The organism is Roseateles albus (assembly GCF_028595345.1).
In the GTDB taxonomy this organism is placed as follows: Bacteria; Pseudomonadota; Gammaproteobacteria; order Burkholderiales; family Burkholderiaceae_C; genus Paucibacter_A; species Paucibacter_A albus.
Genome location: NZ_JAQQXT010000016.1, coordinates 55,670 through 113,340 on the forward strand (window position 1 = coordinate 55,670; position 57,671 = coordinate 113,340).

General features: G+C 60.6%; 48 protein-coding genes and 6 tRNA genes (1 of these 54 cut by a window edge). 39 read left to right on the plus strand and 15 right to left on the minus strand.

The genetic code is table 11. The features are described 5' to 3' along the window. Positions 1-43: 43 nt before the first annotated feature. Entirely contained in the window at positions 44-1,192 is a 1,149-nt protein-coding gene (locus tag PRZ03_RS20670; protein ID WP_273602058.1) for a branched-chain amino acid ABC transporter substrate-binding protein, read from the plus strand. A gap of 236 nt (positions 1,193-1,428) precedes the next feature. Here PRZ03_RS20670 and PRZ03_RS20675 read toward each other — a convergent pair whose 3' ends face one another. Beyond that, positions 1,429-1,680, minus strand: a complete 252-nt coding sequence (locus PRZ03_RS20675; RefSeq protein WP_263535388.1) for an acyl carrier protein — start codon at positions 1,678-1,680, stop codon at positions 1,429-1,431. Positions 1,681-1,939: 259 nt separating this feature from the next. Between PRZ03_RS20675 and PRZ03_RS20680 the strand changes: the two genes are divergently transcribed. From PRZ03_RS20680 to PRZ03_RS20805, 26 genes are all read left to right on the plus strand, one after another. Continuing rightward, positions 1,940-3,541, plus strand: a complete 1,602-nt coding sequence (locus PRZ03_RS20680; RefSeq protein WP_273602059.1) for an acyl-CoA ligase (AMP-forming), exosortase A system-associated — start codon at positions 1,940-1,942, stop codon at positions 3,539-3,541. 23 nt (positions 3,542-3,564) lie between these two features. Continuing rightward, complete coding sequence (locus PRZ03_RS20685) at positions 3,565-4,818, plus strand: pyridoxal-dependent decarboxylase, exosortase A system-associated (protein ID WP_273602060.1); 1,254 nt, start codon at positions 3,565-3,567, stop codon at positions 4,816-4,818. Positions 4,819-4,926: 108 nt separating this feature from the next. Further along, the gene (locus PRZ03_RS20690) at positions 4,927-5,823 is read left to right on the plus strand and encodes a LysR family transcriptional regulator (RefSeq protein WP_273602061.1); all 897 of its coding nucleotides are present in this window, start codon (positions 4,927-4,929) and stop codon (positions 5,821-5,823) included. 22 nt (positions 5,824-5,845) lie between these two features. Further along, positions 5,846-7,261, plus strand: coding sequence for a 3-isopropylmalate dehydratase large subunit (leuC, locus tag PRZ03_RS20695; protein ID WP_273602062.1), 1,416 nt, complete (start codon positions 5,846-5,848; stop codon positions 7,259-7,261). 14 nt (positions 7,262-7,275) lie between these two features. Further along, entirely contained in the window at positions 7,276-7,401 is a 126-nt protein-coding gene (locus tag PRZ03_RS20700; protein ID WP_263535393.1) for an entericidin A/B family lipoprotein, read from the plus strand. A 28-nt stretch (positions 7,402-7,429) separates the two neighbouring features. After that, positions 7,430-8,080 (plus strand): 3-isopropylmalate dehydratase small subunit, encoded by a 651-nt coding sequence (gene leuD / locus PRZ03_RS20705; RefSeq protein WP_273602063.1) that lies wholly within the window; start codon positions 7,430-7,432, stop codon positions 8,078-8,080. A 13-nt stretch (positions 8,081-8,093) separates the two neighbouring features. After that, the gene (leuB, locus tag PRZ03_RS20710; RefSeq protein ID WP_273602064.1) at positions 8,094-9,185 is read left to right on the plus strand and encodes a 3-isopropylmalate dehydrogenase; all 1,092 of its coding nucleotides are present in this window, start codon (positions 8,094-8,096) and stop codon (positions 9,183-9,185) included. A gap of 95 nt (positions 9,186-9,280) precedes the next feature. Next, entirely contained in the window at positions 9,281-10,411 is a 1,131-nt protein-coding gene (gene asd, locus PRZ03_RS20715) for an aspartate-semialdehyde dehydrogenase (protein ID WP_273602065.1), read from the plus strand. Between the two features lie 259 nt (positions 10,412-10,670). Then, positions 10,671-13,529, plus strand: a complete 2,859-nt coding sequence (locus PRZ03_RS20720) for a FimV/HubP family polar landmark protein (protein ID WP_273602066.1) — start codon at positions 10,671-10,673, stop codon at positions 13,527-13,529. Positions 13,530-13,623: 94 nt separating this feature from the next. After that, positions 13,624-14,424, plus strand: a complete 801-nt coding sequence (gene truA / locus PRZ03_RS20725; protein WP_273602067.1) for a tRNA pseudouridine(38-40) synthase TruA — start codon at positions 13,624-13,626, stop codon at positions 14,422-14,424. Next, positions 14,421-15,086 carry a phosphoribosylanthranilate isomerase gene (locus PRZ03_RS20730; protein WP_273602068.1) on the plus strand — a complete coding sequence of 222 codons (666 nt, stop codon included), beginning with the start codon at positions 14,421-14,423 and terminating at the stop codon, positions 15,084-15,086. Before truA ends, PRZ03_RS20730 begins: the two co-directional genes overlap by 4 nt. A 9-nt stretch (positions 15,087-15,095) precedes the next feature. Then, positions 15,096-16,391, plus strand: a complete 1,296-nt coding sequence (gene trpB / locus PRZ03_RS20735; RefSeq protein ID WP_273602069.1) for a tryptophan synthase subunit beta — start codon at positions 15,096-15,098, stop codon at positions 16,389-16,391. Next, positions 16,388-17,185 (plus strand): tryptophan synthase subunit alpha, encoded by a 798-nt coding sequence (gene trpA, locus PRZ03_RS20740; protein WP_273602070.1) that lies wholly within the window; start codon positions 16,388-16,390, stop codon positions 17,183-17,185. Before trpB ends, trpA begins: the two co-directional genes overlap by 4 nt. Before the next feature lie 45 nt (positions 17,186-17,230). Beyond that, positions 17,231-18,103: an acetyl-CoA carboxylase, carboxyltransferase subunit beta gene (gene accD, locus PRZ03_RS20745; RefSeq protein ID WP_263535402.1), complete on the plus strand. Its 873-nt coding sequence runs from the start codon at positions 17,231-17,233 to the stop codon at positions 18,101-18,103. Between the two features lie 79 nt (positions 18,104-18,182). Continuing rightward, entirely contained in the window at positions 18,183-19,514 is a 1,332-nt protein-coding gene (gene folC / locus PRZ03_RS20750) for a bifunctional tetrahydrofolate synthase/dihydrofolate synthase (protein ID WP_273602071.1), read from the plus strand. A gap of 83 nt (positions 19,515-19,597) precedes the next feature. After that, positions 19,598-20,530, plus strand: coding sequence for an SPOR domain-containing protein (locus tag PRZ03_RS20755; protein WP_273602072.1), 933 nt, complete (start codon positions 19,598-19,600; stop codon positions 20,528-20,530). Between the two features lie 39 nt (positions 20,531-20,569). Beyond that, positions 20,570-21,061: a CvpA family protein gene (locus tag PRZ03_RS20760; protein ID WP_273602073.1), complete on the plus strand. Its 492-nt coding sequence runs from the start codon at positions 20,570-20,572 to the stop codon at positions 21,059-21,061. A gap of 53 nt (positions 21,062-21,114) precedes the next feature. Further along, on the plus strand, positions 21,115-22,629 hold the full coding sequence (purF, locus tag PRZ03_RS20765) for an amidophosphoribosyltransferase (RefSeq protein WP_273602074.1): 1,515 nt from the start codon (positions 21,115-21,117) through the stop codon (positions 22,627-22,629). Next, on the plus strand, positions 22,626-23,879 hold the full coding sequence (locus PRZ03_RS20770) for an O-succinylhomoserine sulfhydrylase (RefSeq protein ID WP_273602075.1): 1,254 nt from the start codon (positions 22,626-22,628) through the stop codon (positions 23,877-23,879). Before purF ends, PRZ03_RS20770 begins: the two co-directional genes overlap by 4 nt. After that, entirely contained in the window at positions 23,876-25,279 is a 1,404-nt protein-coding gene (gene gltX, locus PRZ03_RS20775; protein WP_273602076.1) for a glutamate--tRNA ligase, read from the plus strand. The genes PRZ03_RS20770 and gltX overlap by 4 nt, the downstream gene beginning before the upstream one ends. A 79-nt stretch (positions 25,280-25,358) precedes the next feature. Continuing rightward, positions 25,359-25,434: transfer RNA gene (locus PRZ03_RS20780), tRNA-Ala, on the plus strand. A 64-nt stretch (positions 25,435-25,498) separates the two neighbouring features. Beyond that, positions 25,499-25,574, plus strand: a tRNA-Glu gene (locus PRZ03_RS20785). A gap of 84 nt (positions 25,575-25,658) precedes the next feature. After that, positions 25,659-25,735 (plus strand) — tRNA-Asp (locus PRZ03_RS20790). A gap of 152 nt (positions 25,736-25,887) precedes the next feature. Then, a tRNA-Ala gene (locus PRZ03_RS20795) sits at positions 25,888-25,963 on the plus strand. Between the two features lie 57 nt (positions 25,964-26,020). Next, positions 26,021-26,096 (plus strand) — tRNA-Glu (locus PRZ03_RS20800). A gap of 77 nt (positions 26,097-26,173) precedes the next feature. Then, a tRNA-Asp gene (locus tag PRZ03_RS20805) sits at positions 26,174-26,250 on the plus strand. Positions 26,251-26,445: 195 nt separating this feature from the next. Here PRZ03_RS20805 and lexA read toward each other — a convergent pair. Continuing rightward, on the minus strand, positions 26,446-27,177 hold the full coding sequence (gene lexA / locus PRZ03_RS20810) for a transcriptional repressor LexA (protein ID WP_273602077.1): 732 nt from the start codon (positions 27,175-27,177) through the stop codon (positions 26,446-26,448). A gap of 99 nt (positions 27,178-27,276) precedes the next feature. Here lexA and PRZ03_RS20815 point away from each other — a divergent pair, with 99 nt between their 5' ends. Continuing rightward, entirely contained in the window at positions 27,277-28,224 is a 948-nt protein-coding gene (locus PRZ03_RS20815; protein WP_273602078.1) for an asparaginase, read from the plus strand. Positions 28,225-28,241: 17 nt separating this feature from the next. Here the strand turns inward: PRZ03_RS20815 and PRZ03_RS20820 are convergent, their stop codons facing one another. Continuing rightward, a complete protein-coding gene (locus tag PRZ03_RS20820; protein ID WP_263535411.1) occupies positions 28,242-28,667 on the minus strand; it encodes an organic hydroperoxide resistance protein in 426 nt (141 codons plus the stop codon). 17 nt (positions 28,668-28,684) lie between these two features. Further along, complete coding sequence (locus PRZ03_RS20825; protein ID WP_273602079.1) at positions 28,685-29,179, minus strand: MarR family winged helix-turn-helix transcriptional regulator; 495 nt, start codon at positions 29,177-29,179, stop codon at positions 28,685-28,687. Between the two features lie 73 nt (positions 29,180-29,252). Here PRZ03_RS20825 and PRZ03_RS20830 point away from each other — a divergent pair, with 73 nt between their 5' ends. Further along, on the plus strand, positions 29,253-29,612 hold the full coding sequence (locus tag PRZ03_RS20830; RefSeq protein WP_273602107.1) for a DUF1304 domain-containing protein: 360 nt from the start codon (positions 29,253-29,255) through the stop codon (positions 29,610-29,612). 1 nt (position 29,613) lies between these two features. Here PRZ03_RS20830 and PRZ03_RS20835 read toward each other — a convergent pair whose 3' ends face one another. Genes PRZ03_RS20835 through queF form a run of 8 tightly spaced genes read right to left on the minus strand, consistent with a single transcriptional unit; the run spans position 29,614 to position 37,889 of the window. Beyond that, positions 29,614-31,608, minus strand: coding sequence for an ABC-F family ATP-binding cassette domain-containing protein (locus tag PRZ03_RS20835; RefSeq protein ID WP_273602080.1), 1,995 nt, complete (start codon positions 31,606-31,608; stop codon positions 29,614-29,616). Further along, the gene (gene prmB / locus PRZ03_RS20840; RefSeq protein WP_273602081.1) at positions 31,605-32,498 is read right to left on the minus strand and encodes a 50S ribosomal protein L3 N(5)-glutamine methyltransferase; all 894 of its coding nucleotides are present in this window, start codon (positions 32,496-32,498) and stop codon (positions 31,605-31,607) included. The genes PRZ03_RS20835 and prmB overlap by 4 nt, the downstream gene beginning before the upstream one ends. After that, on the minus strand, positions 32,495-33,640 hold the full coding sequence (dapE, locus tag PRZ03_RS20845) for a succinyl-diaminopimelate desuccinylase (RefSeq protein ID WP_273602082.1): 1,146 nt from the start codon (positions 33,638-33,640) through the stop codon (positions 32,495-32,497). The genes prmB and dapE overlap by 4 nt, the downstream gene beginning before the upstream one ends. A gap of 26 nt (positions 33,641-33,666) precedes the next feature. Continuing rightward, positions 33,667-34,824, minus strand: coding sequence for a PilT/PilU family type 4a pilus ATPase (locus PRZ03_RS20850; RefSeq protein WP_263535416.1), 1,158 nt, complete (start codon positions 34,822-34,824; stop codon positions 33,667-33,669). A 36-nt stretch (positions 34,825-34,860) separates the two neighbouring features. Further along, positions 34,861-35,682, minus strand: coding sequence for a 2,3,4,5-tetrahydropyridine-2,6-dicarboxylate N-succinyltransferase (gene dapD / locus PRZ03_RS20855; protein WP_263535417.1), 822 nt, complete (start codon positions 35,680-35,682; stop codon positions 34,861-34,863). A 46-nt stretch (positions 35,683-35,728) separates the two neighbouring features. Further along, the gene (dapC, locus tag PRZ03_RS20860; RefSeq protein ID WP_273602083.1) at positions 35,729-36,970 is read right to left on the minus strand and encodes a succinyldiaminopimelate transaminase; all 1,242 of its coding nucleotides are present in this window, start codon (positions 36,968-36,970) and stop codon (positions 35,729-35,731) included. A gap of 49 nt (positions 36,971-37,019) precedes the next feature. Beyond that, positions 37,020-37,445, minus strand: a complete 426-nt coding sequence (locus PRZ03_RS20865) for an SET domain-containing protein (RefSeq protein ID WP_263535419.1) — start codon at positions 37,443-37,445, stop codon at positions 37,020-37,022. A gap of 12 nt (positions 37,446-37,457) precedes the next feature. After that, positions 37,458-37,889, minus strand: a complete 432-nt coding sequence (queF, locus tag PRZ03_RS20870; protein ID WP_273602108.1) for a preQ(1) synthase — start codon at positions 37,887-37,889, stop codon at positions 37,458-37,460. 477 nt (positions 37,890-38,366) lie between these two features. Here queF and smc point away from each other — a divergent pair, with 477 nt between their 5' ends. Genes smc through ligA form a run of 4 tightly spaced genes read left to right on the plus strand, consistent with a single transcriptional unit; the run spans position 38,367 to position 46,370 of the window. Then, entirely contained in the window at positions 38,367-41,882 is a 3,516-nt protein-coding gene (gene smc, locus PRZ03_RS20875; RefSeq protein WP_273602084.1) for a chromosome segregation protein SMC, read from the plus strand. After that, positions 41,879-42,940, plus strand: coding sequence for a cell division protein FtsZ (locus PRZ03_RS20880; protein ID WP_273602085.1), 1,062 nt, complete (start codon positions 41,879-41,881; stop codon positions 42,938-42,940). Before smc ends, PRZ03_RS20880 begins: the two co-directional genes overlap by 4 nt. Positions 42,941-42,966: 26 nt before the next feature. Continuing rightward, positions 42,967-44,286, plus strand: coding sequence for a polyamine export protein PaeA (locus PRZ03_RS20885; protein ID WP_273602086.1), 1,320 nt, complete (start codon positions 42,967-42,969; stop codon positions 44,284-44,286). A gap of 8 nt (positions 44,287-44,294) precedes the next feature. Continuing rightward, the gene (ligA, locus tag PRZ03_RS20890) at positions 44,295-46,370 is read left to right on the plus strand and encodes an NAD-dependent DNA ligase LigA (RefSeq protein WP_273602087.1); all 2,076 of its coding nucleotides are present in this window, start codon (positions 44,295-44,297) and stop codon (positions 46,368-46,370) included. Between the two features lie 11 nt (positions 46,371-46,381). Here ligA and PRZ03_RS20895 read toward each other — a convergent pair whose 3' ends face one another. After that, positions 46,382-47,620 (minus strand): 3-deoxy-D-manno-octulosonic acid transferase, encoded by a 1,239-nt coding sequence (locus tag PRZ03_RS20895; RefSeq protein ID WP_273602088.1) that lies wholly within the window; start codon positions 47,618-47,620, stop codon positions 46,382-46,384. A 57-nt stretch (positions 47,621-47,677) separates the two neighbouring features. Next, on the minus strand, positions 47,678-49,066 hold the full coding sequence (locus PRZ03_RS20900; protein ID WP_273602089.1) for a phosphomannomutase/phosphoglucomutase: 1,389 nt from the start codon (positions 49,064-49,066) through the stop codon (positions 47,678-47,680). Between the two features lie 141 nt (positions 49,067-49,207). On the opposite strand from PRZ03_RS20900, the gene PRZ03_RS20905 reads away from it, so the two are divergent. From PRZ03_RS20905 to PRZ03_RS20925, 5 genes are all read left to right on the plus strand, one after another. Continuing rightward, positions 49,208-50,350 carry a sensor histidine kinase gene (locus tag PRZ03_RS20905; RefSeq protein ID WP_273602090.1) on the plus strand — a complete coding sequence of 381 codons (1,143 nt, stop codon included), beginning with the start codon at positions 49,208-49,210 and terminating at the stop codon, positions 50,348-50,350. A 17-nt stretch (positions 50,351-50,367) separates the two neighbouring features. Further along, positions 50,368-51,126, plus strand: coding sequence for a LytR/AlgR family response regulator transcription factor (locus PRZ03_RS20910; RefSeq protein ID WP_273602091.1), 759 nt, complete (start codon positions 50,368-50,370; stop codon positions 51,124-51,126). Positions 51,127-51,174: 48 nt separating this feature from the next. Then, entirely contained in the window at positions 51,175-51,942 is a 768-nt protein-coding gene (locus PRZ03_RS20915) for a substrate-binding periplasmic protein (protein WP_273602092.1), read from the plus strand. A 108-nt stretch (positions 51,943-52,050) separates the two neighbouring features. After that, the gene (locus tag PRZ03_RS20920) at positions 52,051-52,926 is read left to right on the plus strand and encodes a DMT family transporter (protein ID WP_273602093.1); all 876 of its coding nucleotides are present in this window, start codon (positions 52,051-52,053) and stop codon (positions 52,924-52,926) included. A 388-nt stretch (positions 52,927-53,314) separates the two neighbouring features. Then, positions 53,315-54,604 (plus strand): GNAT family N-acetyltransferase, encoded by a 1,290-nt coding sequence (locus PRZ03_RS20925; protein WP_273602094.1) that lies wholly within the window; start codon positions 53,315-53,317, stop codon positions 54,602-54,604. Between the two features lie 159 nt (positions 54,605-54,763). Here PRZ03_RS20925 and PRZ03_RS20930 read toward each other — a convergent pair whose 3' ends face one another. Then, on the minus strand, positions 54,764-57,346 hold the full coding sequence (locus PRZ03_RS20930; protein WP_409993980.1) for a GspE/PulE family protein: 2,583 nt from the start codon (positions 57,344-57,346) through the stop codon (positions 54,764-54,766). Positions 57,347-57,554: 208 nt separating this feature from the next. Here PRZ03_RS20930 and pcp point away from each other — a divergent pair, with 208 nt between their 5' ends. Further along, a protein-coding gene (gene pcp / locus PRZ03_RS20935; protein ID WP_273602095.1) for a pyroglutamyl-peptidase I crosses the window boundary here: on the plus strand, positions 57,555-57,671 show its 5' portion. 525 nt of this gene lie beyond the right edge of the window; the window shows 117 of its 642 coding nt (coding positions 1-117); the start codon lies at positions 57,555-57,557; the stop codon falls past the right edge of the window.

Genomic DNA, 57,671 nt, shown 5'->3' on the forward strand with positions numbered 1-57,671 from the left:
TCAACGGCAAAAAGCTCTTCTTCTTCCTATCCGGAGGTAATTCATGCAAGTTAAGTTGAACGTTGTTGTGGGCGCCGTGGCGCTGCTGCTGAGTGGCGCTGCCATGTCCCAAGAGGTGCTGGTCGTCAAGATCGGCCACGTTGGTCCAACCAGCGGCGCTATCGCGCATCTGGGCAAGGACAATGAGTTGGGCGCCCGTATGGCGATTGCTGAACTGAACGCCAAGGGCGTGATGATTGGCGGTAAGAAGGCCAAGTTTGAACTGCTGGCAGAAGACGACGCTGGTGATCCAAAGCAAGGCACTGCAGCCGCCCAAAAGCTGGTCGACTCCAAGGTTCAGGGCGTCATCGGTCACCTGAACTCGGGTACATCGATTCCTGCTTCCAAGGTCTACAGCGATGCAGGCATTCCGCAGATCTCTCCATCGGCTACTAACCCCAAGTTCACTCGCAACGGCTACAAGACCACCTTCCGTGTGGTGGCTGACGATGTGCACCTGGGCGGCACTTTGGGCAAATATGCAGTGAAAGAGCTGAAAGGCCAGTCGATCGCAGTGATCGATGACCGTACGGCTTACGGCCAAGGCGTGGCCGACGAGTTCGAAAAGGGCGTGAAGGCCGCTGGCGGCAAGATCGCTGGACGCGAATTTACCAACGACAAGGCAACGGATTTCACCGCCATCCTGACCTCGCTGAAGGCTAAAAAGCCTGACGTGATTTTCTTCGGCGGCATGGACGCCGTGGCCGGCCCGATGTTGCGTCAAATGAAGCAGTTGGGCATTGATGCCAAGTTCGTTGGCGGTGATGGCATTTGCTCGGGCGAGTTGCCAAAGCTGTCTGCTGGCACGATGGCTGACAGCCAGGTCTACTGCGCTGAAGCCGGTGGTGTCGAGGCCGGCGAAGGTCAGAAGATCGCCGAAGCCTTCAAGGCGAAGTTCAAGGAACAGTACAAGGTTGACGTGCAGATCTACGCACCTTATGTCTATGACGCCGTCAATGTGATGGCAGCTGCCATGGTCAAGGCTGGTTCTTCCGACCCAGCCAAGTATCTGCCTGTGTTGGCCAAGACCGACGGTTACAAGGGCGTGACGGGTACGATTTCCTTTGACCCCAAGGGCGACATCAAGAATGGCGCTTTGACCATGTACACCTACAAGGGTGGTGCTAAGTCGCAAATCGCCGTCGTGCGTTAATCAGCCGGCAAATATTTCCGTTGATTCGAGTTTCCTGCGGGCTGCAAAGCTCGCAGGTCTTAAAAGCCCGCAGCCTCGCAACTGCGGGCTTTTTCCTTTTCTCCACAAGCTCAGCTGAGGTCTGCGAAAGCGAGGGCGTCTGACAGTCCTGAAGCCATGCGCCTGCGCGCTGAGCCACCAGGTCCGATGGGCAGAGTTGTTGATAAAAGGAAAATCTTTGGTGCTAGGATTTGAGGTCAAGCCGCGAGCTTGGCGTCAATAAAGTCCGTCAGTGAACCCACGGTGGCAAAGGTCGAGCCATCGATTTCGCCGTCGTCGACGGTGATGCCGAGCTTTTCTTCCAGGCTGATGAGCAAACTGACCACGGCCATTGAGTCGAGCTCAGGGATGGCGCCAAGCAAGTGAGTGTCGCGGTCAAAACCGGCGCTACGGCCGGCCAAGCTCAGGACTTCGTCCAAAATCCTCAATACTTGCTGCTGCGTATCCATAGTGTTCGAAATCCAGATAACCGGGGCCCGCCCGCCCAAAGGGTATGCAGGCGAAACAAGGGGCAATGGGGCAGGTTGGGCCTTAAGCCGGTCCTGGCCTGTTGAAAGGTTGCGCATCTTAGCCGCTGCGCTAGCGCCCGGACTTCCATGACAGTCTTGATCATCTGCAAGGGCCTCACCTGCCTTCTCACTTGTCCGGCGACTTGTCACTGCAAATCGGTGTGCGATACTTTTTTGGCGCCCCACCATATTTCACAACTTGACTGAATCGAACTGCCTGAACGAGCTTTTGTCCTGCGCTGCGGAGCGGTTTGCTGATGCGTCGGCGCTGGTTTATGGGCAAAAGCATCAAACATATGCGGAACTCGCTATGGAGGCCGCTGCATTTGCCGCAGGCTTGATGGCTTTGGGTGTGCAGCGCGGGGAGCGAGTCGCCATCTACCTGGAAAAGCGCTTCGAGACGGTGATCGCCAGTTTTGGCGCACCGGCTGCAGGCGCGGTGTTTGTGCCGCTGAACCCCTTGCTGAAGGCCGAGCAGGTGAGCTTCATCCTGCAGGACTGCGCAGTGCGTGTGCTGCTGACCTCGCCTGAGCGCTATGCCTTGTTGGGCGAGGCTTTGAAAACCTGCCCGGCCTTGCGCCATGTGGTCTTGACCGATAGTGCACAACAGCCCCAAGCAGGGCCGGGCCATAGCCAGCATGTCTGGCCCGACATGCTGGCGGCGCCTGCGCGAGCCGGCCACCGTGTCATCGACACCGATATGGCCGCCATTCTTTACACCTCGGGCTCTACGGGACGACCTAAGGGCGTGGTATTGTCACATCGCAATATGGTGGCCGGCGCAAAGAGTGTTGCTTCCTATCTGGACAACAGGCCCTCAGACACCTTGCTGGCCGCCTTGCCCTTGTCCTTTGACGCCGGCTTCAGCCAATTGACCACTGCCTTTCACAGTGGCGCGCGGGTTGTACTGCTGAACTATCTGATGCCGCGTGATGTGTTGAAGGCGATGGAGCGCGAAAAGGTCACCGGTCTGACCGCCGTGCCGCCGCTTTATATCCAGCTGGCGCAATTGGAGTGGCCCGCCGCCATCAATGAAAACCTGCGCTACTTTGCCAATACCGGCGGGCGTATGCCGCGAGAAACGCTGGATCAGCTGCGCGCTCGTGTGCCGGCGGCTAAGCCCTTTCTGATGTACGGGCTGACCGAGGCCTTTCGCTCGACCTATTTGCCGCCCGAGGAAGTCGATCGCCGGCCCGATTCAATCGGCAAGGCTGTCCCCAATGCCGAGATCCTGGTGCTGCGCGAAGACGGCAGTCTCTGTGACGCCGAAGAGCCGGGCGAACTGGTCCATAGGGGCGCCTTGGTCGCCATGGGCTACTGGAACGATGCTGAAAAGACGGCCGAGCGCTACAAGCTGCTACCGGCCGGTGCTCCGGGTCGGCAGGCCGGGTTGCCATTGCCAGAGTACGCGGTGTTCTCCGGCGATACGGTGCGACGGGACGCCGAAGGTTATCTGTACTTCATTGGTCGGCGCGACGAGATGATGAAGACCTCAGGCTACCGCGTTAGCCCAACGGAAGTGGAAGAGGTTCTTTATGCCAGCAAGCTGGTCGGTGAATGCGTCGCCTTTGGCGTTGATCACCCGACCTTGGGCCAAGTGATTCAGGTGATCGTCACACCACCCAGTGGTGTAGCCGAGCTGGACCTGGCGGCCCTTCAAGCGGCATGCCGCCAGCATATGCCGGCCTATATGGTGCCGGCCGGCATTGAGGTGCAGGCCGGACCATTGCCGCGCAACCCTAATGGCAAGATCGATCGCAAGCTGCTGTCTGCCGATTGGGTAGAGCGCCACCTCGCCTGAGTACTTGAGAGATACCCGAAGCCATGTCTGATGCAGTTGCAGTGAAGCGCGCTCCGATCCACGCGCCGATGTCGCAGTTTCAAGTTGAAGCAAGCGGCGAACTATTGGTGGGCGGCCAGAAGTTGTCCGTGCTGGCCGAGCGGGTCGGCCAAACGCCGTTCTTCGCCTATGACCGCGAGCTATTGCGGGCCCGTGTGGCGCAGTTGCGCAAGGCATTGCCGGCGCAGGTGAAGCTGCATTTTGCGATGAAGGCCAACCCGATGCCGGCGGTGGTCGGTTTGATGGCGGGCTTGCTCGACGGTATCGATGTGGCCTCGGCCGGTGAGCTGAAGGTGGCCTTGGACGCCGGCGCCGACCCGGCCGAGATCAGTTTTGCCGGCCCCGGAAAGCGGGATGTCGAGTTGCGCCAGTCGGTCGCAGCGGGCGTTCTGATCAATGTGGAATCAAGCCGTGAGTTGCCGGTCTTGGCCGAGGCTTCGGCGCGCTTAGGGCTACCCGCACGCGTGGCGATCCGCGTCAACCCGGACTTTGAGCTGAAGGGCTCGGGCATGAAGATGGGCGGCGGCCCCAAGCAGTTCGGCATCGATACCGAGCAAATGCCCGAATTGCTGGCCGAAGTGGGTCGCCTTGGCCTGGCCTTTGAAGGCTTCCATTTGTTCGCGGGCTCCCAAAATCTTCGGCCCGAATCGATTTGCGAGGCGCAGCAGAAGTCCTATGAGTTGGCTCTGCGTTTGGCGGCGCTGGCGCCGTCGCCGGTCAAGTTCTTGAATCTGGGTGGCGGCTTCGGTATTCCTTATTTCCCTGGCGAGCAGCCGCTGGATCTGGCGCCGATCTCGGCTAATCTGCAGGCCTTGGTGGCACGCGCCGCGACTGAGCTGCCCGAGGCCTCGCTGGTCATTGAGCTAGGGCGTTACTTGGTCGGCGAGGCGGGCATTTACGTCACGCGCATCGTCGACCGGAAAACTTCTCGCGGTCAGGTCTATCTGGTCACCGACGGTGGTTTGAATCACCACTTGGCGGCCTCTGGCAACTTCGGCCAGGTGATTCGCAAAAACTACCCCGTGACGATAGGCAACAAGGCCGGCAGCCTCGAGCGCGGCCTGGTGTCGGTGGTCGGGCCGCTGTGCACGCCCTTGGATTTATTGGCCGACCGGATGGATTTGCCGGCGGCCGAAATCGGCGATTTGGTGGTGGTGTTTCAGTCCGGCGCTTATGGCCGCAGTGCTAGCCCCGAGGGCTTTTTGGGGCATCCGGCCAGTATTGAGGTTTTGGTCTAAGTCAAGTCTCGTCGAACAGCTTCATTAACGCGTGATTTCGTGTATTGCGAAGACTGAATTGAAAATTCAAGTCAATTGGGTTTGATTGCGAAGGGTTAAAGTCGAGCCATGCGGCTTGACCTCATCTCCCTCAACCTTGTGCTCGCGATTGAGCAAACGCGCTCGATCACGCGTGGTGCACAGCAGGAGAACTTGGCGTTGGCGGCGGCGAGCAAGCGGGTGTCGGATCTTGAGGCCAGGCTTGGCGTGCAACTGTTCGAGCGACGCTCACGCGGCGTCGAGCCGACCGAAGCCTGCCGGGCGCTGGTGCGCCACATCCGCTCGCTGCACGCCTCGCTGCACGCGCTGGAGAGCGAGGTGGTGGAGTTTGCGCGCGGCATCAAGGGCCATTTGCGCATCGCAGCCAATAGCGGTGCGATTGCCGAATGTCTGCCGCCCGATCTGGCTGCGTTCAGCCAGGCACACTCGCAGATTCGTATCAGCCTGGAGGATTTGACCAGCGCCGAGGTGCAAGCGGCGGTGGCCGAGGGGCGCGCCGATGTCGGCGTCTTCACCAGCCCCTTGCTGGACAACCGCCTGCAGACCTGGCCCTACCGCAGCAGCCGCTTGGGCGTGTTGATCCCGAAGCGGCACGCCTTGGCCGGCCGCGCCTCGGTCAGTTTCAAAGATCTGCTGGATTTCGACCTGGTCGGCTTGCATGCCGGCGCGTCGGCGCAACAGTTGATGCGCGAGCAAGCGTTGCTGCTGGGCCGCACGCTCAATGCGCGCCTGGCCGTGCGCGGCTTCGACGCGATCGCCCAGTTGGTCGAAGCCGGCCTGGGCGTGGCGGTCTTGCCGGCCGTGCCGGCGGAGCGCTTTTCGCGCGTCTTTGAGGTCAGTCTGCTGACGCTGGATGAGCCCTGGGCCGAACGTGAATATTGCTTGGGCGTGGCCGCCCAAGAACGGCTGCCCGCCGTGGTGCAGCATTTTGTTGATGCGCTGTGCCCGCAGAAAATCGAGAACTGAAAGAAAGAAAAGGAAACCGTCCATGACTGCACGCACTCTGTATGACAAGCTCTGGGACGAGCATGTCGTCCACACCGAGGAGGACGGCACCGCCACCCTCTATATCGACCGCCATTTGTTGCATGAGGTGACAAGCCCGCAGGCTTTTGAGGGCCTGGATCTTGCTCACCGCAAGGTCTGGCGTTTGTCCGCAAACTTGGCGGTCAGTGACCACAATGTGCCGACGACCGACCGCAGCGAAGGCATTGCCGACCCGGTCTCCAAGCTGCAAGTGGACACGCTGGATCTGAACTGCGATCGCCACCAAGTGACGCAGTTCAAGATGAACGACAAGCGCCAAGGCATCGTCCACGTGATCGGCCCGGAGCAGGGCGCCACGCTGCCCGGCATGACCGTTGTTTGCGGCGACAGCCACACGTCCACCCATGGCGCGTTTGGCGCGCTGGCGCATGGCATCGGCACCTCCGAGGTCGAGCATGTGTTGGCTACTCAGACGCTGCTGGCACGCAAGGCCAAGAATCTGCTGGTGCGGGTTGAAGGCGTGCTGCCGCGCGGCTGCGGCGCCAAGGACATCGTCTTGGCCATCATCGGCAAGATCGGCACGGCAGGCGGCACCGGCTACACGATCGAGTTTGGCGGCGCCGCCATCCGTGCCTTGAGCATGGAAGGGCGCATGACGGTCTGCAATATGGCGATCGAGGCGGGCGCACGCGCCGGCCTGATCGCGGTGGATGACACCACCATCAAGTACTGCAAGGGCCGGCCTTTCTCGCCGACCGGCGTGGAGTGGGAACAGGCCGTTAGCTACTGGCGCGGTCTGCATTCGGACGCTGGCGCCAAGTTCGACCTGGTGGTGGATCTGGACGCGGCGCAAATTCGCCCGCAAGTCACCTGGGGCACTTCGCCCGAGATGGTCTTGGGTGTGGACGAGCGCGTGCCCGACCCCGACAAGGAGAAGGATGCCGTCAAGCGCGGCGCGATCGAGCGGGCGCTGCAATACATGAATCTCGAGCCGAACAAGGCCATCAGCGACATCCACATCGACAAGGTCTTCATCGGCTCCTGCACCAATAGCCGCATCGAGGACATGCGTGAGGCTGCTGCGGTGGTGCGCCGCATTGGAGGCAAGTTGGCCAGCAATGTGCGCTTGGCGCTGGTGGTGCCGGGCTCGGGCCTGGTCAAGGCGCAGGCCGAAGCCGAAGGGCTGGATGTGATCTTCAAGGCGGCCGGTTTCGAGTGGCGCGAGCCGGGTTGCTCAATGTGCCTGGCGATGAATGCCGACCGGCTGGAGCCGGGCGAGCGCTGCGCTTCGACCAGCAATCGCAATTTCGAAGGGCGCCAGGGCGCCGGAGGCCGTACCCATCTGGTCAGCCCGGCGATGGCCGCAGCGGCGGCGATGCAAGGCCATTTTGTTGATGTGCGGCGTTTGATTTCATAAGCAGGAGTCTTGATATGAAAAAGCTCGCAGTTCTTCTCCTCGGCTTTGCATTTTTAGCCGGCTGCAACACCATTGGTGGCATCGGCCGCGACCTGCAAAAGGCCGGCGAGAAGATCGAAGACACCGCCAAGAAGAAGTAGTAGTCATTTAGACCTTAAGAGGTTCACTATGCAGAAATTCACCCTCCTCAAGGGGCTGGTCGCGCCGATGGATCGCGACAACGTCGACACCGACGCGATCATCCCCAAGCAATTCCTGAAGTCGATCAAGCGCAGCGGCTTCGGCCCTAACTTGTTTGACGAATGGCGCTATCTGGACGCCGGCGAGCCCGGTCAAGACCCCGCCACGCGTCGGCCTAACCCGGACTTCGTACTGAATCAGCCGCGCTATGCCGGGGCCTCGGTCTTGTTGGCGCGCAGCAATTTTGGTTGCGGCTCCAGCCGCGAGCATGCGCCCTGGGCCTTGGAACAATATGGCTTCAGGGCCTTAATTGCGCCGAGCTTTGCCGACATTTTCTTCAACAACTGTTTCAAGAACGGCATCCTGCCGATTCAGTTGCCCGAAGCTCAAGTGGCTCAGTTGTTTGACGAAGTCCACGCCTTCCCCGGCTATCAATTGACCATTGATCTTGAACGTCAGGTGGTGATCAAGGCCGACGGGACAGAGTTGCCCTTCGAGATTCAGTCCTTCCGCAAGTATTGCTTGTTAGGTGGATTTGACGATATCGGCCTGACGCTGCGTCACGCCGACAAGATCAAGGCCTTTGAAGCCGAGCGCATGGCCAGCAAGCCATGGCTGAACAACCGTTTGATTGCCTGAGGAATCACAGCAAATGAAAATCGCAATTCTTCCCGGTGATGGCATCGGCTCTGAGATCGTCGCCGAGGCGGTCAAGGTCTTGAATGTCCTGGATCTGCCTTTCGAGATGGAGCACGCCCCGGTTGGCGGCGCCGCTTACGAGGCTCACGGCCACCCGCTGCCCGACTCGACGCTGCAACTGGCCAAGGACGCCGACGCGATTCTGTTCGGCGCCGTCGGAGACTGGAAGTACGACAAGCTGGACCGCCCCCTGCGCCCCGAGCAGGCCATTCTGGGTCTGCGCAAGCATCTGGGACTGTTTGCCAACTTCCGCCCGGCAATTTGCTATGAGCAGCTCACGCATGCGTCAAGCCTGAAGCCGGAGTTGGTGGCGGGCCTGGACATTCTGATCATCCGTGAGTTGACCGGCGACATCTATTTCGGCCAGCCGCGCGGGCGGCGCACCGCCGTGGACGGGCATTTCCCCGGCAGCGAAGAAGCCTTTGACACCATGCGTTATTCGCGCCCAGAGATTGAGCGCATCGCTCATGTGGCGTTCCAAGCAGCGCGCAAGCGGGGAAAACGCGTGACCTCGGTCGACAAGGCCAATGTCCTAGAGACCTTCCAGTTCTGGAAGGATGTGATGATCGAAGTGCACGCCGACTATCCAGATGTGGAACTCGACCATATGTATGTCGACAACGCCGCGATGCAGCTGGTCAAGGCACCGAAGCGTTTCGACGTGATGGTGACCGGCAATATGTTCGGCGATATCTTGTCCGACGCAGCGGCGATGCTGACCGGCTCGATCGGGATGTTGCCCTCGGCCTCGCTGGACAAGAACAACAAGGGGCTCTATGAGCCCAGCCACGGCAGCGCGCCCGATATTGCGGGCAAGGGCATAGCCAATCCTTTGGCTACAATCCTTTCCGCTGCCATGATGCTCAAGTTCTCCCTCAATCAACCCGCCGCAGCCGCTCGAATCGAAGCGGCTGTTGGATCGGTGTTGTCCCAAGGTCTGCGCACAGTGGACATTTGGAGCGAGGGCACCCAAAAAGTGGGCACGCGCGAGATGGGTGATGCGGTTGTCAAGGCCATCACCATGACGAAAACCATTAAGGGCTAGTTCAGCTCCGGTTTGTCTCGCCCCTATCCCCCCGGCGACACAAGCCGGGGGAGAAGAAGCTCAAAACAGTTGAGATAGATAGAGGACGCAAGAAAATGACGACATTAGTTGGATTGGTTGGCTGGCGCGGCATGGTCGGCTCGGTGCTGATGGACCGCATGGCGGCAGAGCGTGATTTCGATCTGATCGAGCCGCTGTTCTTCAGCACCTCGAACGCCGGCGGCGCCGCTCCCGCGTTTGCCAAGAACGAAACCAAGCTGCAAAACGCGTTTGATATCGAGCAGCTCAAGCGCTGCGAGATCATCATCACCGCGCAGGGCGGCGACTACACCTCGGAAGTCTTCCCCAAGCTGCGCGCGGCCGGCTGGAATGGCCACTGGATCGACGCGGCCTCGACGCTGCGTATGGAGTCCGACGCCGTCATCATCTTGGATCCGGTGAATCTGCCCGTTATCGAGAACGCCTTGGCCAAGGGCGGCAAGAACTGGATTGGCGGCAATTGCACGGTGTCTTGCATGTTGATGGGCGTGGGCGCGCTCTACAAGGCCGGTCTGGTTGAGTGGATGAGCACGCAGACCTATCAGGCGGCATCGGGCGGCGGTGCCCAGCATATGCGCGAGTTGCTGACGCAATATGGCACGCTGAATGCCGAGGTTCGGGATTTGCTCGATGACCCCAAGAGCGCCATTCTGGAGATCGACCGCAAGTTGATTGCCAAGCAGCGCGCCTTGACCGCTGCCGAGACCGCCAACTTTGGCGTGCCGTTGGGCGGCTCGCTGATCCCTTGGATCGACAAGGATCTGGGCAATGGCCAGTCCAAGGAAGAATGGAAGGGCATGGCCGAGACCAACAAGATCATGGGTCTGGGCGAAGGCTTTGGCTCGGCCGCTATTCCCGTCGATGGTTTTTGCGTGCGTGTCGGTGCCATGCGCTGCCACAGCCAGGCGCTGACCTTCAAGCTCAAAAAGGATGTGCCGGTGGCCGACATTGAGGCGATGATTGCCGCCGATAACGAGTGGGTCAAGCTGGTGCCGAACACGCGCGAAGCGACGGTGCAAGACCTGACCCCGGTGGCGGTGTCGGGCACGATGACCATCCCTGTTGGCCGTGTGCGCAAGCTGGCCATGGGCCCCGAGTATGTGGGTGCCTTCACCATTGGTGATCAGCTGCTCTGGGGCGCAGCCGAGCCGCTGCGCCGCATGTTGAGGATCTTGCTGGCACGTTGATGGCCAGCGCACCCCGTTGCCGGCACGCGACAAGCTTGTAACGGGGTGAATCAGTGCGGTGTCTACAGAGCTATTCAGCCTTTGTCTGAGCTTCTAAGCGTATATGCTTGCCTCTATTAGGATTTCCAAACGGAAGTGCGCATGTGGATGGCATCGTGAGCGCAGTGAAGTTGAAAGTTAGCATCGTCAAAAGAGGCGGACATCGGGTGGTGCCCGCCTTGTCGCTTGGGGGAACGCTTTGAAAACAAACTATTGCGCTATGGACAGCACGGACAGTGCCCCAGCCAATCGCTCTGGCATCCCCTCGGGCGGTGTCCATGTGCCGGGCTCGCGGCGCAGCGCTTTCTCCCGTTTTGCTTTGTCGCATATCGCTGCGGCTGTGCTGCTTGCTTCCAGCGGTGGTGCCTGGGCCTTGGGCTTAGGGCGCTTGTCGGTGCAGTCGGCCTTGGGTGAGACGCTGAAGGCGGAAATCGATATCACCAGCCTGAGTGCCGAAGAGGCGGGTTCCTTGAAGGTGCGTATCGCGCCGCCCGAGTCCTACCGCGCAACAGGGGTTGAGTACAACGCAGTATTGGCCAGCACGCAGGTGCAGGTCGTCAAAAAAGACGGCCGTAGTTTCCTGCGCGTCAGCAGCGACCGCGCGGTTCAAGAGCCCTTTGTTGACGTGATTCTTGAGCTGACTTGGGCGAACGGACGCCTGGTGCGTGAGTACACCTTGCTGTTTGATCCACCCGCAGCGACGCGACCCAATAGTGCCCCTGCGCCTGCCGCCGCGCCGGCGGTGACAAGCGCCCCGGTCATCTCGCCTGCGCCCCTCGCACAGACCGAAGCCGTGCCTGCGCCGGCGCCGGCCGCGCCCGTCCTCATTCCTGCTGTACCGACGCCCAGCCCTGCGCAGAGTCCTTCCTTGAGTCCAGCCGCTCGGCCATCCCGTGAGACCGCTGCGGCCCAGCCCACAGCAGCGCCAGCGCCGCGTGCTGCGGCCCTGGCGCCTGCGGCTTCGGCAGCTTCAGCGCCAGCTTCGGCTGCATCAGCGGCATCCGAATACAAGGTTAAACCGGGCGACAGCCTCTCGCGCATTGCCGGCAAGACGCAGCCCGAGGGCATCTCGCTCGATCAGATGCTGGTCGGCCTGTTTCGCAACAATCCGGATGCCTTCCTCGACAGCAATATGAACCGCCTGCGCACCGGCGTGGTCTTGCAGGTGCCGTCCAGTGAAACCTTGGGCGCCACTTCGCCCACCGAAGCGCGGCAAATCATTCGCGCCCAAAGTGCAGACTTCAGCGCCTACCGCTTGCGCCTGAGCAGCGCAGCGCCGACGCTGCAAACTGACCAAAGCGAGCGCCAGGCCAAAGGCAAGGTAGAAGCGGCGGTAGAAGATCGCAAGCCCGCGCCCGCGCCGACACCGGACAAGCTCACTCTTAGCAAGGCCGCAAGCGCCGCAGCTGACGCCAAGGTGGCTAAGGCCTCCAAGGAAGCCGAAAAGAAAGACGCGGCTGCTCGCATGGCCGAGTTGACGCGCAATGTCGAAGAACTGAAGAAAATCTCCAGCGCGGCCAAGCCGGCCGTCGTGGCTTCGGCTGCCCCTGCAGCCGCACCAGCGCCCGCACCTTCTCCCGCACCTGCTGTGGTGGCCGCGCCGGCCCCTGTTGCTGCAGCTCCTTCTGCGTCTGCAGCGGTTCCCGCTGCCATTCCTGCCGTCGTGCCTGCGCTTTCCTCAGCTTCCGCCGTGCCAGCGCTGCCGAGCACGGTCGCTTCTGCGGCGGCCCCTAAGCCGCCTGTGCCTGCATCGGCGGCATCGGCGGCCAGCGCCGCCATCCCCGTGGAAGAGGCCGAATCCGGCTTGCTTGAGAACCCCTTGGCTTTGCCCTTGGGCGCCGCATTATTGGCCGCCGTGGGTGGCTTGACCTGGTACCGTTTGCGGGGCCGCAAGGCCGCTGCGAAGGCCGACACCGGCTTCCATGAAAGCCGTCTGCAGCCCGACTCTTTCTTCGGAGCCACCGGCGGCCAGCGCGTCGACACGCGTGACGCCACCGGTGCGGCCTCGTCGATGAACTATTCGCTCAGCCAGTTGGATGCGATCGGCGATGTTGATCCGGTGGCCGAGGCCGATGTCTACCTGGCCTATGGCCGCGATTTGCAGGCCGAGGAAATTCTTAAAGAAGCCTTGCGTGCGACGCCAGAGCGCATGGCGATCCGGCTCAAGCTGCTGGAGGTCTATGCCAAACGCCGCGACACCAAGGGTTTCGAGCAACTGGCTTTGCAGCTCTTTGCAGATACCAAGGGGAGCGGCGACGATTGGGCGCGTGCCCAGGAACTGGGCCGCCAGATCGATCCAGAAAATCCGCTCTATCAGCCCGGCGGTATGCCGAGCCAACAAAGTGACGGCCGTGAAGTTCATCCCGAACCAATGGATGCCAGCACCATGCCGCACACGGTTGGCCATTTGGCGACCGAGCCAGCCGGTCGCAGCGCTGCGGTCGATGCTGGGCCTATGAGTGGTTTTGACCTTGATCTGGATTTGGATCTGCCTGAGCCGGCTTCGCCGACCGCAATGGAAGCCACCCAGGCAATGACGACAACGGTGGAGCAAGCGCCGTTTTCCATGGACTTTGACTTGTCGGAGCCGCCTGCGCCAGCGCCGCCTGAGCCTGCTGCAGCAAGCGCAGCGCCCTCCGGCAATGAGCTCGAGTTTGATTTGGACGACTTCGGCAGCTTGGATGACACCGCCTCGAATCGCCCCGCGCCGGCCGATGCGGGCAATGCGCTCGACTTCGACCTCGGCTCGATTGATCTGTCCTTGCCCGAATTGCCCCAGGCTCCCGAGGCGCCGATTCCGGTTGCCGAATCGGTCGCCATGGACGGTGATTTTGGCGCGGAGTTTGAAGAGCTGATGAAGGCCGGGGAGCCCGAACAAACCGCAGCAGACCCCTTGGCCGACGCATTTGATGTGATGGAAGACGGCGGTGACCCTTTGATGCGCCAGCTGGAATTGGCCGACGAGTTCCGCCAGATCGGCGACACCGAGGGTGCACGAGAAGTGCTGCAAGAGCTGATCTCCAAATCCAGCGGACCCTTGCGCGACAAGGCTCAGGCGATGTTGAACGATCTGCGCTAGGGCGGGATTTCATACCGTTGATGCACGACAATGCAAAGCGCCCGCCGAGCCGGGCGCTTTTTTCATAGTGGAGCCATCAATTGAGTGAGGCGAGATGCGCGTAGTCCTGGGAGTCAGTTACCGTGGTGGCGGCTATCACGGCTGGCAGGCCCAGGCCGACCGGCAAACCGTGCAAGATGTCTTGGAGGCAGCGCTGAAGAAATTTAGCGCGAGCGATATTCGCACCGTCTGTGCCGGGCGCACCGACACCGGCGTCCACGGTTTGAATCAGGTCGTGCACTTTGACACCGCCGTGATCCGGGACGCTGCTTCTTGGGTGCGCGGCACGAACTGTTTTCTGCCCACCAATGTGGCGATCCAATGGTGCGTGTTCGCGCAAGAACCCTTCCATGCGCGCTTTGCTGCTCAAGGTCGCCGTTACAGCTATGTCTTGCTGGAGTCCCCGGTGCGACCGGCGATCGAGGCCGGCTCGGTTGGCTGGGTGCATTACCCGCTCAACGGGGCGGCGATGCGTCAGGCCGCTGACCTGCTCCTCGGTGAGCATGACTTCAGCGCTTTTCGCTCATCCGAATGCCAGGCCGCTTCGCCGGTCAAGACCATGCGCAGCATCACCATCACCCAGCAAGGTGACTACTGGCGTTTTGACTTTGACGGTTCGGCTTTTTTGCACCATATGGTGCGCAATTTGATGGGTAGCTTGCTGGCGGTGGGGCGTGGCACACGCGACCTGGCTTGGTTTGCTGCGGTCTTGGCTGGCAAAGACCGCAAGTTCGCCGCACCAACCTTTCCCGCCGATGGCCTCTATTTCGTCGGCCCCTATTACGCCAGCGAGTACCAAATCCCCAGCCAAACCTCAGCAATGGCTTGGCTGCCCGGCCCGCCTCAAACAGCATGAAAAGAACCCGCATCAAAATTTGTGGCTTGACCCGTGAGGCAGATGTGCTCGCCGCCGTCGAAGCCGGTGCCGACGCTATTGGCTTTGTTTTTTACGCCAAAAGTAAGCGTTATGTCACGCCCGCGCGGGCGGCCGAATTGGCGCGCTTGTTGCCGCCTTTTGTCACGCCGGTGGGCCTGTTCGTCAACGCCACCGAGGCCGAGCTACAAGCCGCATTGGAAGCTTTGCCGAATATGCTTTTGCAGTTTCATGGGGATGAGTCGCCGCAAGATTGCGAACGGCCGGGCCGACCCTATATGCGTGCCGCGCGCATGGAGCCCGGCTTTGATTTGTTAGACTACGCTCAACAATATTCAGCCGCTCAGGCGATTCTGCTCGACGCTCATGTCGAGGGCTACGGCGGTGGTGGAAAGGTCTTCGATTGGTCACTCATTCCAAAAAACCTGGGCTCTCCAGTCGTTTTGTCTGGTGGGTTGCATGCCGGAAATGTGCTGGCTGGGATCACGCAGGCGCGGCCCTGGGCCGTTGACGTCAGCTCGGGCGTAGAGGCGCAGGGACGCGGCCTCAAATGCGCCGAGCTGATGCGTGAGTTCTGTGAGGCTGTGGCCCGTGCCGATGCGCAGGTGGCTGTGGATCTCGCGGTGAGCAATCCCGAAATCTGAGAGATTCCGATGAGTAACTATTCCCAACCCGATGCCCAAGGGCATTTCGGTCCGGTCAAGGGCCAGACCTATGGCGGCAGCTTTGTCGCCGAGACCCTGGTCCATGCGCTTGATGAGCTGAACAGCGCCTACGCGCATTACAGCCAAGATCCGGACTTCATTGCCGAGTACAAAAAAGAGCTGGCTCATTTTGTCGGCCGCCCAAGCCCGATCTATCACGCCGACCGGCTCAGCCGCGAGCTCGGCGGCGCGCAGATCTTTCTCAAGCGCGAGGACCTTAACCACACCGGCGCGCACAAGATCAACAACACCATTGGCCAAGCGCTATTGGCCAAGCGCATGGGCAAAAAGCGCGTGATCGCCGAAACCGGCGCCGGCCAGCACGGTGTCGCCACGGCCACGATCTGCGCACGCTACGGCATTGAGTGCGTGGTCTATATGGGCAGCGAGGACATCAAGCGCCAGTCGCCCAATGTCTACCGCATGAATTTGCTCGGCGCGCGGGTGGTGGCGGTCGAGTCGGGGTCCAAGACCTTGAAGGACGCGCTCAACGAGGCGATGCGTGACTGGGTGACCAATGTCGAGTCGACCTTCTACATCATCGGCACCGTGGCCGGCCCGCATCCCTATCCGATGATGGTGCGCGACTTCCAGCGCGTCATCGGCGACGAGTGCCTGGTTCAGATGCCCGAGATGATTGGCCGCCAACCCGATGCGGTGATTGCCTGTGTCGGCGGCGGCAGCAATGCGATGGGTATTTTCTATCCCTATATCGACCATGCCGGCACGAGGCTGATCGGCGTCGAGGCGGCGGGTGAGGGGATCGCGAGCGGCAAGCATGCCGCGACGCTGTCAGCCGGCAGCCCGGGCGTCTTGCATGGCAACCGCACTTATTTGCTGCAAGACGCCAACGGGCAGATCATCGAAACGCATTCGATCTCGGCAGGCCTGGACTATCCCGGCGTCGGCCCCGAGCATGCCTATCTGAAGGACATCGGTCGGGCCGAATATGTCGGCGTCACCGATGCCGAGGCCTTGGCGGCTTTCCATCACTTGTGCCGCACCGAGGGCATCATCCCGGCGCTGGAGTCCAGCCACGCGGTGGCCTATGCGATGAAGCTGGCGCCAAGTCTGCCGGCCGATCAGCATCTCTTGGTCAATTTGTCTGGTCGCGGCGACAAGGACATTGGCACGGTCGCTGATCTGTCGCAGGCCGAATTTTTCTGTCGGCCTTCGTGCAAAGGGCAATCGGTGAAGGGTGGCGATGCTGTCGTTGCCATGCCAGTGAAGGGAGTCCAGCCATGAGCCGCATTCAAGCGACGTTTGCACGCCTTGCCGCCGAGGGCCGCAAGGCCTTGATCCCCTTCGTCACCGCCGGTGATCCATTCCCCGATGTGACGGTCGAGTTGATGCTGGCGATGGCCGAGGCCGGCGCCGATGTGATCGAGTTGGGCGTGCCGTTTTCCGACCCGATGGCCGATGGCCCGGTGATTCAACGCGCGGCCGAGCGGGCGGTCAAGGCTGGCATTGGCCTGACCCAGGTCTTGGCCGATGTGCAGGCCTTTCGCTTGCGCAACCAAACCACTCCCGTGGTCTTGATGGGTTATGCCAACCCGATCGAGCGCTTTGGCTTGGATCATTTTGTGCTGGAAGCCAAGGCAGCCGGCGTGGACGGCGTGCTGGTGGTTGATTACCCGCCCGAAGAGTGCGTGCGTTTTGCCGCCTTGCTGAAGGCGCAGCAGATGGACGCGATCTTTTTGCTCGCGCCGACTTCGACCGACGCACGCATGCAGCGCGTCGGCGAGGTCGCCAGCGGCTATGTCTACTATGTGTCGCTGAAGGGCGTGACCGGCGCCGGGCACCTGAACACGGCGGCGGTGGCCGAGATGATTCCGCGTATCCGGCGGCACATTTCGGTGCCGGTCGGTGTGGGTTTTGGCATTCGGGATGCGGCCACGGCGCGCGCGGTGGCCGACGTTTCGGATGCGGTCGTCATTGGTTCGCGCTTGGTTGAACTGCTGGAGGTCCAGCCGCGCGATAATGTCGCGGTGACGGGTGCTCAGTTCATCCGCGAAATTCGGAGCGCTTTGGACGCCTAAGGCGCTCGAAACTCCACCGATCATCAAGTTAAAAGGAGTCTGCTTGTGAGTTGGCTTGAGAAACTTCTGCCGCCGAAGATGCAGCAAACCGACCCGACCGAGCGCCGCATGGTGCCGGAAGGTTTGTGGATCAAGTGCCCGTCTTGCGAAACGGTCTTGTACAAGACCGACCTGGAGCAGAACGTCAATGTTTGCCCCAAGTGCAGCCACCATCATCGTATCGGCGCGCGCGCTCGGTTGAATGCTTTCCTCGACGGCGAAGGCCGTTACGAGATCGGTCAAGAGGTTTTGCCGGTCGACGCCTTGAAGTTCAAGGACAGCAAGAAGTACCCCGACCGGCTCAAGGATGCGCTGGAGCAAACCGGCGAAACGGACGCGCTGGTCGTGGTGGGCGGTGCCTTGATGACCATCCCTGTGGTGGCGGCCTGCTTCGAGTTCAACTTCATGGGGGGCTCGATGGGCTCGGTGGTCGGCGAGCGCTTTGTGCGGGGCGTCGAGACGGCGATTGAGCAAAAGACGGCCTTTATTTGCTTCACCGCGACCGGCGGTGCGCGTATGCAAGAGGGCTTGTTGAGCCTGATGCAGATGGCCAAAACGAATGCGTCTTTGACCCGTTTGGCCAAAGCCAAGCTGCCCTTCATCAGCATCTTGACCGATCCAACCATGGGCGGCGTGTCCGCCAGCTTCGCCTTCGTTGGCGATGTGGTGCTGGCCGAGCCCAAGGCCTTGATCGGCTTTGCCGGGCCGCGCGTGATCGAAAACACGGTGCGAGAGAAGCTGCCGCCTGGTTTCCAGCGTGCCGAGTTTTTGATGGAAAAGGGCGCGATCGACATGATTGTCGACCGGCGCGAGTTGCGCGAAACCGTGGCGCGCCAGTTGGCCATGCTGCAGCGCATGAGTTCGGACGCGGTCGCTTGATCGGTTCCCTGTTCTCGCTTTGATGATCCCCAGCGGCCAGGCCCACAAGGTCTGGCCGTCTTGTTTTGCGCCAAAACATATGTTGCCTACCAGCTTAGAAGAATGGCTCGCGCACTGCGAGCGTTTGCATCCCAAAACCATAGACATGACACTGGATCGGGTGATCACGCTGCGTGATCGCCTGGGTCTGAAGTTCGAACCCCCGGTGGTGATGGTGGCCGGCACCAATGGCAAGGGTTCGACCTGTGCGATGCTGGAGTCGATTGCCTTGCAAGCCGGCTACCGGGTCGGCCTCTACATCAAACCGCATCTGGTGCATTTCCAGGAGCGCTGCCGGGTGGGCGGCGAATCGGTCTCGGCCGAGTCTTTGTTGCCCTACTTTGCAGCCGTGGAAGGCGCGCGCGGCGACTTGACGCTGTCTTACTTTGAGTTCACGACGCTGGCCATCATGCTGCGCTTGGCGGCCGAGCCGCTGGATCTGGTGATTTTGGAGGTCGGTCTGGGCGGGCGCCTGGACGCCGTCAATGTGGTCGATGCCGATTGCGCCGTCATCACCAGCATCGATCTGGATCACACCGAATATTTGGGCCCTGACCGCGAGTCGGTGGGGCGAGAGAAGGCCGGCATCATGCGGGCTGGTCGCACCGTGGTCGTCAGTGACCCTGTGCCGCCGGCCTCGCTGGCCGCACGCGCTGCCGAGATCGGCGCCGATTTGCGTCAGCTCGGCCGGGACTTCACGTACAGCGGCGACCGCCAGCAATGGCAATGGTCGGGCCGCGAGCGCCGCTTCAGTGGCATGGCTTACCCGGCGCTGCGGGGTGTCAACCAGTTGCTCAATGCGGCGGGTGTGCTGGCGGTGTTTGAAGTCTTGTACGAGCGCTTGCCCATCAGCGCGCAGGCGGTGCGCAATGGCTTGGCGATGGTGGAGTTGCCGGGGCGTTTCCAAGTGCTGGCAGGCCAGCCCAATCTGGTGCTGGACGTAGCGCACAACCCGCACGCGGTGGCGGCCTTGGCGCAAAACCTGGATCAAATGGGTTTCTTTCCGCGCACGCATGCGGTTTTTGGCGCCATGGCGGACAAAGACTTGGCCGGCATTTTTCAAAAAATGGCGCCGCTGGTTGATGTTTGGCACTTTTGTGACCTTGAAATTCCGCGTGCGGCCAAGGCCGAAGCCTTGTTGGCACAGTTCGAGGAGCTTCGTTCGGCCGGCAGCTTGAAACCACCGAAAGAATTGAGCCTGCAGGTGCACGCGAGCCCCGCCGATGCGCTGGCCGCAGCGGCTGTCGGCGCCGACCCCGCTGATAGAATTCTGGTCTTCGGTTCCTTCTACACCGTAGGCGGTGTGCTCAAGAATGGTGTGCCGCGTTTGCAGGCCGGCAAGCCGCCTCAAACGAGCATTGCTTTGTCTTGATTCCAAGGCTTCCGCAAGGAGCCTATTTGTCTAGCGTCATCTCGCTTCATCTCGTCTAGCCGGCTCACGCTGCCATTCTTGCCATGGGTCTGTTGTCCTTTTTTAAACGCGGTGAAGCCAGTTCGGCCGCAACATCCGGCGCTAAATCAGCTGCCAAGTCGGGTGCAAAACCCGTTGCCGATGCGGCCGATGCCGTGCAGCATTTGCGGCTGCGCGCGCGTCACCGGCTGATTGGAGCTGCCTTGTTGGTCGGCGTGGGCGTGATTGGGTTTCCGTTGTTGTTCGAGACCCAGCCGCGTCCGATTCCGGTTGATTTGCCCATCGACATTCCCGGCAAAGAGTCGGTGCCGCCGCTGCGCGTGCCAGCGCCCGCGCAGTTGCAACTGCCTGCCTTGCCGCCGCTGCCCGCCACGACCGAGCAGGCTGAACGGGCCTCGACTGAAAACTCAGTCCCGCCAGCCAGTCCGCACAAGCAAGACGCCGCCGCGCCTCCGGTCAAAGAGCTTGTAGCTACCCTGCCAGTGGCCGGCGCTGCGAGGACTGAAACAACGAAGACCGAAACAACGAAGGTCGAAGCAACTAAAGCCGAAGTCAAAACCGAAGCGAAAGCAGATGCAAAGCCGGAGCCGAAGGTTGAGCCCAAGCCCTCGGCAAAGCCCAGCGATAAAGCGCCGGACAAGAAAGTCGCTGAGCACCATCCTGACAAGGCAGCTTCGCAGCAAGAGGCCGCAAGGGTGCAGCTCTTGCTGGAAGGCAAGACCGCACAAGCCAAGGCCGCCGAAGCGGGGCAGCGTGCGATCGTTCAGGTAGGGGCTTATGCCGATACGAATGCAGCGCAAGAGGTTCGTGCCAAGGTCGAAAAGCTGGGCTTGAAAACCTACACGCAGGTGCTTGAAACGCCCGCAGGCAAGCGCGTGCGGGTGCGAGTTGGGCCTTTCGCCAGCAAGGAAGAAGCCGACAAGGCCGCCGCAAAACTGCGCGCCAGCGGCCTGTCGCCCGCCGTGCTGACGCTTTGAAGAACGGCTTGAGTCGCGCGGTGGCCTTGATTGAGTAATGTGACGAGTTGGGTCGACTGGGCCTTGTTGGGCCTGCTGGCCGTGTCGGCCCTGCTGGGCCTGTGGCGCGGTCTGGTGTTCGAGCTCTTGTCGATCGCGGGTTGGCTGATGGCTTATTTTGGTGCGCCGATCTTGGCTCCCTTGGTGGAATCATGGTTGCCGCAGCAACGTTTCGAGGCCAGCTTGTTGCATGTGCTGGGCTTGTGCCTGAGTTTTATATTGATTTTGCTGGTCTGGACCCTGGGTGCAAAGCTGGTGCGGGCCTTGCTTCACGCCACGCCTTTGAGTCTGGTGGATCGTTTGCTGGGTTGTATTTTTGGATTTTTGCGCGGTTTGCTGGTGTGCTTGATCTTGGCAGTCTTGGTGGGCATGACGCCGGCCAAGGATTGGTCAAGCTGGCACGATTCACAGTTGGCCGCTGGCTTGCAAAAAGTGCTGAATGAAGTTCGACCGGCCTTGCCGGATGAGCTGTTGAAATTGATCCCGGCCTGAGTTTTTACTCAGGCCCTGAATATTGTTGTGTCCCCTCAAGACAAGGAAATACCATGTGCGGCATCGTCGGCGTGATCTCTCGCTCACCGGTCAACCAGCTGATCTATGACGGCCTGCTGCTTTTGCAGCATCGCGGTCAAGATGCCGCTGGCATCGTCACCATGCAAGGCAATAAATGCTTTATGCACAAGGCCCGCGGCATGGTGCGCGACGTGTTTCGTACCCGCAATATGCGCGCCTTGCCCGGCAATATTGGCCTGGGGCAGACACGCTACCCCACCGCCGGCAACGCCTATAACGAAGAAGAGGCGCAGCCTTTCTACGTCAACGCGCCTTTTGGTCTGGTGCTGGTGCACAACGGTAACTTGACCAATGCGCAACGCCTCAAGACTGAGCTTTACGACATCGACCGCCGCCACATCAACACCGAGAGCGATTCGGAAGTTCTGCTCAATGTGTTGGCGCATGAAATTGAGCAGGTGGTGCGTGACGCGCCGCTGACCCCCGAAGGCATGTTCAAGGCCGTTAGCGCGGTGCATAAGCGCATCAAGGGCTCTTATGCGGTGATCGCGCTGATCGCGGGTCACGGCATGTTGGCGTTTCGCGACCCCTTTGGTATCCGCCCGCTGTGTTTCGGTCAGGCCGAAGATGGCGAGCATATGGTCGCCAGTGAAAGCGTGGCACTCGAAGGCACCGGCTTCAAATTGACGCGCGATGTCGCGCCCGGCGAGGCCCTGTTCATCGATATGCAAGGCAAATTGCACACCCAGCAATGCGCTGAGAATCCCACGCTGAACCCCTGCATGTTCGAGTTCGTTTACCTGGCGCGCCCGGACTCCGTGATGGACGGCATCTCGGTCTACCAAGCGCGCCTGAATATGGGTGAGACCCTGGCTCAGCGTTTGATTTCCACCATGCCGCCAAGCGATATCGACGTGGTGATCCCGATCCCGGAGTCCAGCCGGCCGTCCGCGATGCAACTGGCGCACCGCATCGGCAAGCCTTACCGGGAAGGCTTCGTCAAAAACCGCTATGTCGGCCGCACCTTCATCATGCCGGGCCAGGGCGAGCGTAAAAAATCAGTGCGCCAAAAGCTCAATGCGATCGGCTTGGAGTTCAAAAACCGCAATGTCTTGCTGGTTGACGACTCGATCGTGCGCGGCACCACCTCGAAAGAAATCGTGCAGATGGCGCGTGAGGCCGGGGCACGCAAGGTCTATTTGGCCTCGGCAGCGCCGCCGGTGCGCTTTCGCAATGTCTACGGCATCGACATGCCGACCAGCGAAGAGTTGGTTGCACACAACCGCAGCAACGAGGAAATTCGTCAGTTCATCGGCGCCGACGCCCTGATCTATCAAGATGTTGATGCGATGAAGCGTGTTGTCGCCGCCTTGCAACCGGCCTTGCAGGGGTTTGAGGCCTCTTGCTTTGACGGTGTCTATGTCACCGGTGATGTGACTGCCGAAGACTTCGCCAAGCTCGAAGCGCAGCGGCGCAGCCAGGGTGAAGAAGAAGACGGCCCAGCGCGCACAAGGCTGGCCTTGCAAAGTGGGGGTGAGGGCCGATGAGCAACGCGGTTAGCAAAGACGCGGCCCGCCGTTTGGCCCGCGCGCAATTACCGGACGGTTTGCGCCCCGAGACCTTGGCCGTACGCACGGCCTTGGCGCCCAGCCAGCATGGCGAAAACTCCGAAGCGCTGTTCTTGACCAGCGCCTATGTGCAGCCCGACGCCGAAACTTCCGCACAGCGCTTCGCAGCGTCGGAGGATTTCACCTATTCGCGCACCAGCAATCCGACCGTGCGTAGCTTGGAGATGCGTCTGGCCGCGATGGAGGGAACGGAAGCCGCCATCGCTACCTCGACCGGCATGAGCGCCATCCTCTTGCTCTGCATGGGCTTGCTCAAAGCAGGCGACCATGTGATTTGCTCGCGTTCGGTGTTCGGTTCGACCATTAATTTGTTTGCCAAAGAGTTCGGCAAGTTCGGCGTCGAGACCAGTTTTGTTTCGCAGACCGATTTGCAGGAATGGCAATCTGCAGTTCGTCCGAACACACGCATTTTCTTTGCCGAGACACCGACCAACCCGCTCACCGAGATTTGCGATATCCGGGCGCTGGCCGATATAGCGCATGCGTGCGGCGCCTTGCTGGTGGTGGACAACACCTATTCGACACCAGCCTTGCAGCAACCGGCCAAGCTCGGTGCGGATCTGATCATGCATTCGGCGACCAAGTATATGGATGGTCAGGGCCGAGTCATGGCAGGGGCTTTGTGTGGCCCCAACCATCTGATCAAGGACGTTTTTGCGCCGGTCTTGCGCACCGTTGGCATGACGCTCGCACCGTTCAATGCCTGGGTTGTTCTCAAAGGTCTGGAGACGCTCAGCCTGCGCATGCGTGCGCAAAGCGAGCAGGCCCTGGCCGTGGCGCGTTGGCTGGAGGCCCGGCCCGAAGTGGCTCGCGTCTATTGCCCCTCGCTGCCTTCGCATCCCCAGCATGAGCTGGCGATGCGTCAGCAATCGGGGCAGGGCGGGGCAGTGTTGTCGTTTGAGCTTCGGGCGCCAACGCCCGAAGCGGCAAGAGCGGCCGCTTTTCACGTAATCGACAGCACGCGTGTGCTGAGCATCGCCACCAATCTGGGCGACACCAAGTCCATCATCACGCACCCGGCCACCACTTCGCATGGGCGCCTCAGCGAAGCTCAGCGCCAAGCCGCCGGTCTCAGCCAAGGGCTGATCCGCCTGGCCGTGGGGCTGGAGCATGTGGACGACATCACCGACGATTTGCTGCGTGGACTTTCTACCTTGACCGCCCTATGAGCCTGAATTCAAACACTCCCATCCGCACGCGTATCGCGCCATCGCCCACCGGCTTCTTGCACCTGGGTACGGCCCGCACGGCCCTGTATTCCTGGGCTTTTGCGCGCCACTTTGGCGGCAAGTTTGTGCTGCGCATCGAAGACACCGACGTGGCACGCTCGACCCAGGACTCGGTCGAGCAGATCCTTGCCTCGATGAAATGGCTGGGTCTGGACTATGACGAAGGTCCGATCTATCAAATGCAGCGCCTGGAGCGCTATAGCGCCGTGGTGGAACAGTTGATTGCTGAAGGCAAGGCCTACCGCTGCTATTGCTCGCCGGCCGAACTCGACGAGATGCGTGAGGCCCAACGCGCACGCGGTGAAAAAACGCATTACGACCGTCGCTGGCGGCCGGAGCCGGGCAAGGTCTTGCCTGCAGCACCCGAAGGCGTGCAAGCGGTTGTGCGTTTCAAGAATCCGCTTGAGGGCGATGTGACTTGGGATGATGTGGTCAAAGGTCCGATCACCATCAATAACCGCGAGATCGATGACCTGATCATCGTGCGCCCGGATGGCGTGCCGACCTATAACTTCTGCGTCGTGGTCGACGATTGGGACATGGCCATCAGCCATGTCTTCCGCGGCGATGAGCATGTCAACAACACGCCCTGGCAGATCAATATCTTCAACGCACTCGGTGCACCATTGCCGCGTTTCGGTCATGTGCCGGTGATTCTGGGTGACGACGGCCAGAAGCTGTCCAAGCGTCGTGGCGCTGTCAGCGTGACTGCTTACGAAGATGCGGGCTATCTGCCCGAGGCAATGTTGAATTACCTGTCGCGCCTGGGTTGGAGTCACGGTGATGAAGAGTTGTTCTCGCGCGAGCAACTGGTGTCGTGGTTTGACGGCACGCACCTGAGCAAGAGTCCGGCGCAATGGGATCCGGCCAAGCTGGAATGGGTGAACAGCCAGTACATCAAGCAAGCCGATGACGAGCGATTGGCCGTTCTGGTAGCTGCTCAATTACTAAAGCGTGGCCTGAATGTCGATGCTGAGGCCTTGGTTCCCATGTGCGCGCTCTTCAAAGACCGCTGCGCGACCACGGTCGCATTGGCGGACTGGCTGAGCATGTACTTCGCGCCGGTCCAGCCCAGCGCTGAAGATTTGGCGGCGCATGTCACCGAAACGGTAAAACCAGCGCTGCAAGCCTTGGCCGCTAAGTTTGCGGAGATTGACTGGAACAAGGTCGCCATTGCCGCTGCGATCAAGGAAACCGTCGCCGCGCATGGTCTGAAGATGCCGCTTTTGGCGATGCCGGTGCGGGCATTGGTGTGCGGACGGGTGCAAACCCCGAGCGTTGATGCTGTGTTGGCACTGTTTCCAAAAGAAATTGTGATCGAACGCTTGCGCAACTCATAAAATTCGTACTACAATCTACGTCTTGCTTGAACAGCGCGAAACGACAAGGCCTTGGAATTCAAGGTTTTGGAAGTTTTAAGGGGGTATAGCTCAGCTGGGAGAGCGCTTGCATGGCATGCAAGAGGTCAACGGTTCGATCCCGTTTATCTCCACCAAATATTATCGGTATAATGTTGATACTATTTGGATGGCGCGCAGTTCAGGAAGTTAGAAGGTTTAGTCCCCTTCGTCTAGAGGCCTAGGACACCACCCTTTCACGGTGACTACAGGGGTTCGAATCCCCTAGGGGACGCCAAGTTTTACAAAGCTTGGTAGTTGTTTGAAAATTTCAAAACAACTACAAATTTGTTAAGTATATATGTGATACACTTATATGCATGGAGTGGTAGTTCAGTTGGTTAGAATACCGGCCTGTCACGCCGGGGGTCGCGGGTTCGAGTCCCGTCCACTCCGCCAAAATTGTGACGTTCAGCAAGATGCTGAATTGGTTTGAAGCAGCGAAGTATTTGCTGTTAGGTATCGCTAAAAGCGGCCAAGATATTGGCCGCTTGTTTTTGAGTAGTGCAGTATTGAATAATCAAGCTTGAACAGCGCGATGCCCGGAATTTGGGGGTATAGCTCAGCTGGGAGAGCGCTTGCATGGCATGCAAGAGGTCAACGGTTCGATCCCGTTTATCTCCACCATTTGCTTTAGGGCGAGTGGCAGGCGCGCAGTTCAGGTGATTAAAATTTGAAGGTTTAGTCCCCTTCGTCTAGAGGCCTAGGACACCACCCTTTCACGGTGACTACAGGGGTTCGAATCCCCTAGGGGACGCCAAGTTTGACAATGCTTGGTATTCGTCGCAAAGATGAATACAAATTTTGTTCGATGCGCTGAAGCAATTCAATGCATTTGGAGTGGTAGTTCAGTTGGTTAGAATACCGGCCTGTCACGCCGGGGGTCGCGGGTTCGAGTCCCGTCCACTCCGCCAATATTGAAAGCCCCGGAAACATTTGTTTCCGGGGCTTTTTCTTTTACTGGTACAGCTTAGGCATCCTATAGCCAGTGCTGCATCATTTTGGATGTACAGCAAGATATCTCAGCCAATAAGATATCTCAGCCAATAAGATATCTCAGTCAATAGAAGCCGAGTTTGTCTGCAAGTCAAACTCAGCTTCACGATAGTTCAGAGAAACATCTGATTTCTTATCAATCCCACCGCCAAGCCCTCAAGCGAGAAACTCTCGTCGCCGGACTTGATGAGAATGGGTGAGAACTCAGGGTTCTCTGGCAAGAGCTCAATACCGCTGCGGCTGCGCTTAAAACGTTTCACCGTGACTTCGTCGCCAATACGGGCCACCACGATTTGGCCATTGCTGGCTTCACTGATCTTCTGGACGGCGAGCAAGTCGCCGTCCATGATGCCAATGTCTTTCATGCTCATGCCCCGCACCTTGAGCAAGAAATCCGGTTGGCGAGCGAACATATTCGCTTCAACGGTATAACTTTGTTCAATATGTTCTTGTGCCAGGATGGGCTGGCCTGCCGCTACCCGGCCTACCAGCGGCAAGGTGAGCTGCGCCAAACTCGCCAAAGGCAGGCTGAATTGAGTGCCAAACGATCGCTGTTTTGACTCTGATTCGGGAGCCTTGCGGCCGTCTCTCGCGTCCCGAGCCTCGTTCAAGGCGCGTAATGTGTCAGACTTCAGCCTGATGCCTCTCGAGGTGCCGCCGACCAATTCGATCACGCCTTTGCGGGCAAGGGCTTGCAGATGTTCTTCGGCGGCATTGGCGGAGCGAAATCCTAACTCTCGTGCAATTTCGGCTCGGGTTGGCGGCGCACCGGTGCTTTCAATGGCGCTGCGTACCAAGTCGAGGATTTGCTGCTGGCGGGCGGTGAGTTTGGGGCTGACATCCATGGAAGTCCTCTTTTATTGCTGGCCTGAATATATATCCAGTAACTGTATTTTCATCCAGGTTGACGAAAATTGCAAAACACAAATGAACTGATCAGTGGTTTGTCCCAAACAAACCGTGCGGATTTGGTGGTGATATTGGGCACCGGCGGCACGATTGCCGGCACAGCGCAAGATGCAGCCGACAACGTCGGCTATCAGGCGGCGCAGTTGGGCGTTGCAGAATTGGTGCAGGCTATTCCGCCTTTGGGGCGACGGCGGCTAGAAACCGAGCAAGTTGCCCAACTAGACAGCAAGGACATGGACTTTGCGACATGGCAAAAGCTCGCTGTACGCGTGGCAGCGCATCTGGCCAGGCCCGAAGTTGCAGGCATCGTCATCACCCACGGTACCGACACCTTGGAGGAAACCGCTTACTTTTTGCATCGCGTATTGGCACCTAGCAAGCCCTTGGTGCTGACCGCTGCGATGCGGCCTGCGACAGCGCTGCAAACCGACGGTCCGCAGAATTTGCTGGATGCCGTCAATGTCGCACTTGACCCTCAAGCGCATGGCGTGCTGGTCGTTTTTGCGGGTGCCGTGCATTCGGCCGCTCAAGTGCGCAAGATTCACAGCTACCGGGTGGATGCTTTCGCTTCGGTCGATGGCGCGCGGCTGGCAGTGGTGGAAGAGGGCGCGGTGCGATGGCTGGGCGCGCTTGAAGCCGGACAGCCGCCCTTTGGGCTGAGCCTTGTCAGTGCCGCAGCAGCGAACTGGCCCCGCGTGGAAGTTTTGCTGAACTACGCCGGCGCTGATGGTGCGATGGTCGATGCGCTGGTCAATTCCGGCGTGAATGGGCTGGTGGTAGCAGGCACCGGCAATGGCAGTCTGTCGCTGAAATTGGACGCCGCCTTGCGCGCAGCCCAGGCACGGGGGGTGGCCGTGCTGCGCAGCACTCGCTGTGATGCCGGCCCGGTGACCGAGTCCGCAGACGCCTTGCCCAGCGCCGGTGCGCTTAGCCCGGTCAAGGCCCGGGTCGAGTTGCTGCTCAGGCTGATGGCGGCCGGCTGACTGGCCGCCATCGAGTCTTAGACCACTGTCAAGGTCACGTCGATATTGCCGCGCGTGGCGTTGGAGTAGGGGCAGACTTGGTGGGCAGCTTGGACCAACTGTTCTGCTGCTTCACGCTCCATGCCGGGCAGGCTGATATGCAAGGCCACCTGGATGCTGAAGCCGGTTGGAATTGGGCCAATGCCCACATCGGCGGTGATGGAAAGATCCGCCGGCAGGGCCGTCTTCGTCTTGCCCGCTACGGCCTTCATCGCGCCAATGAAACAGGCCGAATAGCCCGCCGCAAACAACTGCTCCGGATTGGTGCCAGGGCCACCTGCGCCGCCCAGTTCTTTGGGGGTCGACAAGGTGACGCTGAGCGCGCCGTCCGGGGTTGCCGAGGTGCCTTCGCGGCCACCGGTGGAAGTTGCGTGGGCGGTGTAGAGAACTTTTTCGAGTGCCATTTTGCTGAAGTCTTTCTTCAAGGTTTGAGGGAAGGAACGGGGGAGTTATTGAGCTGCTGGCGCAGCTGATGCAGGCGCTGCGTCAGTGATTGGAGCTCTTCAAGCGTGCAGGCGGTCGCGCAGGCCATTTGTGGCGGAATCTGGCGGGCTCGCACGCGTAGCGCGTTACCTGCTTCACTCAGGAAAATATCGACCCGGCGCTCATCGTCAAGAGCGCGTCGTCGATTGATCAAGCCATTGTTTTCGAGGCGTTTGAGCAAGGGCGTTAGGGTGCCGGAATCGAGCGACAGGCGTTGCCCAAGGTTTGAAACGCTGACGCCATCCGACTCCCAGAGCAGCAACATCACCAAGTACTGCGGGTACGTGAGCCCAAGCGCCGCAAGCAAGGGTTTGTATTGCTTGGTCATTGCCAAAGAACTGGCATAAAGCGCAAAGCAGAGTTGCCGGTCCAGGTGCAGCCATTCGTCGGCACTGGACCTCGCTACTGCTGAAATGGCTTTTCGACTAGGCATGGGATGTAATGTAGGGTGCAATTCAATTGCATGCAATCTAAGTGGTTATTTGCAAACGGAGAGAGTCTCGATGATGACGCTGATCGCAAACGCTTTGCTGGCCCTGGTGGCTGGCCTGCACATCTATTTTTTGGTGCTGGAGATGTTTCTGTGGACCAAGCCGCTGGGGCTGAAGACCTTCAGGCTGACGCCCGAATTTGCCCAGGCCAGCAAGGCGCTGGCCGCTAATCAGGGGCTGTACAACGGCTTCCTCGCCGCGGGCCTGCTCTGGGGTTTGAGCTTGGGCGCTGCCGGCCATGCGGTGCAGTTGTTCTTCTTGGGTTGTGTGGTGGTAGCGGGCCTGTTTGGCGCCGCCACCGTCAGCCGCAAGATTGCTTTCATCCAGGCGCTGCCGGCCGCCTTGGGAGTGGCGGCCGTGCTGCTGAGCGCCTGACTTAGTTCGCGGCGTGGAGAGCGTCGACCTCGGCGCTGAGCTCCAGCCAGCGCAGCTCGGCAGCTGCGAGTTCGTCGTGAATCGCCTTGAGGCGCCGGCCGGACTCAGCAATTTGCGACGGTGAAGCGTTGCCCGCGCCGAGTTGCGCTTCGACCGCCGTGCGTTCGTCCGCCAGCTTGTTCAACGTGGCGTCGATAGCGTCCATTTCGCGGCGCAGCGGTTTGGTCTGTTCGGCCAGTTTTTGGCGGGCCTGCCCGCTGATCTTGCGGTCTGTTGGCGCGGCTGCGGCTACTGGCGCAGCGGCAACAGCCGCGACGGGCTTGGCGGTTTGTTTGCCAAAGTTCTTGGCCGCAGCCTTGGCGGCTTCTTTGGCGGCCTTGGCGGCCTCCTTGGATTGATCCAGCAGCCACTTTTGGTAGTCGTCCAGATCGCCGTCAAACGGTGCCACCACGCCCTTGGCCACCAGCCAGAACTCGTCGCAAACCTCACGCAGCAAGGCGCGGTCATGGCTGACCAGCATCACCGTGCCTTCGAACTCGTTCAGCGCCATCGACAGCGCCTCACGCGTGTTCAAGTCCAGATGGTTGGTTGGTTCGTCCAGAAGCAAGAGGTTGGGGCGCTGCCAGACCAGCATGGCCAGCACGAGGCGCGCTTTCTCACCGCCCGAGAGGCTGCCGACCTCTTGATTCACCATCGCGCCGACAAAGCGGAACTGGCCCAAAAAGTCGCGCAACTCCTGCTCGCGCGCGCCGGTCCCGCCGTTGGCCGCCATGTCCTTGGCCAAGCGCACCATGTGCGAGAGCGGGCCTTCATCGGGGCGCAAGACGTCCATTTCCTGCTGGGCAAAGTAGCCAATCGTCAGGCCCTTGCCTTCGGTGATCATGCCGCCCATCGCGCGCTGCGCGCGGGCGACGGTCTTCACCAAGGTCGACTTGCCCTGGCCGTTGGCACCCAAGATGCCGATGCGCTGGCCCGCGAGGACCGAGCGGTTGATGCCGCGCACGATCACGTTCTCGCCTTCGTCGGTGTCGTAGCCGCAGGCGACTTCGTCAAACATCAACATCGGATTGGGCAGGTTCAGCGGCTCGCGGAACTCGAACGAAAAATCGGCCGAAGCCAAGACAGGCGCCAAGCGCTCCATACGCTCCAGCGCCTTGACCCGGCTTTGCGCCTGCTTGGCCTTGCTGGCCTTGGCCTTGAAGCGGTCGATGAACTTCTGCAAATGCTCAATGCGGTCTTGCTGCTTGCCAAACGCTGCCGCCTGCAAGACCATGCGCTCGGCGCGCATCGACTCAAAGGCGGTGTAGTTGCCGCCGTAGCGCATCAGCTTGGCTTCGTCCAGATGCAGGGTTACTTTCGTGATCGCGTCGAGGAATTCGCGGTCATGGCTGATCACGATCAGCGTGCCTTCGTAGCGCATCAACCAGGCTTCCAGCCACACCAAGGCGTCCAAGTCCAAGTGGTTGGTCGGCTCGTCCAGCAGCATCAGCTCTGCCGGGCACATCAGCGCACGGGCGAGCTGCAAGCGCATGCGCCAGCCGCCCGAGAAGCTGTTCACTGGGGCGTCAACTTGCGCGCCCTTGAAACCCAGGCCCATCAGCAGCGCTTGCGCACGCGGGCGGGCGTCAAAGGCGCCAGCGTCGCTGAGCATGGCGTGGGCATCGGCCATCGCGTGGCCGTCTTCGGCGGCTTCGGCCGCGTCCAATGCCATGCGGGCTTCCATCAGGCGGCGGTCACCTTCCAGCACATAGTCGGTGGCCGGCATTTCGGTCTCCGGCATGTCCTGCGCAACTTCGCCGACCGCCCATTGACGCGGGATATCGACCTCGCCCTTGTCGTTTTGCAGTCGGTTGGTCAGCATCGCAAAGAGGCTGGATTTGCCGGCGCCGTTGCGCCCGACCAGGCCGATTTTTTCACCCGGTTGCAGGGTGACGGAGGCGTCGTCGAGGACGACCTTGGTGCCGCGCCGCAGCGTGATATTGCGTAGCGTGATCATGATGCGAGTAGGGCCTTTTCTTTTCTCAATGCTGCAGGGGTAACGATTAACACTTGATAGTCTCCGGCCGATGTTGCCATCCAGGCCACTTCAAGCTGCGGGAAGGCAGCGTAAAAATATTCGCACTCATTGCCGATTTCCAGCACCAGCAGACCGTTCTCGGTCAAATGCTCGGCGGCTTGACTGAGCAAGCGGCGCACAAAATCCATGCCGTCCGCGCCGCCCGCCAGGGCCAGCTCGGGCTCGGCGCGGTACTCGGCGGGCAGCGTGCTCATAGCATCCGCGTTGACATAGGGCGGATTGCACAAAATCAGGTCATAACGCGCAGCTTCGGCGGCCACCGGCGCGAAGCCGTCGCCTTGCAGCAAGCGGATGCGCTCGCCAAGCCCATGCTTGTCGACGTTGATGCGCGCGACCGCAAGAGCATCCGCGCTGAGGTCGATCGCGTCGACCTGCAATTCGGGCCAAGCCATCGCGGCCAGCACGGCCAGCGAGCCGTTGCCGGTGCAGAGGTCCAACACGCGACGGGTCTGGTCTGACAACCAGGAATCGATCGCCTCATCGGCGATCAACTCGGCAATCAGGCTGCGCGGCACGATGGCTCGCTCGTCGATATAGAAGGGCACGCCCTGCAGCCATGCTTCCTGGGTCAAATAGGCGGCGGGCTTGCGGGTGGTGATGCGCTGCTCGAGCAAGGCCTCAATTTTGGCCAAGCTTTCAGGGCTCACCTCGATTTGCTCATGCTCGTCCAGGCTGTCGAGCGGGAAGCCGCAGCTCCACAGCACCAGCCAGGCGGCTTCATCAAAGGCATTCGTTGTGCCATGCCCAAACGAAACGCCCGCTTCGGTCAAGCGGGCGGCGCTTTGTTCAATACAGTCAATCAGCTTCACAGCAGTAGGTTCTCCAGCGTCAAGCGGTAAATATTTTTCAAGGGATCCAGGCTGTCGGCGGGCAGGTACTCGTCGATCTTGTGGATGCTGGCGTTGATGGGCCCAAACTCGATCACCTGGGGGCAGATCTTGGCGATGAATCGCCCGTCCGAGGTGCCGCCGGTGGTGGAGAGTTGGGCCGTGAGGCCGGTCTCTTGGCGAATCGCGGCGCAGACGGCCTCGCTCAAGCTGCCGACCGGCGTCAAAAACGGCTCGCCGCCCAGCGTCCAGTCCAGTGCGTATTCGAGGCCGTGGCGCTCCAGCAGCGCCAATACGCGGGCCTTCAAGCCTTCTGGTGTCGACTCGGTCGAGAAGCGGAAATTGAAGTCCAGCACCATCTCGCCCGGGATCACATTCGTCGCTCCGCTGCCGGCGCTGATATTGGAGATTTGGAAGGTGGTAGCTGGGAAATATTCGTTACCCGCGTCCCAGACCATGCTTGCCAATTCGGCCAAGGCCGGTGCTGCTTGATGGACCGGGTTGCGGGCCAATTGTGGATAGGCCACATGACCTTGAATGCCCTTGACCCTGAGCTTGCCGCTGAGCGTGCCGCGCCGGCCATTCTTCAACATGTCGCCGACCTTGTCGACGGAGGTCGGCTCGCCGACGATGCAGTAGTCCAAACGCTGGCCACGTGCCTGTAAAACCTGGCAGCAAACCTTGGTGCCATCGATGGACGGGCCTTCCTCGTCGCTGGTCAGCAAGAAGGCCAGGCTGCCCGCATGATCCGGGTGGGCGGCGACGAATTCTTCGGCCGCGACCACCATCGCAGCGACCGAACCCTTCATATCGGCGGCGCCACGCCCGTAGATCCGGCCGTCCCGGTAGCTGGGCACAAAAGGGTCGCTGGCCCAGGCGTCCAGCCGGCCCGGCGGCACCACATCGGTGTGGCCGGCGAACATCAGCACCGGCTGCTCGGCCCGACCCCGCTTGATCGCCCATAGATTGCTAACGTGGAAATTCTCCGGGCCGCTGTCCATGCGTTCGATCTCGAAACCGATAGCCGCCAAGCGCGCGGCAATCAGCTCTTGGCAGCCGGCATCCAGCGGCGTGACGGACGGGCGCGCGATCAGCGCCTCAAGCAGGGCAAGGGTGTCGGACATGTCTTTTTCTTGTTATTGAAGCGGCTTCAGTCCTGGCGCACGTCCAGGGTGATCTCGGTAAAACTGGCCTCGTCACTTGGCGTTGCTTCGGGCTGCTTGGCCGAGGGCTTGCTGGCGCCGGGTGCGTCGTTTTGCAAGCGCCAGAGCAGATTGGTCGGCGAGTCGGCAAAGGCCAAGCCTTCTTCGCGGGTGATGGTGCCGTCGACAATCAGGCGGGCGAAATGTTCTTCATAAGTCTGCGAGCCTTCGGCCATGGATTTTTCCATCGCCTCTTTGACGCCGGCAAAGTCGCCATGCTCGATCAACTCGGAGATCAGCTTGGTGTTGAGCAAGATCTCGATCACCGGGATGCGCCCGCCTGCCGAGGCGCGCACCAAGCGCTGCGACACGATGGACTTCAGGCCCGCCGCCAAGTCGTTCAACAAGGCCGGGCGCGATTCCGGCGTGTAGAAAGACAATATCCGGTTCAGTGCGTGATAGCTGTTATTGCCGTGCAAGGTGGCCAGCACCAGGTGGCCCGACAGTGCGTAGGAGATCGCCGCCGTCATGGTCTCGCGGTCGCGGATTTCGCCGATCAAGATGCAGTCGGGCGCTTGGCGCAAGGCATTCTTCAGGGCAATCTGCAGCGAGGCGGTGTCGCGCCCGACTTCGCGTTGGTTGACCACAGAGCGCTTGTTGCTAAACAGATATTCAAGCGGATCCTCGATGGTGAGGATGTGGCCGCTCATATTCTGGTTGCGCTGCTCCAGCATCGAGGCCAGCGTCGTGCTTTTGCCCGTGCCGGTGGCGCCGACCATCAAGATCAGCCCGCGTTTTTCTTGCACCAGCTTGCCCAAGACCGGCGGCAGATTGAGCTGCTCCAGGGACGGGATATTGTGTGGAATATGGCGGAACACGCCGGCAATGCTGCCGCGCTGGCGAAAGCCAGAAAGTCGAAAACTCCCGACCTTGCTGACCGAAACGGCCATATTAAGCTCGCCGGTTGCGTCCAGCTCGGCCAGCTGCGCGGGCTCCACTACCTCGGCAATCAACTGCCGCGGCTGGGTATGCGTGAGGACCTGGTCGGACAACTGCACGATCTGCCCGTTCAGGCGAATCAAAACAGGCATATTGGCCGACAGGTAAACGTCAGACGCGCCTTTATCCGCCATCAAGCGCAAGATGCGCTCCATGTTCCCTGACATTTCTAGCCCTCGCTCAAGCTGGCGTGCATTTGAAAATCAGTCGCGCAAGAGGTCGTTGATGCTGGTCTTGGCGCGTGTGCCGGCGTCAACCTTCTTCACGATGATGGCGGCATACAGGCTGTACTTGCCGTTGTTTTTGGGCAGGCTGCCGCTGATCACGACCGAGCCGGCCGGCACGCGACCGTAAGTGACGGTGTCGAGTTCGCGGTCATAAATCGGCGTGCTCTGGCCGATGTAGACGCCCATCGAGATGACCGAGTTTTCTTCGACGATCACGCCCTCGACCACTTCCGAGCGGGCGCCGATGAAGCAGTTGTCTTCGATGATGGTCGGGTTGCCTTGCAGCGGCTCCAGCACGCCGCCGATGCCCACACCGCCGCTCAGGTGCACGTTCTTGCCGATCTGGGCGCAGCTGCCCACGGTGGCCCAGGTGTCGACCATGGTGCCTTCATCGACATAGGCGCCGATGTTCACATAGGACGGCATCAGGATCACGTTCTTGGCCAGGAAGCTGCCGCGTCGGGCGACGGCCGGCGGCACCACGCGCACGCCCGTGGCGCGAATCGCCTCTTCGGACAGGCCGCCGAACTTGGTCGGCACCTTGTCGAAGAAGGTCATGTCACCGGCGCCCATCAAGCGGTTGTCGTTCAGACGGAAGGACAGGAGCACCGCCTTCTTGACCCATTGATGCACGACCCATTGGCCCACCGACTGGCGCTCGGCGACGCGCAGGCGGCCGGCGTCCAGCTCGGCCATCACCTGTTCAACCGCTTCGCGCACTTCGGGTGCATTGGCAGCATTGATGGAGGCGCGACCTTCCCAGGCCAGGTCGATGGTGGATTGCAATGGATGGGTCATGAGTCGGCTCAAAAAAGTCAAAAGAAAGTAGCGAAGAAGGGCAGGGTCAAACTTTGGGCGAGAAGGACTGGATATAGGCCGCGATGCGCTCGGCTGCTTCCATGCATTCGCTCTGCTCGGCCACCAGGGCCAAGCGGATTCGACCCGCGCCAGGGTTGATGCCATGCGCATGACGCGCCAGCAAGCTGCCCGGCAACACCGCGACATTGTATTGAGCCAATAGGCCCTGGGAGAAAGCGACGTCGTCGCCGGCGTGAATATGGCCGGGAACTTCGGCCCAAAGATAAAAACCCGCGTCGGGCAGAGCGACCTTCATATGCGCCGCCAGCAACGGCGTGATTTGCGCGAACTTGGCACGGTACTCGGCCCGATTCGCGACCACATGGGCCTCATCGTTCCAGGCCGCCACGCTGGCCGCTTGCACGATGGGGCTCATCGCGCTGCCGTGATAAGTGCGGTAGAGCAAAAAGCGCTTGATGATGCTCGCGTCGCCGGCCACAAAGCCCGAGCGCAGGCCCGGCACATTGGATCGCTTGGACAAGCTGGTGAAGGCGATCAGATTGCGGAAGTCGGCTCGGCCCAACTGGGCCGCCGCCTCCAAGCCGCCCAGCGGAGCGGACTGGGGGCCCTCTTCACCAAAATAGATTTCCGAATAGCACTCGTCCGAAGCGATCACAAAGCCATGGCGGTCGGACAGCTCGAACAGCGTTTGCCATTCGCTCAGCGGCATCACAGCGCCGGTCGGGTTGCCAGGCGAGCAGACGTAAAGCAGTTGGGTGCGGCCCCAAGTGGCTTCGTCGATTTCGCTCCAGTTTGCGGCGAAGTTTCGCGCAGGGTCGCTGTTGGCAAAAGCCGTTTGCGCGCCCGCCAAAAGCGCCGCGCCTTCATAAATTTGATAGAAGGGATTCGGGCAAACGACGGTGGCGCCGGGGCGGCTGGGGTCGATCACCGTCTGAGCCAAGGCGAACAAGGCCTCGCGCGAGCCGTTGACTGGCAGCACCTGGCTGGCCGGGTCCAACTGCAAACCATAGCGGCGCTGCAGCCAGGCACAGATGGCCTCGCGCAAGACCGGCTCGCCGGCCGTGGCCGGGTAGCCGGAGAGTCCCTTCATCGCCCCCATCAAGGCGTCTTCAATCAACTTCGGCGCAGGATGCTTGGGCTCACCAATGCCGAGGCTGATCGGGCGATAGGCGGGATTCGGCTTGATGCCTGCATTCAAGGCGCGCAGGCGCTCGAAGGGGTAGGGGTGGAGCTTGTCCAGCAGCGGGTTATGCGGTGCGGTTTTCATCTATTTTCAGTACAAACTACAGAACAAACGACCCACGCGGGTCTTTTCGTCAAAGCCAATTCTTGCAGTCCGGCTGCCCGCAACGGCAGGCTAGGCGCCCTTCGTGGTGGGTCAGGCCATAGTCCACGGTGATTTCGTCTCCCACAGCCAGGTTGCGCAGCGCAAAGAATTCGACCGCGCCGTCCTCTACCTGGATGCGCGCATTCGGCGCGCAAGAGTGGTTGGTGAAACGCATTGCGTCGGCCGAGCAGGTGGCATCGATCGCGCGGCTGGCCGACAACTCCACCAACATGATGCGTTGACGCCCCTGCGCTCGGCGCCTGGCTTCGGCCACGCTGATCGCCTCGCCGGTCAGGGTGCCTAGTTTGGCGCCAAGCAGCACTGCTTCATCCGCAAACACGCCGTAGCCGTCGATTCGGCTGCGACGCACGCGAACTGCGGCGTCTTGATGGGCATCGCTGGTGGCGAAGGACAAGGGATCAGCCGATTAAGCCAGCAGGCCTGACTGAAAGCCATGCTCGGGCAAGTCCACGCGCGGCAGCGGCTGCCAGCCTTTTTGGCGATGCTCGACCACCACATTGGTGTAGATGCCGCCGCGCACATACCATTTGGCCGTGATGCGGATAAAGCGCGGGTCGGTCACCTTGACGATGTCGTTCAGGATCGTGTTGGTGACCTTCTCGTGGAAGGCGCCTTCGTGGCGGTAGCTCCAGAAGTACATCTTCAAGCTCTTCAGTTCGACGCAACGCTGGTCGGCAATCATGTCGATGGTGAAGTGTGCAAAGTCGGGCTGGCCGGTGAGCGGGCAGTGGCACGTGAACTCGGGCACCTGGAACTGGATCACATAGTCGCGCTCAGGTGCAGGGTTGGGGAACACATGCAGCTCTTTGCTCGGCTTCGAGGGCGGGTTGGGCGGCATTTCGCGCTGCTTGGGTGCCATGGCCATGCTGACGGCGGGGGCCTTTCCAGCTGCATTTCCAGCTGCCTTCCCTGCTGTCTTGCTTGCAGCCTTGCCGGCCTTGGGTTCTTCGAGCTTCAGCACTTTGCGGGTCTTGGCTTCAAGCTCCAAGGTCTGGCGACCCTTGCTGCCGGTCTTGGCTGCAGTTTTGGCAGCAGTCTTGACGGCGCCTTTGTCTTCGACTTTGGCTGCGCTTTTGCTGACGGACTTGGAAGGAAGGTTGCTCTTGGCCATGGAATCAATGCAACACAGCTCGGCCGCTGGCGCGGCTGTGTCGGTGAGTAGAAAGGGGAGGCCGCGATGGTATCATCCAGGCCCGATAAAGCGCCCGTTTGTGGCGCTTTTGTGTAAATAAATCAACGGCTTAGCAGCGGTTTCCGAAGTTCGTCCTGGCTTGAGAGGCGTGCTTTTGAGGCTTGCTGTGGTGTTTTCGCGTCCATGCGTCTGAATTCGATCAAGCTTGCGGGCTTCAAGTCCTTTGCCGATCCGACGGTGTTCCAACTGCCTGGGCAGTTGGTGGGCGTGGTCGGGCCCAACGGCTGCGGCAAGTCCAACATCATGGACGCCGTGCGCTGGGTGCTGGGCGAGAGCAAGGCCTCCGAGCTGCGCGGCGAGTCGATGCAAGACGTAATCTTCAACGGCTCAGGCAACCGCAAGCCGGCCAGCCGCGCCAGCGTGGAGCTGGTGTTCGCCAATGAAGATGCGCGAGCCGGCGGCCAGTGGAACCAGTTCGCCGAGATTGCCGTCAAGCGTGTGCTGACGCGCGACGGCAGCTCCAGCTATTTCATCAACAACCAGCCGGTACGCCGCCGCGATGTGCAGGATGTGTTCCTGGGTACGGGCTTGGGGCCGCGCGCCTACGCCATCATCGGCCAGGGCACGATCAGTCGCCTGATCGAGAGCAAGCCCGAAGAGATGCGCATGTTTTTGGAGGAAGCCGCCGGGGTCTCCAAGTACAAGGAGCGCCGCCGCGAGACCGAGAACCGGCTGCGCGACACGCGCGAAAACCTGACCCGTGTCGACGACATCCTGCGCGAGCTCAACGCCAATCTTGAGAAGTTGGAGAAGCAGGCCGAAGTGGCGGCCAGCTACCGTGGCCTGCAAGACGCCGGCACGCTCAAACTGCATCAGCTGTGGTTTTTGAAGCAGCGCGACGCCGCCGCGGAGCAGGGCCGCGTCAAAGCCGAACATCTGGAGGCCACCAATGCGCTGGAGGCTCGGCTGGCCGAGCTGCGCCATGTCGAGGCCGAGCTGGAAACGGTGCGCCAGGCGCACTACGCGGCCGGCGACGAGTTGCATGCATCGCAGGGCCGTTATGCCGAGGCGCAGTTGGAGGTCAGCCGGCTGGAGGAGCGCATCCGCTATGTCGTCGAAGGCCGCCAGCGTGTAGAGGCGCGCTTGATCGAGCTGCAGGCACAAAACCAGCAATGGCAAGAGCGCTCGCTCCAGTCCAAGGACGAGCTGGAGACGATTGCCGAGCAAATCGCCGCCGCCGAGGAACAAAGCGAAATCCTGGCCGCGCAGGCCGAGGAGCAAGCGCTCAATCTACCCAATGCCGAGGACGCCGTGCGGGCGGCGCAAGCGCGGGCCAATGAGCAGCGCGCTTTGGTGGTGCAGGTGCAGCAACAAATCCAGGTGCTGGCGGCTGAAAGCCGCAGCGTCGAAGAGCAAACCCGCCAGTTGCGCACCCGGCGTGAGCGTCTGGCCGCTGAGCGGCAGGGTCTGGCCGCGCCCGATCAAGACAAGTTGGCCGAACTCAAACGCACGAGTGAGGCGGCCGACGAGGCCCGCGATATGGCCGACGCCCGCCTGCATGAGCTGGGCGAACAAGTGCCCCAGTTCGAAGAGGCCAGGCGTGCCGCGCAGACCGACACCAATCAACAATTAGGCAAGCAGGGGGCTTTGTCGGCACGCTTGGACGCCTTGCGTGCGCTGCAAGAAAAGGTGCAGACCGAGGGCAAGTTGAAGCCTTGGCTGGCCAAACATGGCTTGGATGGACTGGCCGGTTTGTGGACGCGCCTGCACATCAAGCCCGGCTGGGAGAACGCGCTCGAGGCCTCGCTGCGTGAACGCATGACCGCACTTGAGGTGGGGCGGCTGGAGACGGTGCGCGCTTTTGAGCAAGACGCGCCGCCGGCTCGTTTGGCGTTCTATTCGCCGCCGGCCAGCGCGATTACCAATAGCCATCACACGCTGGCACGCCTGAGCGACCTGCTGCGCCTGGACAACCCCGGCTTGAGCGCTTTGCTGAATGACTGGCTGGAAGGTGTCTACACCGCCGAGTCGCTGGATGAGGCGATGGCAAATCGGGCCAGGCTGAGCCATGGTGAGCTGATCATGACGGCCGCCGGTCACGCGGTCAGCCAGTTTGCGGTGAGCTTTTATGCCCCCGACTCCGAGCAGGCCGGCATGCTGGCGCGGGCGCAGGAGATAGAGCATCTGGTGCTTGAGTTGCGTGCTCAAGCCTTGATTGCCGAAGAATCAAAGTCGGCCCTGGTGCGCGCCGAAGCCGGCTATACCGATGCTTCGCAGCGCTTGCTGGGCTTGCGCCGCGAAGCTGTCGAGAATCAGAATCGCGCCCACCAGCTGCATGTCGAGTTACTTCGACTGACCGGCCAGGCCGAAGCAGCCAGCAGCCGCCGTTCACAATTGGAAGACGAGCTGTTCGAGATCGACGCGCAGGCCGAAGAGCTGCAAGAGCGCCGCATGACAGGCGAGGCGCGCTTCGAGGAACTCGATATGCAGCTCGCCACGACGCAGGAGCGCCACGCGGAGCTGGAGGATGCCACGCTGCTGGCCGAGCGCCGCCTGGCCGAGGCGCGCGAGCAACTGCGCGGCCTGGAGCGGCGCGCGCAAGAAGCGCAGTACAGCGCGCGCGCGCTGGCTTCACGCCGGTCTGAGCTGCAGCGCTCGATTGAAACGGCTGCGCAGCAGCTGCAGACCAATCAGCAGTCGATGGAAAGCCTGCAGCGTGAGATGGACACGCTCAACGACGCGGCGGCGCAAGCCGGTCTGCAAGATGCCTTGGCGCTGAAGATGGAGCGCGAGCAGGCGCTGGCTGGCGTGCGCAGTGGCTACGACGATCTGAGCCTGCGCCTGCGCCAGATGGACGAGCAGCGCCTGGCTTTTGAGCGCAGCCTCGATCCGCTGCGCGAGCGCCTGACCAAGCTGCAGTTGGAAGAGCAAGCCGCGCAATTGGGCGGCGCGCAATATTTGGAGCAACTTGTTGCAGCCGGAGTGGACATGGAGGCCTTGGCGCTGAATATTGAGGCGGGTCAAGTCAAGCTTTACGGCCTGCAAGGCGAGATCGACCGCATCAACCGCGAGATTGCCGCTTTGGGTGCGGTCAATCTGGCCGCACTCGACGAGCTGACATCCGCGCGCGAGCGCAAGACCTTTCTCGATTCTCAATGCGCAGACCTGCAGTCGGCCATGAGCACGCTGGAAGACGCGATCCACAAGATCGACCTGGAAACGCGCGACCTGCTGGCGGCCACCTTCGAGCAAGTCAATATGCATTTCGGCCGTATGTTCCCGATTTTGTTCGGTGGCGGCCAGGCCAAGCTGATGATGACCGGCGACGAAATTCTCGACGCCGGCGTCCAGGTGATGGCGCAGCCGCCGGGCAAGAAGAACAGCACGATTCACCTGCTTTCGGGCGGCGAAAAAGCGCTGACGGCGATTGCCTTGGTGTTTGCCATCTTTCAACTCAACCCCGCCCCGTTCTGTTTGCTGGACGAGGTGGACGCCCCGCTGGATGACGCCAACACCGAGCGTTATGCCAAACTGGTGGCCGAGATGAGCAGCGGAACCCAGTTCCTCTTCATCTCACACAACAAGATCGCAATGGAAATGGCAGAACAATTGATTGGTGTGACCATGCAAGAACAGGGCGTTTCGCGCATCGTGGCCGTCGATATGGACAAGGCTTTGGCCTTGGCAGAACTCACATGACTCTGACTGAAATGCTCGCCGTTGCCGGCGGCGTGGTGCTGGCCGGCGTCGTTGCCCACGGTGCTTGGAGCGCGCGCAAAGCCGGTCCGCGCCGTGCCGATGTGCAGGTAGAACCGGTGTTGGACGGCGCTAGGCAGGAGCCAGGCCTGGATGCGTCCCCTCTGGGCGAGGCGGCGGTGTCGCAGGATGCCGGCATGCCGGCGGCGCCCTTTGTGCCCCGTCCGCCGCGCAAGCCCTCCGCCCGCATCGACGCCCTGATTGATGCGATTGCCACCGCCACGCTGGATGCGCCGATCAGCGGTGAGATGGCTATCTCGCATCTGCCTGGCAGCCGGCGCGCCGGCACCAAGCCCTTTCATATCGAGGGCATGAATGCCGAAAGTGGCGAATGGGAGCTGCCCGCTCCTGGCCAGCGTTATGGCGAGTTCCAGGCCGGCGTGCAGATGGCCAATCGCAATGGCGCGATGAACGAAATCGAGTACTCGGAGTTCGTGCAAAAAGTGCAGAGCTTCGCCGATGGCGTGGGTGCTTTTGTGCAGTTCCCCGATATGTTGGATGTGGTCAGTCGGGCGCGTGAACTGGATCACTTCGCGGGTGACCATGACGCCCAGTTGACAGTGATTCTGCGTGCGAAATCGGCCACCTGGACGCTGGGCTTTGTGCAGCAAGTCGCCGCGCGCCATGGTTTTGTGCCGGGTGCGATGCCGGGGCGCTTGGTGCTGGCTTCCGAGGAAGAGGGCGCGCCACCGATCCTGACCCTGAACTTCGAGTCGCAGGCGGCTCTGGCCGAGAACCCGCAGCTGTCCGCGCTGCGCGAGTTGTCCTTGTCGCTTGATGTGGCACAGACGCCCGAGGCACTGGAGCCCTTTGCCTCTTGGCAAGAGGCAGCCCGTGGTTTGGCGCGCGACATCGAGGCCGATGTCTGCGACGATAGGGGACAGGTCTTGAATTTGCACGCCTTTGCGTCGATTGGGCAGGATCTCAGCACCCTTTACCGAGCCCTGGCTTCGCGTGATTTGGCCGCCGGCAGCTTGGTCTCGCGGCGTCTATTCAGCTAAATTTGTTCAGCTAAAGAGGAGTCTCCTTGAGCACCAGCTTGTTGCTGATTGCGGCGCTGATCGCCGCCAGTGCCTTCTTCTCGATCGCAGAGTTGGCGCTGGCCGCGTCGCGCCGCCTCAAGCTGCAGCAACTGGCCGATGAAGGCGATGCGCGTGCCAAGCGGGTCTTGGCGGTGCAGGAGCAGCCGGGCCACTACTTCACCGTGGTGCAGATCGGCGTCAACACGGTCGCCATCCTGGGCGGCTTTGTCGGAGAGGGCGCTTTGACACCGCATTTCGAGGCCGCTTTGGGCTTGCTGATGTCGCCCGAGCGGGCTCATTCGGTTGGTTTTGGCCTGTCCTTTGTGTTCATCATCAGCTTGTTCATCGTGCTGGCTGACTTGGTGCCCAAGCGCCTGTCGATGAATGAGCCCGAGCGCATGGCGCTGGCGGTCATCGGCCCAATGCAGGCCTTGGTGACCTTGCTCAAGCCGCTGGCCTGGGCCTTCAGCAGCATGACCGAGGGCTTTATCCGCTTGATGGGGCGGCCGGCCCAGCGCGACAACTCGATCACCCATCTGGATATTCTGGCGCTCGCCGAAGCCGGCAATCTGGCCGGTGTGGTGGCCGACGCCGAACAGCAAATGATTGAAAACGTGTTCGAGTTGGACACGCGCCGGGTCGAAAGTGCGATGACTAGCCGCGAGCGGGTGGTGTTCTTTGCACTCGATGACGACGATCAGCTGATCCGCAACCGCATCGCCGAGGCGCCGCATTCAACCTATCTGGTCTGCGACGGCGAGATCGACAGCATCGTCGGCTATGTCGATGCGACCGATCTGTTCCAGCGCGTCTTGCGCGGCGAGACCATCAATCTGCGCGCGACCCAAGCAGCCGGGCTGCTCAAGAAAGTCTTGATCGTGCCGGACCGTTTGACGCTGTCCGAGGTCTTGATGCAGTTCCGCGAAAAGCTGGAAGACTTTGCCGTCATCGTCAATGAGTACAGCCTGGTGGTGGGCGTGATCACGCTCAATGATGTGATGAGCACGGTGATGGGCAATCTGGTGGCGTCCTATGACGAGGAGCAGCAGATCGTGCGCCGCGAGGACGGTTCCTTCCTCGCCGATGGCATCACGCCGATTCCCGATGTACAGCGAGCCTTGGAGTTAGAGACCTGGCCGCACGCCGGCCAATACGACACCTTGGCGGGCTTCTTGATGGTGATGCTGCGGCGCATCCCCAAGCGCACCGACCAGGTCGTGTGGGAAGGCTGGCGCTTTGAGGTGGTCGACGTGGACAGCCACCGGGTCGACCAGGTGATGATTGCGCGCGTCGCCCAGCCCAGCGCCGAGGCGGCCCCTAGTTGATCAAACGCATGAGTCAGACCGATATTTTTGCCAATTCCGAACTGCCCGAGCGTCAACCAGCCTTCAAGCGCGCGGTCGAATTGCGCGCCAGCCTGAATCACCATGCTCATTTGTATTACGTGCTGGACGCGCCGACGTTGCCGGACGCCGAGTACGACCGGATGTTCCAAGAGTTGCAAGCCTTGGAGTCCGCCCATCCCGAGCTGCTAACGCCAGACTCCCCAACCCAGCGCGTGCTGGGCAAGGTGCTGGAAGGCTTCACGCCGGTGCGCCACGCGGTGGCGATGCTGAGCATTCGCACCGAGACCGACACCGAGCCGACCGGTGCGCTCAGTTTTGATCAGCGCGTGCGCAAGCAGTTGGAGTTGCCGGATGATGCGCCGCCGGTTGAATACGCGGCCGAGCTGAAGTTCGATGGCTTGGCCATCAATCTGCGCTATGTGCAGGGTGTGCTCAAGCAGGCCACGACGCGTGGCGACGGCGAAACCGGCGAAGACGTCACGCAGAACATCAAAACCATAGGGCAGATTCCGCTTCGCTTGATCGGCATGAGCGCAGCGGTGATCGAGGTACGCGGCGAGGTTTATATGCGCCGCGATGACTTCGAAGCCTTGAATGAGCGGCAGCGCCAGGCGGGTGAAAAGACCTTCGTCAATCCGCGCAATACAGCTGCCGGCGCGGTGCGCCAGCTTGACCCGGCCTTGGCCGCGCAGCGCCCCTTGAGCTTTTATGCCTATGGTCTGGGTGAGGTGCAGGGCTGGGACTTGCCCGCTACGCATAGCGCGCTCTTGGACGCACTGGCCAAGATGGGCTTGCCCGTCTGCGCCGACCGTACCGTCGCACTGGGAGCTGCCGGCCTGGTGGCTTTCCATCAAGCGATGGGCGCCAAGCGCGACAGCCTGCCTTTTGATATCGACGGCATCGTCTACAAGGTCAATAGCCTGGCGCTGCAGCAGCGGCTGGGCTTTGTCAGCCGCGAGCCGCGTTGGGCCGTGGCGCATAAATACCCGGCGCAGGAGATGCTGACAAGGCTCAATGCGATCGAAATCCAAGTGGGACGCACCGGCAAGCTGACGCCTGTGGCGAAGCTGGAGCCGGTGTTTGTCGGTGGCACGACGGTGTCCAATGCGACGCTGCATAACGTCTTCGAGCTGCGGCGCAAGGGCGTGCGGGTGGGGGACCAGGTGATTGTGCGGCGCGCCGGTGATGTGATCCCCGAGGTGGTCGGACGGGTGGCCGAGCCGCGGGCCAACTATGTGCCCAATTTCCATATGCCCCGCGAATGCCCGGCCTGCGGCAGCGCGGTGGTGCGTGAGAAGGGTGGCCTTAACCACAGCTGCAGCGGCGGCCTGTTTTGCCCGGCCCAGCGCAAGCAGGCCTTGCTGCATTTCGCCGGCCGGCGGGCGCTGGATATCGAGGGCCTGGGCGACAAGCTGGTCGATCAACTGGTCGACTCGGGTCTGGTCACCAGCTTGCCGGGTTTGTACAAATTGGGCGTGGCCAAGCTGTCAGCACTGGAGCGTATGGCCGACCGCAGCGCTTTGAATCTGCTGGAGTCTCTGGAGAAATCCAAGCAGACCACCTTGGCGCGCTTCCTGTTTGGCCTGGGGATTCGGCAGGTCGGCGAGGCCACCGCCAAGGATCTGGCCCGTTACTTTGGCGGTATCGATGCCTTGATGGATGCGAGTGTCGAGCAGTTGCTACAGGTGCGCGACGTTGGGCCTATCGTCGCGCAGAGCATTCATACTTTTTTTGCGCAAGCGCATAACCGCGAGGTGATCGAGCAACTGCGCGCGGCGGGCTTGAGCTGGCCCGAGGGCGGCGGCGCGGCGGCGGAACTCGGGCCTCAACCCTTGCTGGGCAAGACCCTGGTGCTGACCGGCACGCTGCCGACCTTGTCGCGCGATGCGGCCAAGGATTTGATCGAGGCGGCCGGCGGCAAGGTCAGCGGCTCGGTGTCCAAGAAGACCCATTACGTGGTCGCCGGCGAGGAGGCCGGCTCCAAGTTGGACAAGGCGCGGGAGCTGGGGCTGACGGTGCTGGACGAAGCGGGACTGCAGGCCTTGTTGGCCGGAATGGCTTAATCTTTAAGGAATTAAGCTGAAGGCAGCAAGGCCAAAATGTAGCTGGCCATTCGCGCGGCGGCGCCGCGATGCGCGGCGGCAAACTGCCTGGCTTGTTCGGCGCGTTGACCGCCGGGCTCTTTGCAGATGCTCAGCGCCTGCGCCAGACCTTGGCTGATATCAGCCACACGCAAGGCCGCACCGGCCGCTTCGGCCAACTCGGCCGCCTCGGCAAAGTTGAAGGTATGCGGGCCCATCACGATGGGGCAGCCGCAGGCGGCCGCCTCGATCAGGTTCTGGCCGCCGAGTGGCGCGAAGCTGCCGCCCAGCAGCGCGACATCGGCGACGGCGTAATACAGCGCCATCTCGCGCATCGAGTCACCGAGCCAGACCTGAGCCATCAATGCCTGTTCGGGCAAGCTGTCTTGCCAAGTGCTGCGGCGGGCCAGCGTCAGGCCCGCTTTCTCGATCAAGGCCGCCACTTCGTCGAAACGCTGCGGGTGACGTGGCACGATCAAAAGTAGCGGTAGGTCTTGCTGCGGCAACTGGCTCCAGGCCTGCAAGAGCATTGTCTCTTCGCCCTCGCGCGTCACGGCGGCCAGCAGCACGGGCCGACCCAAAGCTTCGTGCCAGCAGTGCCCTTGCGTCAACTGGCCTGCGTCCACCTGCATATCAAACTTCAAGTTCCCCTGCACCAGCACCTTGGGCACGGCGCTGGCGCGCAGGCGCTCGGAGTCGGCCTCGGTCTGCGCCAAGGCGAGCGTCAAGCGCCGCCCTGCCGGGTGCAGCAAACTTTTGAAACGTTCACCCCGGCGCTGGCTGCGCGCGGACAGGCGTGCATTGGCCAAGACCATGGGAATCTGCTGTCGGGCCGCTTCGAATTGCAGTTGCGGCCAGATCTCGGTTTCCATCAAGATGCCGACGGCCGGCCGCCACTGAAGCAGAAAGCGTCGCACGGCGCCTGGCGTGTCATAGGGCAGCCAAGCCTGCGCATCGCCGTCGCGCAGCAGGCCCAAGCCGGCGGCGCGGCCGGTCGCCGTGCTGTGGGTCAGCAGCAGGCGCATGGCGGGGCGCTGCAGGCGCAGCTGGTCGATCAGGGCGGCGGCCGCACGGGTCTCGCCCAGCGACACCGCATGCACCCACACCCAAGCGCTTGTTGGGGGCGTTGGACCGTAAAAGCCCAGGCGTTGCGCCAGCCATTGCCGGTACAGCGGCTCGGCCGCGCCGCGCCGCCACAAGCGCAGCAGATAGAAGGGCGTCAGCAGCCGCAATAAGCTTGTATAAGCCCAGCGGCTGAGGCGCTCAGACCATGCTTCTGTGGGGGGCAATCAATGCCCTGCCGCAAAGGTGGCGTCGGGCTTGACACGCTTGAGTTGCTCCAGCACGTCATGCTGGATGCGGGCCAAGGCTTCGGGCGTGTGACCCTCGAAGCGCAGCACCAGGACCGGCGTGGTGTTGCTTGCCCGCACCAGGCCGAAACCGTCTTCATATTCGACGCGCAGGCCGTCGATGGTGACGATCTCTTTCGAGCCTGGGAACACGGCCACTTCCAGCAGCTTCTTGACCACCTCGTGGTGCTCACCCTCGGCGCAGGGCACATTGATCTCGGGCGTGTTGTAGCTGGTCGGCAACGCGTTCAGCACGGCGCTGGGGTCCGCGAAGCGCGAGAGGATTTCCAGCAGACGGGCGGCGGTGTACATCGCATCGTCAAAACCGTACCAACGCTCGGCAAAGAAGATGTGGCCCGACAACTCACCCGCCAGCGGCGCGCCGGTTTCCTTCAGCTTGGCCTTGGCCAGCGAGTGGCCAGTCATCCACATCAGCGGCCGGCCGCCATGCTCGCGGATCCACGGTGCCAGGCGCTGTGTGCACTTGACGTCGAAGATGATTTCGGCACCGGGCTTGCGCTTCAGAATGTCGGCAGCGAACAACATGATCTGGCGGTCCGGCATGATCATGACTCCGTCCTTGGTGACCACGCCCAAGCGGTCGCCGTCACCGTCAAAGGCCAGACCTAACTCCGCATCGCATGCATGGACGATGCGCTTGAGGTCTTCCAGGTTTTCTGGGCGTGATGGGTCAGGATGGTGGTTGGGGAAGTCACCGTCGACCTTGGAATAGATGTCGATCACCTCGCAGCCCAGGGCGCGCAGGATCGCAGGTGCCGTTGCGCCTGGGATGCCGTTGCCGGAGTCGACGACGATCTTCATCTGGCGCTTGAGCTTGCAGTCTTTAACGATGCGTTGGCTGTACTCAGCCACGATGTCCATGGCCGCAGTGCGACCTGCACCTGTCTTGTAGTCTTCCGCTTCGATGCGGCGGCGCAGGCCTTGGATCTGCTCGCCGTAGACGGCCGCGCCCTTCAAGACCATCTTGAAGCCGTTGTAGTCCTTGGGGTTGTGGCTGCCGGTCACCATGATGCCGCTGCGGCAGCCATGCTTGGCGCGCGTGGCGGCGACGTAGTACAGCATAGGCGTGGTGACGGCGCCGAGGTCAACGACGTCCAGGCCGGTGGACTGCAGGCCGCGAATCAAAGCTGCCACCAGGCCGGGGCCGGAGATGCGGCCGTCGCGACCGACGGCGACCGCTTTTTCGCCTAGGGCGCGGGCCTCGGTGCCGAAGGCACGACCGAGGTGTTCGGCCAGTTCTTCGTTCAATGTCGTGCCGACGACGCCGCGAATGTCATAGGCTTTGAAGATGGACGCGTGAACTTGCATGTAGAAATCCCCTGGATTGAATGAATCAACAAAATGAATTGGCGCGATTGTAGGCAAGGGAATTGACGCTTCGTCGCGGGGGCTGTCGATTCGTCGCGGCTCGGCCTCGGATTCAGCTTTGGCCTGCCTACACTGCCACGCATGGAACACATCATCACCTCATTCAGGAGCGGCCTGCTGCAGGCATGGCGCACGTTCACCGTGTTGACCAAACACAGGACCGAGCCGACCTGGGCGCGGGTATTCATCAGCACTTGCATCGGTCTGAGTTTCACCGTGCTGTTTACCCTGGTGCCGGGATTGATTCTGGGGCGTCTGTTCGATGGGGCTTGGCTGCGCCAGACCTTGGGTGCCAATTTGATCCTGTGCCTGTGTATCTCCTACACCATCCATGCTTTGTTTCGAGCCACTGAGTTGCTCTTGCCGGCGGCGCTGATTGATCGCTTGCATGGCTTGCGAGGCGCCTGGCAGGCCGGGGTTTTTTCGGCCGGCATAGGCATAGCTGGCACCGCACTGGGTGGCTTCTTGGGTTTGATTTTTTTGGGGCAGGTCTTTGACATCGATGCCTTGGGCAGCTACTTGAGTCACCCCGCGAACTTGCGCATGTCCGGCTTTTTGACGCTGGTGATCACAGGCGGGAATCTATTTTGGTGGAAGATGCGCAGCAAGCAGCAGGCGCTGCAACTGGCCGCCACCGAGGCGCGCTTGAGCTTGCTGCAGGCGCAAATTGAGCCTCATTTTTTGTTCAATACCTTGGCCAATGTGCAAAGCCTGATCGACACCGATGCGCCGCGCGCCAAGCAAATGTTGGAGTCTTTTACCGACTATCTGCGTGCCAGCCTGGGTCAGCTGCGAAGGGCCGACAGCACCGTTGGGGCCGAGCTGGACATGGCACAAAGCTATTTGCAGCTCTTGCAAATTCGCATGGGCGAGCGGCTGAGTTTCGCGATTGAGGCCAGCGCCGAGGCGCGTGCTGCCGTGTTGCCGCCCTTGCTTTTACAGCCCTTGATCGAGAACGCCGTGCACCACGGCCTGGAGCCCAAGCTGGACGGTGGCCATATTCAGGTCAGTGCAAGCGTCGAGTTGGGACGTTTGCTCCTGCGCGTGCAAGACAATGGCTTGGGGCTTCAAGCGCCGCGCCGCCCAGGGCGCAAAGGAGCAGGCATGGCGCTGGAGAATGTACGGGCGCGCTTGCTCGGCCGCTACGCGCAAGATGGCGAGCTGAGCCTGACCGAACTCAATGTAGGAACCTTGGCCCGCATCAGTCTGCCTTACACAGCTTGAAGAAAACGTTCGACATCATGACTCTTGCACTTATTGCTGACGATGAGCCCCATTTGGCCCAATACCTGAAACAGCAACTGGCCGCGTGCTGGCCTGAGCTGGAAATTGTGGCAATCGCCAAGAACGGGCTTGAAGCGGCCGAGCAGATCAATGCCCTGCAGCCGGATATTGCCTTTTTGGACATTCAGATGCCGGGCCTGACCGGGCTGGAGGTGGCGCAGGGCATCGAGGGCCGCACGCGGGTGGTGTTCGTTACGGCTTATGACGAATATGCACTGGAAGCCTTTGACGCGGCGGCGATTGACTATCTGCTCAAACCTCTGAAGACGGAGCGCTTGCTCGCCTGCGTGGCTCGAGTTAAAGCGGCGCTGGCTCAACCGCAAGCCGCTGAAGCCACGCGTTTGGCCGAGGCCTTGCAGCGCTTGATGCCGAGCACGGCAGCAAATCAGCCCAGACTGCGCTTTATCCGCGCCGGCAGTTCAGACCTGGTGCATCAGGTCGCGGTGCAGGATGTGCTGTTCTTTCAGGCCGATGATAAATACACGGTGGTCAAAACGGCCCAAGCCGAGCATTTGATCCGCACCACGATTACCGATCTGGCCGCGCAGTTGGACCCCGAACAGTTTTGGCAGGTGCACCGCTCGACGCTGATCAATCTGGCCCATCTGGCTGGTACGAGGCGAGACGAGATGAGCCGCCTGTTTGTGCGCATCAAAGGCCACGCGCAAGAGCTGCCCGTCAGCCGGGCCTATGTGCACTTGTTCAAGGCGATGTAGAGTCGACGCCAATTCAGGGGGCTTACAAGAATTCAGACAGGCCCGATCATGAGTTTCGTTTTCAACAAGAGCCGACGGCAGCCCATGACAGTTGTGCTGAAGGCCATGTTTTCGGCGCTGCTGATCGCCAACTCGGCAAGCGCCGCCGAACTGGAATGGTTGGCCGGCGAGCTGCCGCCTTTCGTGTGGCAGACGCAGGGCGGACCGCAAGGCTTGGCCTATGAGTTGGCGACGCAGATGTCGACCAAGATCGGTCGTCCTCTGTCGATGACGTTTTACCCCTGGGCCCGTGCGGTGCGCATGGCCGAAGGTGGCCCGAACTACGGCGTCTTCCCTTTGGCACGCACGCCCGACCGTGAGGCTCAGTTCAAATGGCTGATACCGCTGGCGCATGTGAACTACACCTTTTTTGGTCGCAGTGGCAGCAAGGTGGATCTGGATGCCTTGGCGGCTCTGCGAGGTCAAAGGGTGGGGGTTTTGCGGGGCTCACCCATCATCAAGAATTTGCAGGCTGAGAAATTTCGTCACATCGTGCAGGCTAAGGACTACAAAGAGCTTTTGCGCCTCTTGGCAGAAGACATGATTGCTGCCGCCTATGCCGGTGAGCCCATGTTGCGTGCCGCGATTGATGAATTCAAGTTCAGGCCGCAGGACTTTCGCTCAGGCTTGAACTTGAAGTCGGCTGAGCTATACATGGCGAGTTCACTGGCATTGGATGGCGCAGAAGAAGAGCGTTGGCTGCAGGCCTACCGAGACTTGCAAGCCGACGGCACGGTCGCACGATTGCAAAAAAAGTATTTGCAGCGGGAGCGCTGAGCCTTAGGTGCTCAGTGTTTGGTGTTGGGCGTGCGCTGGATGAACAAGGCGTGAAGTGGGCTTGAGGCCAACACAGTATGCTCGCCCGTCCTGCCGTGATTGCGCTTGATGAAAACCTTTGACATTGCTGAATTGACCTTGTTGGCCGCCATTTGGGGGGCCTCGTTTTTATTCATGCGGCTGGGTGCCCACGAGTTTGGGCCGGTGGCCATGGCGGCCATGCGAGTCGCGGGGGCCAGTTTGATGTTGTTGCCGCTCTTGGCCGCGCGCCAGGGGCTTGCGCAGTTAGGCCGCGAATGGCGGCCCTTGGCTGTGATTGGCTTGTTGAATAGTGCCTTGCCTTTCGCGCTGTTCAGCTTTGCGGCCTTGTCGATCTCGGCCGGCTTGTCCAGTATCGTCAATGCGACCACACCTTTGTGGGGGGCCTTGCTGGCCTGGGTGTGGCTTGGCCAGCGTTTGAAGGGCTTGCGCATATTGGGCCTGGGTTTGGGTTTCGCTGGCGTGCTGTATCTGGCCTGGGACAAGGCTTCGTTCAAGCCCGGCTCCGACCATAGCGCGGTCTGGGCCTTGCTGGCCTGCCTGAGTGCGACCTTCTGCTACGGTTTGGCGGCAAATTTCAGCAAGCGCTACACCGCCCATATTTCACCGTTGCTTGTGGCCACCGGCAGCCAAGTCTATGCCGCGATGATGCTGGCCCTGCCTGCGCTGCTGTTTTGGCCCAGTTCGGCACCCAGTGCGCAGGCATGGGGCGCGGTGGCGGCTTTGGCTCTGCTGTGCTCGGCCGTTGCTTACATCCTGTACTTTCGCCTGATGAGCCGTATCGGGCCCACCAACACCATCGCCGTGACCTTCCTGATCCCAGTTTTCGCAGTGCTCTGGGGCTATTTGTTCTTGGGCGAGGTCTTCACCCTCAAGATGGCTGCCGGCTGCGCCGTGGTCTTGTTGGGAACGGCTCTGGCTTTAGGCTTGCTGCAACGCAAATAAGCGGTTTTCGGCCAAGGTGACGCCGCCGGGCCAATAAGCGGGAGCGCCGGGTGAAGCGCTGAAGTGTCGTGCTGATTGCTCAAACAGCAACGCTGCGCTGTGCAGTCGATTGGGGTCTAATGGGCTTTGTCAAAACACCATAGTTCGCTCGAACTGTGATACGAGAACAGGCGAGGCGTCATGCTGGAGTAGGTTCTTGTTTTTGGATTGATGGCAATTCTTATAGAGCTTTCAAATTTGTGGGAGTGAGTCGCCACCTTGCCCATGAAGCTTAAAATTGAGTGTAAAAATATCATTACGAACTTCCACATTGACTCGCGCTGAATGCATCGAAATTGATTTTACAAAATATGCGGACGGCTAAGTTTCATTGAGAGGCGATAAATAAATGAGTGAAGTTAAAAAAATAACCTTTGGTGGATTATTTAGGAAATACATTCGTATTTTATTAAAAAAACTTCCTGTTGATTTTAGATATCCCTTGTATCGCAGGCTGGCTCATGTTGATCCAAGTTCGGATATGCGCTTGGAGCTAAAAATTGCAGAGACCAAGGAGGAGCTTTCCGATTGTTTTAAAATTCTGCACGATTCATATACCGCCAGTGGCTATATGCGTCCTCATTCTTCGGGGATGCGGATAACAAAGTATCACGCGCTTCCTACAACTACAACTGTATGTGCAAAATACGATGGGAGAGTGGTTGGTACAATTTCAATAATCAGAGAAGGTATTTTTGGGTTTCCGTTGCAGTCGGCTTTTGATTTGACAAAAGTTAGGGCCAAGGGTGGACGTATCGCTGAAATATCTTCACTGGCCATTCATCCGGATTTTCGGAACGTCGGCGGATCTGTATTTTTTCCGCTCATGAAGTTTGTACGGGAGTATTGCGTAAATTTTTCGGAAGTACGCCATCTCGTGATAGCTGTCAATCCAAACAAGATTGATTTTTTTGAGGCAATACTGTACTTTTCGCGGCTGCAAGAATCTGTGGTTGCAAATTATGATTTTGCAAATGGCGCGCCAGCGGTGGGGGCAACTTTAGATTTAAAAGAGTCGTCGGGGCTTCTTTTGCAAGGTTTTAAGGGGCGGCCCAAGAAAAATAATATATATAGTTATTTTTATGAGATGGTTTCTAAAAATATAAGGTGGCCTGAGCGTAAATATCATATTACCAATGATCCTGTCATGACTCCGGGCATGTTGGATTATTTCTTTAATGTCAAATCATCTGTTTTCAATGATTTGGATGACACGCACAAATCGCTGTTGTGGTCAATCTATGATTTGGCGGAGTATCGTGGAATTTTGCCGATGCTTCAGGGCGCGGGTGATCATGGAAGGCCATTGCGGAGGCATCAAAGGTATTCAATTCGCTGCCCAGGAGATTTTTCTATCTGCATAGAGGGCAAGGAGAGAAAGTTTGTTATTGAAATCATTGAAATTTCAATATCAGGATTTCAGGCTGAATGCAAATTGCCTTTGCCATTGAATGTTGAGGGTGCTGGCGAAATTGACCTTGGTCTGGCGGAACGCTCAACGGTCAAGGCTAAAGCGGTTCGAATTCGGGACTCGGGGACGGGTGTTTTCTATGGATTCAAAATAAGCGAGTCTGACAATTCATGGCGACAGTGCGTCGCCTCCCTGGAGGTCGGTATTACGACCGAAGATTTGAGGTGATAAGGTGCAGCTGTCAAGGCTTAGGGCCAATGCTGTTATGAAGATTTGGGCTTGCCGCTTTGCTGGCATGGTAGATATGCCGCTTAATGCGCAAAGCCATCTGAATAGTGCGATATCCAGAAATTCAAGGTGGCAAAACTAGCGCATTGAGCAGCGAGGTCAAGCGTTGCTGGTCGCCCTGACTTCAGCCATGGTGGTGACGCCCTGCAAAACCTTGCAAATGCCGTCTTGGCGCAGGGAGCGCATGCCCTCAGCCAGCGCGGTTTGCAGCAACTCCTCTGCGCGGGCGCCGGTTTGAATCTGGCGGCGCAGGGTTTTCGACATCATCAAGAGTTCATGCAGGCCGGCTCGCCCCTTGAAGCCGCTTTGCTCGCAGGTCTCGCAGCCGGGGCTGTGAAACTTCATCAGGCGGCCGTTGCTGCCGTAGTTGCCTAGCCAGTTGCTCAGCACCGACGCACGCGTCGGCCGCTGTTCGGGCGCAAAGGCATGCAGGTAATCATCCAGCCACTCGTCTTGCTCTGACTCCTCCAAGGGGCTGCCGACCCGGCAGTTGGGGCACATACGGCGCACCAAGCGCTGCGCCAGCACGGCCAGCAAGGAGTCGGCGAAATTGAAGGGGTCCATGCCCATGTCGAGCAGCCGGGTGACGGTTTCGGCCGCGCTGTTGGTGTGCAGGGTGGACATCACCATATGGCCGGTCAGCGAGGCCTCGACGGCGATCTCGGCCGTCTCCTCATCGCGAATTTCACCCACCATGATGACATCCGGGTCGGCGCGCAGAAAGGCCCGCAAGGCCTTGGCGAAGGTCCACTCGATGCGTGGATTCATCTGCACCTGGCGCAGCCCGGCTTGGGTGATTTCGATCGGATCCTCGGCCGTCCAGATCTTGCGATCAGGGGTGTTGATTTGGCTCAGCGCGGAGTGCAGGGTGGTGGTCTTGCCCGAGCCGGTTGGGCCTACGCACAAAACCATGCCGTAAGGGCGGCTGATGGCGTACTTCAAATTCTTCAGGTTGTCGGGCGACAGTCCGAGCTTCTCCAGCGGGATCGGCTTTGACGAAGACAGCAAGCGCATCACCACATCTTCCAGGCCGTTATTGGTCGGGATCGTGGCCACCCGCAATTCCAATTTGTGCTGAGGCGAAAAGCGGGCGAAATTGATCTTGCCGTCCTGCGGCTTGCGACGCTCGGAGATGTCCAGATCGCACATGATCTTGACCCGCGCAATCATCGCGTTGCGGTAGGTGTTGGGCAGTTCCAGATAGGGCTTCATCATGCCGTCGCGGCGAAAGCGGATTTTCAACTTCTCGGTGCCCGGATGGGTCTCGATATGAATATCAGAGACGCCTTGCGTACTGGCATCGATGATCATGGTGTTGATCAGTCGAACCAGCGAGTTATCGCTTTGCTCTATTGGCGGGCCTTCGTCGCGCTGGCTTTGCTCCAGGCCTTCGCGCTCCAGGGTTTCCATCAACTGATCGGCCTTGTCGAGCGAAAAGTCGGCCTGCAGGGACGGCAGATTCAGCTCGCTGCGGGACACGGCGTCGCCCCCTAGGCGCTCATAGGCTTCGGGAATCGCGAACTGCAGAGAGCCAATCTTGGTCAAGGTCGGCGTGACCTTGAGCTGCGAGATGAATTCAATTTCGTCGAGCGCGTCGCGCCGGGTTGGGTCCTCCATGGCCACGATCAAGCGGCCGTCGCGCAGCAACAAGGGCAAAACCTCAAGCCGCTTGGCGACGGCAAAAGGCAGCTTGCGTATGGCGTCGGGCTCGATCGCAAAGTTCTCCACGTCGACCAAGGGGTAACCCATCTTGCGCGCCAAGGCGGACTGCAGCGCCTGGCGCGTCACCACCCCATTGCGCACCAGCAACTCGCCCAGCGGCACCGAGCGGTCGGCTCTTTGCAGCTCAAGTGCTTGTTCGAGCTGGGCCTGCGAGATCAAGTCCAGCGCCAGCAGTGCCTCGCCAATCCGGACCATGGGCATACGGGCTTGCTGCTCGATCGCCAGCATCAGCTGTTCGGCGCTGACGATTTGCTGCGAAACCAGAATGTCTCCGACGCGGCGCGAGCGCAGGCCTTGCTGTTCGTTGGCGGCTGCGGCGATCTGCTCTGCCGTGGCCAGCTTGTCTTTGACCAGGAGGTCACCGATGCGCTCGCCGATATCCACATGGGCGAGCACCTCGCGCGGGATGAAGAGGCGCAACACGGCGTCGTCGGTGTCGCTCAAAGGGGGGAACAAAAACAGCCCCAGGTCGTCCTGGCAATGTCCTATCGTCACGCCCTGCAACTCGCCGCCACCGGCGAAGTAGAGCTTGAATTCGCTGCGTGGGCGCTGATCGAGCTGCCATTCATTGGCCGCGCCTTCCCCGGCTTGCCCGCTGCTGTCAGCGATCAATGCTGCATTCCCAGTCCGAGCCTCAGCGATCACCGGGCGCGTCAACTTCAGCACGCGGAACTGCCCGAATTTCAAGGGCATTGCGTTGCGGGCTGGCGGCACCAAGATTTGAGCCAATCGCTCCTTTGGGGCCAGCGCGACCAATTGGCCCACGCTTTTGCGGTTGTTCAGTCCGAGGATTTCGCAGGGCTCGGCGGTACTCGTGGCTTGCTGGCGAGGGTAGGCGGCATAGGGCGGGACCGGCCAGCTGAATTCGCGCACAAGGCCCCCGTAGTCCAAGCCGGCATCCGCCGGCGACTCGGCGAGGTCTGGGTGAGGCCATTGCAGTGGGGCAGACAAGTCGATCATGCTTTCTCCGGATTCGCTTGAGCCCGCCCAGGCCAGATTGGGCACGAAGGCGGCTCACTCCCTGCATGCTACGCGTTCGAGGGCGGGTCCAAAATGCGGAATTGAGCAAAGTGGACCCGGCAGTTGTGCCGGGCCTGTGTTAGAAACGCCGTCTATTTGGGCTGGGTCTGTGTGAGCTGTTGCCTTGGGCAGGGGTGGGGAGCGTGTATTGAAGACGATTTTATTGACTGGATTTGAGCCGTTTGGAGGCGAGAGCATCAACCCTTCCTGGGAGGTTGCGCGTGCTTTGGATGGCGAGCAGATCGGCGACGCCCGCGTCGTGGCT

Coding starts and splice junctions, on each gene's coding strand:
- PRZ03_RS20670 (WP_273602058.1), top strand. CDS start 44: ATGCAAGTTAAGTTGAACGTTGTTGTGGGCGCCGTGGCGCTGCTGCTG.
- PRZ03_RS20675 (WP_263535388.1), bottom strand. CDS start 1,680: ATGGATACGCAGCAGCAAGTATTGAGGATTTTGGACGAAGTCCTGAGC.
- PRZ03_RS20685 (WP_273602060.1), top strand. CDS start 3,565: ATGTCTGATGCAGTTGCAGTGAAGCGCGCTCCGATCCACGCGCCGATG.
- PRZ03_RS20690 (WP_273602061.1), top strand. CDS start 4,927: ATGCGGCTTGACCTCATCTCCCTCAACCTTGTGCTCGCGATTGAGCAA.
- leuC (WP_273602062.1), top strand. CDS start 5,846: ATGACTGCACGCACTCTGTATGACAAGCTCTGGGACGAGCATGTCGTC.
- PRZ03_RS20700 (WP_263535393.1), top strand. CDS start 7,276: ATGAAAAAGCTCGCAGTTCTTCTCCTCGGCTTTGCATTTTTAGCCGGC.
- leuD (WP_273602063.1), top strand. CDS start 7,430: ATGCAGAAATTCACCCTCCTCAAGGGGCTGGTCGCGCCGATGGATCGC.
- leuB (WP_273602064.1), top strand. CDS start 8,094: ATGAAAATCGCAATTCTTCCCGGTGATGGCATCGGCTCTGAGATCGTC.
- asd (WP_273602065.1), top strand. CDS start 9,281: ATGACGACATTAGTTGGATTGGTTGGCTGGCGCGGCATGGTCGGCTCG.
- PRZ03_RS20720 (WP_273602066.1), top strand. CDS start 10,671: ATGGACAGCACGGACAGTGCCCCAGCCAATCGCTCTGGCATCCCCTCG.
- truA (WP_273602067.1), top strand. CDS start 13,624: ATGCGCGTAGTCCTGGGAGTCAGTTACCGTGGTGGCGGCTATCACGGC.
- PRZ03_RS20730 (WP_273602068.1), top strand. CDS start 14,421: ATGAAAAGAACCCGCATCAAAATTTGTGGCTTGACCCGTGAGGCAGAT.
- trpB (WP_273602069.1), top strand. CDS start 15,096: ATGAGTAACTATTCCCAACCCGATGCCCAAGGGCATTTCGGTCCGGTC.
- trpA (WP_273602070.1), top strand. CDS start 16,388: ATGAGCCGCATTCAAGCGACGTTTGCACGCCTTGCCGCCGAGGGCCGC.
- folC (WP_273602071.1), top strand. CDS start 18,183: ATGTTGCCTACCAGCTTAGAAGAATGGCTCGCGCACTGCGAGCGTTTG.
- PRZ03_RS20755 (WP_273602072.1), top strand. CDS start 19,598: ATGGGTCTGTTGTCCTTTTTTAAACGCGGTGAAGCCAGTTCGGCCGCA.
- purF (WP_273602074.1), top strand. CDS start 21,115: ATGTGCGGCATCGTCGGCGTGATCTCTCGCTCACCGGTCAACCAGCTG.
- PRZ03_RS20770 (WP_273602075.1), top strand. CDS start 22,626: ATGAGCAACGCGGTTAGCAAAGACGCGGCCCGCCGTTTGGCCCGCGCG.
- gltX (WP_273602076.1), top strand. CDS start 23,876: ATGAGCCTGAATTCAAACACTCCCATCCGCACGCGTATCGCGCCATCG.
- lexA (WP_273602077.1), bottom strand. CDS start 27,177: ATGGATGTCAGCCCCAAACTCACCGCCCGCCAGCAGCAAATCCTCGAC.
- PRZ03_RS20820 (WP_263535411.1), bottom strand. CDS start 28,667: ATGGCACTCGAAAAAGTTCTCTACACCGCCCACGCAACTTCCACCGGT.
- PRZ03_RS20825 (WP_273602079.1), bottom strand. CDS start 29,179: ATGCCTAGTCGAAAAGCCATTTCAGCAGTAGCGAGGTCCAGTGCCGAC.
- PRZ03_RS20830 (WP_273602107.1), top strand. CDS start 29,253: ATGACGCTGATCGCAAACGCTTTGCTGGCCCTGGTGGCTGGCCTGCAC.
- PRZ03_RS20835 (WP_273602080.1), bottom strand. CDS start 31,608: ATGATCACGCTACGCAATATCACGCTGCGGCGCGGCACCAAGGTCGTC.
- dapE (WP_273602082.1), bottom strand. CDS start 33,640: ATGTCCGACACCCTTGCCCTGCTTGAGGCGCTGATCGCGCGCCCGTCC.
- PRZ03_RS20850 (WP_263535416.1), bottom strand. CDS start 34,824: ATGTCAGGGAACATGGAGCGCATCTTGCGCTTGATGGCGGATAAAGGC.
- dapD (WP_263535417.1), bottom strand. CDS start 35,682: ATGACCCATCCATTGCAATCCACCATCGACCTGGCCTGGGAAGGTCGC.
- dapC (WP_273602083.1), bottom strand. CDS start 36,970: ATGAAAACCGCACCGCATAACCCGCTGCTGGACAAGCTCCACCCCTAC.
- queF (WP_273602108.1), bottom strand. CDS start 37,889: ATGCCGCCCAACCCGCCCTCGAAGCCGAGCAAAGAGCTGCATGTGTTC.
- smc (WP_273602084.1), top strand. CDS start 38,367: ATGCGTCTGAATTCGATCAAGCTTGCGGGCTTCAAGTCCTTTGCCGAT.
- PRZ03_RS20880 (WP_273602085.1), top strand. CDS start 41,879: ATGACTCTGACTGAAATGCTCGCCGTTGCCGGCGGCGTGGTGCTGGCC.
- ligA (WP_273602087.1), top strand. CDS start 44,295: ATGAGTCAGACCGATATTTTTGCCAATTCCGAACTGCCCGAGCGTCAA.
- PRZ03_RS20900 (WP_273602089.1), bottom strand. CDS start 49,066: ATGCAAGTTCACGCGTCCATCTTCAAAGCCTATGACATTCGCGGCGTC.
- PRZ03_RS20905 (WP_273602090.1), top strand. CDS start 49,208: ATGGAACACATCATCACCTCATTCAGGAGCGGCCTGCTGCAGGCATGG.
- PRZ03_RS20910 (WP_273602091.1), top strand. CDS start 50,368: ATGACTCTTGCACTTATTGCTGACGATGAGCCCCATTTGGCCCAATAC.
- PRZ03_RS20915 (WP_273602092.1), top strand. CDS start 51,175: ATGAGTTTCGTTTTCAACAAGAGCCGACGGCAGCCCATGACAGTTGTG.
- PRZ03_RS20920 (WP_273602093.1), top strand. CDS start 52,051: ATGAAAACCTTTGACATTGCTGAATTGACCTTGTTGGCCGCCATTTGG.
- PRZ03_RS20925 (WP_273602094.1), top strand. CDS start 53,315: ATGAGTGAAGTTAAAAAAATAACCTTTGGTGGATTATTTAGGAAATAC.
- PRZ03_RS20930 (WP_409993980.1), bottom strand. CDS start 57,346: ATGATCGACTTGTCTGCCCCACTGCAATGGCCTCACCCAGACCTCGCC.